Origin of the sequence: Streptomyces sp. NPDC059875 (assembly GCF_042731085.1) — a bacterium.
Taxonomy (GTDB): domain Bacteria; phylum Actinomycetota; class Actinomycetes; order Streptomycetales; family Streptomycetaceae; genus Streptomyces.
Map to the genome: position 1 here is coordinate 1 of NZ_JBHWJZ010000029.1, position 55,526 is coordinate 55,526.

53 protein-coding genes (1 of these 53 running past the window's edge) are annotated in these 55,526 nt (G+C 72.3%); 20 read left to right on the forward strand and 33 right to left on the reverse strand.

Annotated elements, in window-relative coordinates; all coding sequences use genetic code 11:
- Positions 1-43 precede the first annotated feature (43 nt).
- Positions 44-2,251 (reverse strand): MMPL family transporter, encoded by a 2,208-nt coding sequence (locus ACFV9D_RS29385; RefSeq protein ID WP_385152677.1) that lies wholly within the window; start codon positions 2,249-2,251, stop codon positions 44-46.
- Between the two features lie 109 nt (positions 2,252-2,360).
- Complete coding sequence (locus ACFV9D_RS29390) at positions 2,361-2,909, reverse strand: FHA domain-containing protein (RefSeq protein WP_385152680.1); 549 nt, start codon at positions 2,907-2,909, stop codon at positions 2,361-2,363.
- Positions 2,910-3,072: 163 nt separating this feature from the next.
- On the opposite strand from ACFV9D_RS29390, the gene ACFV9D_RS29395 reads away from it, so the two are divergent.
- The 3 genes from ACFV9D_RS29395 (at position 3,073) to ACFV9D_RS29405 (ending at position 6,835) form a co-directional block, all read left to right on the forward strand.
- Complete coding sequence (locus ACFV9D_RS29395) at positions 3,073-4,062, forward strand: GNAT family N-acetyltransferase (protein ID WP_385152683.1); 990 nt, start codon at positions 3,073-3,075, stop codon at positions 4,060-4,062.
- Between the two features lie 73 nt (positions 4,063-4,135).
- The gene (gene treZ / locus ACFV9D_RS29400; RefSeq protein ID WP_385152686.1) at positions 4,136-5,887 is read left to right on the forward strand and encodes a malto-oligosyltrehalose trehalohydrolase; all 1,752 of its coding nucleotides are present in this window, start codon (positions 4,136-4,138) and stop codon (positions 5,885-5,887) included.
- Between the two features lie 132 nt (positions 5,888-6,019).
- Positions 6,020-6,835, forward strand: a complete 816-nt coding sequence (locus tag ACFV9D_RS29405) for a hypothetical protein (RefSeq protein ID WP_385152689.1) — start codon at positions 6,020-6,022, stop codon at positions 6,833-6,835.
- A 9-nt stretch (positions 6,836-6,844) separates the two neighbouring features.
- Here the strand turns inward: ACFV9D_RS29405 and ACFV9D_RS29410 are convergent, their stop codons facing one another.
- From ACFV9D_RS29410 to ACFV9D_RS29420, 3 genes are all read right to left on the reverse strand, one after another.
- Entirely contained in the window at positions 6,845-7,975 is a 1,131-nt protein-coding gene (locus ACFV9D_RS29410; protein WP_385152692.1) for an aminopeptidase P family protein, read from the reverse strand.
- Positions 7,976-8,046: 71 nt separating this feature from the next.
- Positions 8,047-9,012 (reverse strand): hypothetical protein, encoded by a 966-nt coding sequence (locus tag ACFV9D_RS29415; protein WP_385152695.1) that lies wholly within the window; start codon positions 9,010-9,012, stop codon positions 8,047-8,049.
- A 51-nt stretch (positions 9,013-9,063) separates the two neighbouring features.
- A complete protein-coding gene (locus tag ACFV9D_RS29420; protein WP_385152698.1) occupies positions 9,064-9,936 on the reverse strand; it encodes a LysR family transcriptional regulator in 873 nt (290 codons plus the stop codon).
- Between the two features lie 192 nt (positions 9,937-10,128).
- On the opposite strand from ACFV9D_RS29420, the gene ACFV9D_RS29425 reads away from it, so the two are divergent.
- Complete coding sequence (locus tag ACFV9D_RS29425) at positions 10,129-10,839, forward strand: hypothetical protein (RefSeq protein ID WP_385152701.1); 711 nt, start codon at positions 10,129-10,131, stop codon at positions 10,837-10,839.
- Between the two features lie 49 nt (positions 10,840-10,888).
- Here the strand turns inward: ACFV9D_RS29425 and ACFV9D_RS29430 are convergent, their stop codons facing one another.
- The 4 genes from ACFV9D_RS29430 to ACFV9D_RS29445 form a co-directional block, all read right to left on the reverse strand.
- Positions 10,889-11,416 carry a DUF1062 domain-containing protein gene (locus tag ACFV9D_RS29430; RefSeq protein WP_385152703.1) on the reverse strand — a complete coding sequence of 176 codons (528 nt, stop codon included), beginning with the start codon at positions 11,414-11,416 and terminating at the stop codon, positions 10,889-10,891.
- Between the two features lie 227 nt (positions 11,417-11,643).
- Positions 11,644-12,186: a GNAT family N-acetyltransferase gene (locus ACFV9D_RS29435; RefSeq protein ID WP_385152706.1), complete on the reverse strand. Its 543-nt coding sequence runs from the start codon at positions 12,184-12,186 to the stop codon at positions 11,644-11,646.
- A 55-nt stretch (positions 12,187-12,241) separates the two neighbouring features.
- Positions 12,242-13,123, reverse strand: a complete 882-nt coding sequence (locus ACFV9D_RS29440; protein WP_385152708.1) for a poly-gamma-glutamate hydrolase family protein — start codon at positions 13,121-13,123, stop codon at positions 12,242-12,244.
- Between the two features lie 43 nt (positions 13,124-13,166).
- Positions 13,167-13,802, reverse strand: a complete 636-nt coding sequence (locus tag ACFV9D_RS29445; protein WP_385152711.1) for a nucleoside/nucleotide kinase family protein — start codon at positions 13,800-13,802, stop codon at positions 13,167-13,169.
- 47 nt (positions 13,803-13,849) lie between these two features.
- Between ACFV9D_RS29445 and ACFV9D_RS29450 the strand changes: the two genes are divergently transcribed.
- A complete protein-coding gene (locus ACFV9D_RS29450) occupies positions 13,850-14,248 on the forward strand; it encodes a VOC family protein (RefSeq protein ID WP_385152714.1) in 399 nt (132 codons plus the stop codon).
- A gap of 44 nt (positions 14,249-14,292) precedes the next feature.
- Here the strand turns inward: ACFV9D_RS29450 and ACFV9D_RS29455 are convergent, their stop codons facing one another.
- Both ACFV9D_RS29455 and ACFV9D_RS29460 read right to left on the reverse strand, forming a co-directional pair.
- Positions 14,293-14,520, reverse strand: coding sequence for a hypothetical protein (locus tag ACFV9D_RS29455; RefSeq protein ID WP_385152717.1), 228 nt, complete (start codon positions 14,518-14,520; stop codon positions 14,293-14,295).
- An 82-nt stretch (positions 14,521-14,602) separates the two neighbouring features.
- Positions 14,603-15,040, reverse strand: a complete 438-nt coding sequence (locus ACFV9D_RS29460) for an ATP-binding protein (RefSeq protein ID WP_385152720.1) — start codon at positions 15,038-15,040, stop codon at positions 14,603-14,605.
- A gap of 145 nt (positions 15,041-15,185) precedes the next feature.
- On the opposite strand from ACFV9D_RS29460, the gene ACFV9D_RS29465 reads away from it, so the two are divergent.
- Complete coding sequence (locus ACFV9D_RS29465) at positions 15,186-16,022, forward strand: Scr1 family TA system antitoxin-like transcriptional regulator (RefSeq protein ID WP_385152723.1); 837 nt, start codon at positions 15,186-15,188, stop codon at positions 16,020-16,022.
- On the forward strand, positions 16,019-16,264 hold the full coding sequence (locus ACFV9D_RS29470; RefSeq protein ID WP_385152726.1) for a DUF397 domain-containing protein: 246 nt from the start codon (positions 16,019-16,021) through the stop codon (positions 16,262-16,264). The genes ACFV9D_RS29465 and ACFV9D_RS29470 overlap by 4 nt, the downstream gene beginning before the upstream one ends.
- A gap of 37 nt (positions 16,265-16,301) precedes the next feature.
- Here the strand turns inward: ACFV9D_RS29470 and ACFV9D_RS29475 are convergent, their stop codons facing one another.
- From ACFV9D_RS29475 to ACFV9D_RS29505, 7 genes are all read right to left on the reverse strand, one after another.
- On the reverse strand, positions 16,302-16,538 hold the full coding sequence (locus ACFV9D_RS29475) for a calcium-binding protein (protein ID WP_385152728.1): 237 nt from the start codon (positions 16,536-16,538) through the stop codon (positions 16,302-16,304).
- Positions 16,535-16,972 carry a hypothetical protein gene (locus ACFV9D_RS29480; RefSeq protein WP_385152731.1) on the reverse strand — a complete coding sequence of 146 codons (438 nt, stop codon included), beginning with the start codon at positions 16,970-16,972 and terminating at the stop codon, positions 16,535-16,537. The genes ACFV9D_RS29475 and ACFV9D_RS29480 overlap by 4 nt, the downstream gene beginning before the upstream one ends.
- A gap of 313 nt (positions 16,973-17,285) precedes the next feature.
- Positions 17,286-17,882, reverse strand: coding sequence for an ATP/GTP-binding protein (locus ACFV9D_RS29485; RefSeq protein WP_385152734.1), 597 nt, complete (start codon positions 17,880-17,882; stop codon positions 17,286-17,288).
- The gene (locus ACFV9D_RS29490) at positions 17,869-18,243 is read right to left on the reverse strand and encodes a DUF742 domain-containing protein (protein WP_385152737.1); all 375 of its coding nucleotides are present in this window, start codon (positions 18,241-18,243) and stop codon (positions 17,869-17,871) included. Before ACFV9D_RS29490 ends, ACFV9D_RS29485 begins: the two co-directional genes overlap by 14 nt.
- Positions 18,243-18,647, reverse strand: a complete 405-nt coding sequence (locus tag ACFV9D_RS29495) for a roadblock/LC7 domain-containing protein (RefSeq protein ID WP_315893111.1) — start codon at positions 18,645-18,647, stop codon at positions 18,243-18,245. The genes ACFV9D_RS29490 and ACFV9D_RS29495 overlap by 1 nt, the downstream gene beginning before the upstream one ends.
- Positions 18,644-20,938: a nitrate- and nitrite sensing domain-containing protein gene (locus ACFV9D_RS29500; RefSeq protein ID WP_385152740.1), complete on the reverse strand. Its 2,295-nt coding sequence runs from the start codon at positions 20,936-20,938 to the stop codon at positions 18,644-18,646. The genes ACFV9D_RS29495 and ACFV9D_RS29500 overlap by 4 nt, the downstream gene beginning before the upstream one ends.
- Before the next feature lie 394 nt (positions 20,939-21,332).
- Positions 21,333-22,751, reverse strand: a complete 1,419-nt coding sequence (locus ACFV9D_RS29505) for a TerD family protein (protein ID WP_385152743.1) — start codon at positions 22,749-22,751, stop codon at positions 21,333-21,335.
- A 115-nt stretch (positions 22,752-22,866) separates the two neighbouring features.
- Between ACFV9D_RS29505 and ACFV9D_RS29510 the strand changes: the two genes are divergently transcribed.
- The gene (locus tag ACFV9D_RS29510; RefSeq protein ID WP_385152746.1) at positions 22,867-24,120 is read left to right on the forward strand and encodes a benzoate/H(+) symporter BenE family transporter; all 1,254 of its coding nucleotides are present in this window, start codon (positions 22,867-22,869) and stop codon (positions 24,118-24,120) included.
- Positions 24,121-24,181: 61 nt separating this feature from the next.
- On the opposite strand, the gene ACFV9D_RS29515 is transcribed toward ACFV9D_RS29510, so the two are convergent.
- The 6 genes from ACFV9D_RS29515 to ACFV9D_RS29540 form a co-directional block, all read right to left on the reverse strand.
- On the reverse strand, positions 24,182-27,763 hold the full coding sequence (locus ACFV9D_RS29515) for an NACHT domain-containing protein (protein WP_385152749.1): 3,582 nt from the start codon (positions 27,761-27,763) through the stop codon (positions 24,182-24,184).
- 11 nt (positions 27,764-27,774) lie between these two features.
- Positions 27,775-28,131, reverse strand: coding sequence for a hypothetical protein (locus ACFV9D_RS29520; RefSeq protein ID WP_385152752.1), 357 nt, complete (start codon positions 28,129-28,131; stop codon positions 27,775-27,777).
- A 114-nt stretch (positions 28,132-28,245) separates the two neighbouring features.
- Positions 28,246-28,653, reverse strand: coding sequence for a peptide-methionine (R)-S-oxide reductase MsrB (gene msrB / locus ACFV9D_RS29525; protein WP_385152755.1), 408 nt, complete (start codon positions 28,651-28,653; stop codon positions 28,246-28,248).
- A 13-nt stretch (positions 28,654-28,666) separates the two neighbouring features.
- Positions 28,667-30,058: a UDP-N-acetylmuramate--L-alanine ligase gene (murC, locus tag ACFV9D_RS29530; RefSeq protein ID WP_385152758.1), complete on the reverse strand. Its 1,392-nt coding sequence runs from the start codon at positions 30,056-30,058 to the stop codon at positions 28,667-28,669.
- A gap of 185 nt (positions 30,059-30,243) precedes the next feature.
- Positions 30,244-30,714: an indole-3-glycerol phosphate synthase gene (locus ACFV9D_RS29535; protein WP_385152761.1), complete on the reverse strand. Its 471-nt coding sequence runs from the start codon at positions 30,712-30,714 to the stop codon at positions 30,244-30,246.
- A 106-nt stretch (positions 30,715-30,820) separates the two neighbouring features.
- Positions 30,821-31,612 (reverse strand): pyrimidine reductase family protein, encoded by a 792-nt coding sequence (locus tag ACFV9D_RS29540; protein WP_385152764.1) that lies wholly within the window; start codon positions 31,610-31,612, stop codon positions 30,821-30,823.
- A gap of 36 nt (positions 31,613-31,648) precedes the next feature.
- Between ACFV9D_RS29540 and zapE the strand changes: the two genes are divergently transcribed.
- From zapE to ACFV9D_RS29565, 5 genes are all read left to right on the forward strand, one after another.
- Complete coding sequence (gene zapE, locus ACFV9D_RS29545; protein ID WP_385152767.1) at positions 31,649-32,752, forward strand: cell division protein ZapE; 1,104 nt, start codon at positions 31,649-31,651, stop codon at positions 32,750-32,752.
- 34 nt (positions 32,753-32,786) lie between these two features.
- The gene (locus ACFV9D_RS29550) at positions 32,787-33,212 is read left to right on the forward strand and encodes an OsmC family protein (protein ID WP_385152770.1); all 426 of its coding nucleotides are present in this window, start codon (positions 32,787-32,789) and stop codon (positions 33,210-33,212) included.
- Between the two features lie 126 nt (positions 33,213-33,338).
- Positions 33,339-34,697, forward strand: a complete 1,359-nt coding sequence (locus ACFV9D_RS29555; RefSeq protein WP_385152773.1) for an alkaline phosphatase PhoX — start codon at positions 33,339-33,341, stop codon at positions 34,695-34,697.
- A gap of 113 nt (positions 34,698-34,810) precedes the next feature.
- Complete coding sequence (locus ACFV9D_RS29560; protein ID WP_385152776.1) at positions 34,811-35,776, forward strand: PPK2 family polyphosphate kinase; 966 nt, start codon at positions 34,811-34,813, stop codon at positions 35,774-35,776.
- A gap of 17 nt (positions 35,777-35,793) precedes the next feature.
- Positions 35,794-36,699, forward strand: a complete 906-nt coding sequence (locus tag ACFV9D_RS29565; RefSeq protein ID WP_385152779.1) for a polysaccharide deacetylase family protein — start codon at positions 35,794-35,796, stop codon at positions 36,697-36,699.
- Between the two features lie 86 nt (positions 36,700-36,785).
- Here ACFV9D_RS29565 and ACFV9D_RS29570 read toward each other — a convergent pair whose 3' ends face one another.
- Positions 36,786-39,182: an LAETG motif-containing sortase-dependent surface protein gene (locus tag ACFV9D_RS29570; protein WP_385152781.1), complete on the reverse strand. Its 2,397-nt coding sequence runs from the start codon at positions 39,180-39,182 to the stop codon at positions 36,786-36,788.
- A gap of 202 nt (positions 39,183-39,384) precedes the next feature.
- On the opposite strand from ACFV9D_RS29570, the gene ACFV9D_RS29575 reads away from it, so the two are divergent.
- Positions 39,385-40,008, forward strand: a complete 624-nt coding sequence (locus ACFV9D_RS29575; RefSeq protein ID WP_385152784.1) for a hypothetical protein — start codon at positions 39,385-39,387, stop codon at positions 40,006-40,008.
- A 33-nt stretch (positions 40,009-40,041) separates the two neighbouring features.
- Here ACFV9D_RS29575 and ACFV9D_RS29580 read toward each other — a convergent pair whose 3' ends face one another.
- Genes ACFV9D_RS29580 through ACFV9D_RS29595 form a run of 4 tightly spaced genes read right to left on the reverse strand, consistent with a single transcriptional unit; the run spans position 40,042 to position 42,500 of the window.
- Entirely contained in the window at positions 40,042-40,227 is a 186-nt protein-coding gene (locus ACFV9D_RS29580) for a hypothetical protein (RefSeq protein ID WP_385152787.1), read from the reverse strand.
- A gap of 14 nt (positions 40,228-40,241) precedes the next feature.
- Positions 40,242-40,892 carry an ABC transporter gene (locus ACFV9D_RS29585; RefSeq protein ID WP_385152789.1) on the reverse strand — a complete coding sequence of 217 codons (651 nt, stop codon included), beginning with the start codon at positions 40,890-40,892 and terminating at the stop codon, positions 40,242-40,244.
- Positions 40,889-41,818, reverse strand: a complete 930-nt coding sequence (locus ACFV9D_RS29590; RefSeq protein WP_385152792.1) for an ATP-binding cassette domain-containing protein — start codon at positions 41,816-41,818, stop codon at positions 40,889-40,891. The genes ACFV9D_RS29585 and ACFV9D_RS29590 overlap by 4 nt, the downstream gene beginning before the upstream one ends.
- A 7-nt stretch (positions 41,819-41,825) precedes the next feature.
- Positions 41,826-42,500 carry an AIM24 family protein gene (locus ACFV9D_RS29595; protein ID WP_385152794.1) on the reverse strand — a complete coding sequence of 225 codons (675 nt, stop codon included), beginning with the start codon at positions 42,498-42,500 and terminating at the stop codon, positions 41,826-41,828.
- Between the two features lie 71 nt (positions 42,501-42,571).
- Between ACFV9D_RS29595 and ACFV9D_RS29600 the strand changes: the two genes are divergently transcribed.
- The 4 genes from ACFV9D_RS29600 to ACFV9D_RS29615 all read left to right on the forward strand — a co-directional run bounded on the left by ACFV9D_RS29600 (position 42,572) and on the right by ACFV9D_RS29615 (position 46,768).
- A complete protein-coding gene (locus ACFV9D_RS29600; RefSeq protein WP_385152797.1) occupies positions 42,572-43,273 on the forward strand; it encodes a peptidyl-tRNA hydrolase in 702 nt (233 codons plus the stop codon).
- 111 nt (positions 43,274-43,384) lie between these two features.
- Positions 43,385-44,140, forward strand: a complete 756-nt coding sequence (locus ACFV9D_RS29605) for a DUF4142 domain-containing protein (RefSeq protein ID WP_385152800.1) — start codon at positions 43,385-43,387, stop codon at positions 44,138-44,140.
- 110 nt (positions 44,141-44,250) lie between these two features.
- A complete protein-coding gene (locus tag ACFV9D_RS29610; protein WP_385152803.1) occupies positions 44,251-45,705 on the forward strand; it encodes a DUF692 family multinuclear iron-containing protein in 1,455 nt (484 codons plus the stop codon).
- A 7-nt stretch (positions 45,706-45,712) separates the two neighbouring features.
- The gene (locus ACFV9D_RS29615; protein ID WP_385152806.1) at positions 45,713-46,768 is read left to right on the forward strand and encodes a TIGR04222 domain-containing membrane protein; all 1,056 of its coding nucleotides are present in this window, start codon (positions 45,713-45,715) and stop codon (positions 46,766-46,768) included.
- A 116-nt stretch (positions 46,769-46,884) separates the two neighbouring features.
- Here ACFV9D_RS29615 and ACFV9D_RS29620 read toward each other — a convergent pair whose 3' ends face one another.
- Both ACFV9D_RS29620 and ACFV9D_RS29625 read right to left on the reverse strand, forming a co-directional pair.
- Positions 46,885-48,126, reverse strand: coding sequence for a glycosyltransferase (locus ACFV9D_RS29620; protein ID WP_385152809.1), 1,242 nt, complete (start codon positions 48,124-48,126; stop codon positions 46,885-46,887).
- Positions 48,127-48,192: 66 nt separating this feature from the next.
- Positions 48,193-49,194: a GNAT family N-acetyltransferase gene (locus ACFV9D_RS29625; protein WP_385152811.1), complete on the reverse strand. Its 1,002-nt coding sequence runs from the start codon at positions 49,192-49,194 to the stop codon at positions 48,193-48,195.
- 126 nt (positions 49,195-49,320) lie between these two features.
- Here ACFV9D_RS29625 and ACFV9D_RS29630 point away from each other — a divergent pair, with 126 nt between their 5' ends.
- Positions 49,321-52,008, forward strand: coding sequence for an AAA family ATPase (locus ACFV9D_RS29630; RefSeq protein ID WP_385152814.1), 2,688 nt, complete (start codon positions 49,321-49,323; stop codon positions 52,006-52,008).
- Positions 52,009-52,213: 205 nt separating this feature from the next.
- Here the strand turns inward: ACFV9D_RS29630 and hemQ are convergent, their stop codons facing one another.
- Positions 52,214-52,927, reverse strand: a complete 714-nt coding sequence (hemQ, locus tag ACFV9D_RS29635; protein WP_383173382.1) for a hydrogen peroxide-dependent heme synthase — start codon at positions 52,925-52,927, stop codon at positions 52,214-52,216.
- Between the two features lie 17 nt (positions 52,928-52,944).
- On the reverse strand, positions 52,945-54,498 hold the full coding sequence (gene hemG, locus ACFV9D_RS29640; protein WP_385152817.1) for a protoporphyrinogen oxidase: 1,554 nt from the start codon (positions 54,496-54,498) through the stop codon (positions 52,945-52,947).
- 127 nt (positions 54,499-54,625) lie between these two features.
- Between hemG and ACFV9D_RS29645 the strand changes: the two genes are divergently transcribed.
- Positions 54,626-55,526 carry the 5' portion of a DUF4349 domain-containing protein gene (locus tag ACFV9D_RS29645; protein WP_385152820.1) on the forward strand. The gene runs 80 nt beyond the window's last position, so 901 of the gene's 981 nt are visible here — the first part of the coding sequence; it begins with the start codon at positions 54,626-54,628; the stop codon falls past the right edge of the window.

The window sequence follows — 55,526 nt, forward strand, 5'->3', positions numbered from 1 at the left end:
GCGCCGTCCCGCCCGCCTTCTCCGTCGACGCCGCGAAGAAGGCTCAGAGCCGGGCCTTCGACTGGGCGACCGCGCCGGCCCGCGACGTCGGTGCCGGCACCGGCTCCGGTGTCTCGGACGGGCGGCGCGGCCACCAGGCGCGCTCACCCAGGAGCGCCATCGCCGACGGGAGAATCACCGCGCGCAGCACGATCGCGTCGAAGAGGACGGCGACGGTCAGGCCGACCGCGATCTGCTTCATCTCGATGCGGTCGATGAACAGGAAGCTCACGAAGACCGACACCATGATCACCGCGGCGCTCGTGACCACACTCGCCGAGCCCGCGATCCCGTCCACGACCGCCTGCCGCGTCGGCACCCCGCGCCCCACGGCCTCCCGGATCCGGCTGACCACGAAGATCTGGTAGTCCGTGGAGAGCCCCACCAGGATCGCGAACACCATCAGCGGCGTACGGGAGCCGACGAAGCCCAGCGACTCGAAGCCGAGCAGCCCCTCAGCCCAGGTCCCCTGGAAGACCAGCGTGAGCACGCCCCAGGCCACCAGGACCGACGCCAGGTTGAGCAGCGTGCCGAGCGCCGCCATCACGACCGAGCGGAACGCCGCGTACATGATCGCCAGTGTGGCGAGGGCGACGAAGGCGACGACCCATGGCAGCTGCTGCTCCTGGTGCGCCGCGTAGTCGGCGCCGGCCGCGATCTCGCCGGAGACGGCCCACTGCAGCCCGGGTACTCCCTCGACCGCCGCGGGCAGCAGCTGTCCGCGCACCTTCTCCAGGGAGCGGCTCGCCTCGGGCGAGTTCGCGGCGTACGGGACCGGCAGGGCCAGCAGCGCGGTGCGCCCGTCCTCGGCCGTGCGCACCGCCGGCGCCCGATCCTGGGCGAAGAGCGCGTCACCCCGCGTCGCCTCGGCCAGCCTCTTCAGCGGCGCGGCCGGGTCCTCGCCCCGTACGAGGACGAGATGCGCGGGGCCCTCGGAGGGGAAGGCCGCCACGAGCCGGTCGTACGCGGCGACGGCAGGGATGCTGTCCGGGAAGGTCTCCTTGCCCTCGGTGCCGAGCTTCATGCCGAGCGCGGGCGCGGCGAGCGCGACGGTGGCGACGAGACCGGCGATCAGGGCCACCAGCGGACGGCGCACGACGGGCCGCAACAGCCTGGCCCAGATGCGTCCTTCGCCGCCCGCGCGGCGCCTGCGGCCGAGCCGACCGCCGTCCATCCGGTGGCCCAGCTTGGCCAGCAGGGCGGGCAGCACGGTCAGCGAGCCGCCGACCGCCACCAGCGTCACGAGGATCGCCCCGGTGGCGATCGAGGAGAAGATCACGTCCCCGACGAGGTACAGACCCGCGACGGAGAGGGCGACGGCGAGACCGGAGTCGACGACGGCGCGGCCCGAGGTCGCGGCGGCCAGTTCGACGGCGCGGGCGTGGGAGATCGTGCCGCCTGCGCGCTCGCGCTCCTCCCGGGCCCGCTTGAGGTAGAAGAGCGAGTAGTCGACGCCGACGGCCATGCCCATCATGAAGATGACGCTGAGCGCCGCGCCGCCCGCGTCCGGGAAGACCCAGGAGGCGAGCCCGTACAGGCCGACCGAGCCGGCGAAGGCGAAGACGGCGAGCAGGACGGGGATGCCGGCGGCGAGGACCGCGCCGAAGACCACGAAGAGGATCAGGAAGGTGACCGGGAGACTGATCATCTCGGTCCGCTGGAGGTCCTGGCCCTGCTTGTCGTTGACGGCGACGGAGATCGAGGCGCTGCCCGTCTGCTCGATCCGCAGGCCCGGGTGGGCCTCCTGGACGGCCGCGGTCTGCGCGAGGAGCGTGTCGACGTCCTTCTTCGCGGTCTCCCGGTCCCCGCGCAGGGTCACCGCGATCCGCAGGGCGTCGCCGTGACGGGCGGCGACCGGCTCGCCGACCGACTCGACGGCGGGCAGGCCGTCCATCCGCCGACGGATCTCGCCCGCGGCGGCCGCCGGTTCCTCACCGGCCGACCTGTTCCCGCGCTCGATCAGCACCTGCTCGACGGGCGGCGGCGTCAGCCCGCTGCCGGAGGCCATGGCCTCGGCGCGCCCGGCCTCACCGATCCAGAAGTCCGCGAACGACCCCTTGTTCGTGCCCGCAGCGGCCCCCGCGCCGATGCACAGGGCGAGGAGGAGCACCCAGCCGGCGATGGCCTTCCACGGGTGCGTGGCACACCACTGCGCGGTGCGGACCGTGACCGGAACTCTTCTGCCCTGACGCTGCTGACCTGTTGTTCTCATGACGGTCAGCCTCCCGTCGGAGGCGGTACGCGGTCACTGGTGGACTCCTGTGTCCCGGTGGGGGGTTACCCCCACCCCTAGGGGTAAATCCCCTACCCCGCCCGGCCGTTCAACGGACCGAGAGCCGGAACGACATCTGGCCGAAGGCGACCATGTCGCCCGCCCGCACGGCCACCGCGCCCGTGACGCGGCGTCCGTTGACGCTCGTGCCGTTCGTCGACCCGAGGTCGCGCAGCACCCACATGCCGCCCTGGAGGGAGAGTTCGGCGTGCAGCCGGGAGACCGTCTCGTGGCTCAGCCGCAGTCCGTTCCCCGGGTCGCGGCCGATCCGCAGCGGATGCGGCCCCGGTTCGGGCAGCAGCAGCTTCGGAAGTCGCTCCGCCTGCCAGGCGCGGCCGAGCTTGGCCGTGAACGCGGACATCTTCTCGACCGCGCCCACCACGCGCCGCGTCCAGCCGGACTCGGTCTGCAGATCGGCGGTGAGGAGGGCCAGTTCGTCGGGGCGCTGGGCGACGAGGGCCCGCTCCATGCGGTAGAGGAAGGTGTCGTGCGAGAGCCTGCCCTGCGCGGCACCCTCACGGAGCAGCACCAGCGCACGGTCCCGCTCGGCGTCGGAGAGCCGAGGGGAGTGCGTGGGGATCTCGAAAGGCGTCGTCACACCGTGATTGTCGGGCCGAGGGGCCCGAAGTGTCCAGAACGGCGCCCGCCGGCCGGCGGGCGAGGCCCGGCTCCCGAGCGACGACCGACGCCGGAAAAGGCCTGGACCTCGCCACCAAGATCGCTGATACGGTCTGCGCACTCGACTCCCTGGGGGATATGACGTGACCGCGTCTTCGAACAGCACGACCGACGGCCTGATACTGCGCCCGCTCTCCGGACCGGACGAGCTGGACCTGTTCTGCCGTCTCAGCTACGTCCTCGACCACGAACTCGAGGACGACCTCGCCACCGGCCGCCGCGTGCCCGCGTGGATGTGGGTCGCCCTGCGCGGCGACCGCGTACTGGCCAGGCTCTCCTGGTGGACGAAGAAGGAGGGCGGCGAGCCGCTCTTCCTCGACTTCTTCGACCTCGACCCCGAGCTGCCCGAGCAGGAGCGCGCCGAGATCGGCCTGCGGCTCCTGGAGACGGCGACCGCCGCGGTCGTACCGGCGGGCACGGCCCGCCCCGAGTTCAACCGGTTCATGCCGCCGGACTGGCGCGAGGTGCCGGAGACCCGCGCCCGGCTGGAGACGCTCTTCGGCGTCCTGGAGGCCTCCGGGGCCCGCCCGCTGGTCGAGCGGCTGCGCCTGGAGTGGCTCCCCGGCACTCCCCTGCCGGAGCCGAAGGGCCGGCTGGAGTTCCGCCCGGTGCGCGACCGCGAGGACCTGGTCGCCCTGATGACCCCGGTCATGGAGGGCACGCTCGACGCGCACGGGCAGGCCGACCTCGCGTCCGGTCTCTCGCCCCGCGAGGCGGCGGAGCAGCACTACGACGAGGAGTTCGCGCACTACACCTCGCCCCAGGAGTGGTGGCAGGTCGCGCAGCTGCCGGAGAGCGGCGAGCCGGTGGGCTTCGTCGTGCCCGCCCGGAACAACTACAACCACACGATCGCCTATATCGGTGTGCTCCCCACACACCGCGGCAAGGGCTACATCGACGACATCCTCGCCGAGGGCACCCGCATCCTGGCCGGTCAGGACGTGCCGCGCATCCGTGCGGCGACCGATCTGGGCAACGTCCCGATGGCGAAGTCCTTCGCCCGCGCGGGCTATGTGAACTTCGAGCGGTCGATCGACTTCGTGTGGGACACGCCGGGCGCGGCCCAGTCCTGACTGCCAGGATGGACGCCGTAGTCGCTGTCGCTGTTGCCGTGGCGCGTGGACCATCGACGAGGGGATTCGGCCGGTGCTGTTCGAGGTGTGGGCCCCGCAGGCCCGTGACCGGGTGACGCTGGAGCTCAACGGCACCGGACATCCGCTGGAGCGGGACGCCGAGCGGGCCGGCTGGTGGAGCGGCGTCGTGGCGGCCGAGGACGGCGACCGGTACGGCTTCTCCCTGGACGGCGGGCCGCTGCTGCCCGACCCCCGGTCCCGCCGCCAGCCGGACGGACCGGACGGGCTCAGCGCGGTCGTCGACCACTCCCGGTACGTCTGGTTCAACGAGGCGCCGCGGCTGCGGCTGCGCGCCGCGGTCCTGTACGAGCTGCACGTCGGTACCTTCACACCGGACGGGACCCTGGACGCGGCGGCCGAGCGGCTCGGGGAGCTGGCCGGGCTCGGCATCACCCATGTGGAGCTGATGCCGCTGTGTCCTTTCCCCGGGACGCGCGGCTGGGGGTACGACGGCGTGGCGCCGTGGGCGGTCCACGAGCCGTACGGCGGGCCGACCGCGCTCAAGCGGTTCGTCGACACGGCTCACGGGCTCGGGATGGGTGTGGTCCTGGACGTGGTCCACAACCATCTCGGCCCGTCCGGGAACCATCTGCCCTCCTTCGGCCCGTACTTCACCGACACGCACCACACACCGTGGGGCGCGGCGGTGAACCTGGACGCGCCGGGCTCGGACGAGGTCCGCGCGTATCTGCGGGACAGCGCGCTCGCCTGGCTCCAGGACTACCGGATCGACGGGCTCCGCCTGGACGCCGTGCACGCCCTGGTGGACGACCGGGCACTGACGTTCCTGGAGGAGCTGACCGAGGCGGTGGACGAGCTGGCGCGGGAGCAGGGCCGCCAGCACTTCCTGATCGCCGAGTCGGACCTCGCCGATCCGCGCACGACGACCCCGCGCGTCTCGGGCGGCCTGGGCGTCCACGCCCAGTGGAACGACGACTTCCACCACGCCCTGCACACGACCCTCACCGGCGAGTCCCAGGGCTACTACGCCGACTTCGCGCGCGCCCCGCTGGCCGCGCTCGCCAAGACGCTGACCCACGTCTTCTTCCACGACGGCACGTACTCGAGTTTCCGGGGCCGCCACCACGGGCGTCCGGTGGACCGGGTCCGTACGCCCGCGCACCGCTTCCTGGGGTACGCCCAGACGCACGATCAGATCGGCAACCGGGCGCTGGGCGACCGGCTCTCCGCGGCCCTCTCCCCCGGCCTGCTCGCCTGCGCGGCGACGCTCGTCCTCACCGGGCCCTCGGTGCCGATGCTCTTCATGGGCGAGGAGTGGGGGGCGACGACGCCCTGGCAGTACTTCACCGACCACACGGACCCGGAGCTGGCGGAGGCGGTACGGCGGGGCAGGCGACGGGAGTTCGCGGCGCACGGCTGGGCGGAGGAGGACATCCCCGATCCGCAGGACCCCGCGACCCGGGACCGCTCCGTCCTGGACCGTGCTGAGCGTGAACGGGCCCCGCACAATCGGCTTCTCGCCTGGCACCGCGAGCTGATCGCCCTGCGCCGCACCCTGCCGGACCTCACCGACCCGGACCTGGCGGCGGTCCGCGTCGCCTTCGACGAGGACGCCCGCTGGCTGGCGTTCCGTCGCGGGGTGCTGCGGGTCGCGGTCAACCTGGGCAAGGAACCGGTGGAGATCCCTCTCGGCACCAACGGCCGCGACCGGGTCCTCGCCTCCTGGGAGCCGGTCGAGGCCCCGGGCGCGGACGGCCTGCTGCGGCTGCCGGCGGAGTGCGCGGTCGTCCTGACGGACGGGTGACCCGGGCGGGGCGGAGCCCTGGGCCGATTGGATCATGGACCGGCCTGTCTGCGGCGCGCGGTACCCGTCCCGTGGTGGGCTGTGGCCGGTGGGGGGCGCCCGGTACGTCGACCTCCGCTCGGGGACTCGCACATGACCACGCTCGTCACCATCGCCGCGATGGCCGTCGCACTCGCCGTCGGCCTGATCGCCAATCGCGTACGCAGTCGCCGCACGGCGGACGAGGAGGAGGACGCCGAGGCGTCCGTCAGCGATCTCATCAGCCCGCTGGAGACCCTCGCCGTCCTGCTGGTCGCCTTCGTCATCGTCGTGGCGGCGGAGTCCTTCGGCGCGGCCGGGCAGGCCGTGGAGGCGGAGGCGCGCCGGGTCGACCAGCTCTACGAGGTGGCCGACTACGCGCCGGAGCCGCAGCGGCAGCGACTCCAGGCCGCCGCGGTCTGCTACGCGCGCGCCATCGAGACCGACGAGTGGCCCTCGATGGCGAACGGCGGCGGTGAGGCCTCGCCCCGCGCGTCCGTGTGGTCCACCGAGTTCCGCAGGTCCTTCAAGGATCTCGCCCACCGGGGCGATGCCACGTTCGACGTGCTGGTGGAGGCGGACGACGAACGCTCCCGGGCCCGGCACACCCGGCTCGGGGAGGCGACCCCCGCCATCCCCACGGTCGTCTACTGGTTCATGGTGGTCTCGCTCGCCGCCACGGTCGGCGCCTTCGCCTTCGGCCTGCCCCGCAGACGCGGCCCGGCACACCTTCTCCTGTTGTCCACGCTCGCGGTCCTGTTCACCGGCTCGCTGCTGCTGATCCAGGACATCGACCGGCCCTTCACGGGCCAGATCCGGATCTCGGGCGACGCGATGCGGGGGACGGCGCAGGACATCTCCGAGGACTTCGCCACGGACCATCCCACGGCCGTACTCCCGTGCGACCAGGGCGGTACGCGCACCGTCTGACCACTCCCCCTACTCCACGATCGCCAGCTCCCGCGGGGTGTTGTTGAAGCGGCGCCCGCCGCCGTCCTCCGTCGCCGTCACGATGTCCTCGATGCGGACGCCGAAGCGGCCCGGCAGATAGACGCCCGGCTCGATGGAGAAGCACATGCCGGGCACGATCGGCCGCTCCTCGCCCTCGATCATGTACGGGGGTTCGTGCGTCGTGACCCCGATGCCGTGACCGGTGCGGTGGATGAAGTACTCGCCGTAGCCGGCGTCCGTGATCACCTTGCGGGCGGCCCGGTCGACGTCCTGGCAGGCCGCGCCCGGCCGGACGGCCTCGAAGCCGGCCTGCTGGGCCTCGCGGACGAGGTCGTGGACGCGCTGCTCCTCGGCGGTCGGCTCGCCGACGTGGACGGTACGGGTGGTGTCGGAGCCGTATCCGTGCTTCAGGCCGCCGAAGTCGAGGACGACCATGTCCCCGCGCTCGATGGTCCGCTCCCCCGCCTCGTGGTGCGGGTTCGCGCCGTTGGGGCCGGAGCCGACGACGGTGAAGTCGACCTGGGAGTGGCCGAAGCGCATGAGCAGCGCGGCGAGGTCGGCCGCCACCTCGGTCTCCTTCCGGCCCGCGAAGCGGACCTTGAGGAGCTCGCCGTACGCCTGGTCGGCGGCGGCGCCCGCGGCCGCGATCCGCTCCAGTTCGTGCGCGTCCTTGACGGCCCGCAGCATCGGCAGCGCCTCGGTCAGCGACACGTACGAGGTGGAGGGGAGCTCCTTCTGCAGCCCGAGCAGATGCATCGCCCAGGCGTTGTCGCTGACGCCGAATCGTCCGGCGACATCGAGGAGGGGCGCGGTGACGGCGTACGGGTCCTTGCCGTCGGTCCAGTCCCGCAGGCTGAGCGCGGCGGCGCCCGGGGCCTTCTCGGCGTCCGGGGCCTCGAGCGTCGGTACGACGAGGACCGGCTCCTGACCGGCGGCGATGACGAGCACGGTGAGCCGCTCGGTGATCGCGGTGGGCTGGTAGCCGGTCAGATAGACCAGGTCCGGGCCGGGGGCGACGAGGACGCCGGCGAGTCCGGCGTCGGCCGCCGACTCGGCGGCGCGGGCCATCCGGGCCCGGTAGTCGTCGGCGGTGAAGGGGGCGGGTGCGCTGCTGGACATGGGTCTCCTCCTCGACGTACAGCATCCTGCCCGGCACTCCGACCGGACGCGACCGCTCGGTGCCGGAGCGGTCAGTGCCGGTCCGGGCCGGGCCCCTGGGCGATGAGGCGTTCGAGCAGCTCGTGGAAGTCCTCGCCGACGACGATCCGCAGGTCTCCGCCGTCCGCGTCCCGGTCGCTGAGCTGGGTGAGCGTGCCGCCGCGCCACCAGAAGACGTACGGGCTGATGGCGCCGGGCGTGTCCTCGTAGCCGGAGGCGGCGAACGAGGCCATCGCGCCGAGCGCGGGGACGATCGTGGTGTCGCGGATCGGGTGGAAGGCGAGCTGGTGGCGGAACGGCATCGCCACCAGCGCTCCGTGCTCGCCGAGCGGTTGGCCGGTGACGCGCCGTACGACCGTGTCCAGGTCGAGGACGCGGCTCGCGGTGTAGAACGAGTCGCCGAGGATCACCTCGAAGCACATGCCGTCGGCGTCCCGTACCGTCTCGTGGCCCTCGACGGGCAGGCCGCGGAGATTGGCGAGCGCCCGGTCGCGCAGCTGCTCGGGGTCGCCGAGCGGTTCGAGCGCCTCGTCGGTGAGCATCATGACGCTCTCCGGCAGGTCGAGGGCGAGGATCTCGTACAGCCCGGGAGCGACGTTCCTGGCGTAACCGAAGGTCGCCGGATCGATGCCGTCGCCGCTGACCACCCTGGGGTAGAGCTGGGCGCGGATCTGTTCGGGCGGGAGGGTGTCGAGCGCGGAGGGTGCGTCCATGGTGCGCAGGACGAGGGCGACGTGGCGGCGGATGAGCGCGGGCCAGGCGCGCGGTCCTCGGCGGTCGTTGTGGCAGACGGCGGCGAGGTTGCCGAGACCGAACCTGCGGCCGTCGGCGTCGCTCACCAGGTCGGCGTAGACGGTGACTTCGAGGCCGAGTTCGGCGAAGGCCTCGCGGACCCGGCTGCGGAAGAGGGCGGCCTCGCGCTCGGAGAAGTACGAGAACTCGGGGTCCCTGGGCGCGTCTTCACCGTCACGCCTGGGTCCTCGCCGGAACAACCCCACGTCCGCCCGCCTTCCGTCGCCTGGCCCCCAGCCTAGGGCCTGTCGTGCGGCTCAGGCGATCAGTCGTCGAGCCAACTCGGCGGCCGGACCGTCGGGTTCGGTCCCGGCGTGGAGGAGTTCGGTGCGGTGGACGAGACGGGGCGCGCTCAGGGGTACGGCGACGGCGCCCGCGATCGCGGCGGCGAAGGAGAGCGGCAGCAGGGTCAGACCGTGGCCGGCGGCGGCGAGGGCGCCGAGGGTGCGGGTGTCGGTGCCTTCGTAGCGCAAGGCGGTACGGAAACCGTGGCCGGCGGGACCGCCGTGCGCGGTCCGGAGCCGGTCGAGCGGGAACCCGGCGTCGGGCGCGTCGAGCCAGCGCGCGTCGACGAGGTCCGCGAGGCGCAGTCCCGGGCGGCCGGCGAGCGGATGGCCGGCGGGCAGGACCACGGCGAGCGGCTCTTCGGCGACGCGTACGGCGGTGAGCGGAGCGACGTCGGGGAGCCGCAACGGGTCGCTGGGCGCGGCGAGTCCGTCGACCAGACCGAGATCCGCCTCCCCGGTCGCGACGGCGGCCGGCACCTCGTCGCGGGGCATCGCGCGCAGGGTCACGCCGACGGCGGGCAGGGCGGCGAGGGTTCGGGGATGCAGGGCGAGCGGGGCGGCGGCGAGGGTCAGCGTCTCGCGGGGCGCGGCGGCGAACCGGGCGAGCTCGGCGCGGGCGGCGTCGAGGCGGAGGAGGAGGGATCCGGCGTGCTCGAGGAGGCGTTCGCCGGCGGCGGTGGGGACGACGGGGCGGCGGCCGAGGAGCGGCAGGCCGAGGTCGTTCTCGAGGGCGGCGATGTGCTGGGAGACGGCGGACTGGGTGTAGCCGAGCTCGCGGGCGGCCTCGGAGAAGGAGGCGAGCCGGGCGACGGCGGCGAAGGTGCGGAGGTGGTGCGGGTCCATGGGGTTCTGAGGATAGGTGGGCGCCGGGGAGTCGGATTGCGGTGGCGAGGCTACGTGGCCCTCGACCCGCCTCGGGATCCGCCCCGCCACCCTCGCCCCGTCATCAGCCTTCGCCCGTCATAAGCGTTCGCGATCGGGAGTGCAGGAATCATCGTTGGACGTGAACCCACCGCTCCGACCAGCATGGTCGGCATGACGAACACATCCCGTATCGCCCTGGTCGGCGACCGTTCCCCGCACGTGACCTCCCATGTCCGCATCCCCGCCCTGCTCGACGCGCTGGCCGAGCGCGACGGCCTCGTCCTCGACGCGTACTGGATCCCGACCGGCGACGCGGAGGCGCCCGGGGCGGTGAAGGGCTTCGACGCGGTGTGGGTGCTGCCGGGGAGTCCGTACGAGAGCGAGGCGGGCGCGCTGGCGGCGATCCGCACGGCCCGCGAGGACGGCATCCCGTTCCTCGGCACCTGCGGCGGCTTCCAGCACGCGCTGCTCGAGTTCGCCCGAGACGTCTGCGGTCTGAGCGGCGCCGCGCACGCCGAGAACGACCCGGCGGCGACCGGCGACGACCTGCTGATCGCACCCCTCGCCTGCTCGCTGGTGGGCCACGAGGGGGCGGTGCGGGTGACGCCGGGCTCGCTCGCGGAGTCGGTGCTCGGGGCCGAGCGGACGACTGAGCGGTACCACTGCAACTACGGCCCGGACAGCCGCCATCTGGACACCCTGCGGGCCCACGGCCTGCGCTTCACGGGCGAGGACGAGGACGGCCAGGTACGGATCGCGGAGCTGCCCGGGCACCCGTTCTTCCTGGCGACGCTCTTCCAGCCGGAGTTGGCGGGTGACGGCTCCCGCCCGCACCCGATCATCCGGGCGCTGGCGCGGGCGGCGGTGGAGAGGGTGCGCTAGGGCCTGTCCTGCGGATCTCGCCGGACAGGCCCCTGGTCCCGAGGAGGCCCTAGCGCTTGAGCATGAAGGTGAAGTCGCCGGAGAGCTTGCCGCTCAGCCGGACCGCCGAGACGAGCTTCCCCTCCGTGATCAGTCTCTCGACCTCGGCCCGCGAAAGACCGCACCCTTCAGCGATCAGTCGCACCGGCCGGACGGGGATCCGCGCCGCGAAACGGACCGAGACCTCGAGTACCTCGCGGTCCAGGTGATCCGATCCGCCGGCGTCGAGGCGCCAGGCGTCGTCCCAGTCGAGGGCGATGCGATTACGGCGCCGCACGACCGGGTCCTGGAGCAACTCGGCTGCCAGACCCGGGTCGTTGGCATGCATCCGGTCCAGCAGCTCAGGTCGTACGGAGCGCACGTTCATCCGCTCCAGGACCGTGAGCTTCGCCGTGTCCCCGCAAGCGGTACAGAGGACGAGGAGCCAGGCGTCGAGGAGCTTGTGGTTGGCGTTGACGCGAAATTTGCCGTTCGCCCGGAAGCGCTCGGACGCGCACGTGTGGCAACGGCGGAGAACGGTCGGCAGGCAGGTGGGCATGACCACCCAGTTTTCGAGCACAGAAGTACACCGGTTTCAGTGAGAAATCCGCAGCAAAAAGGGGCGCGGCGCATGAGCGCGACGCGCGACGATTCAGCGCTTGGGAGGTCTCACAGGGTGTACAACGGCACGTCCTTGCCTGGGCGACTCGGTTCGGCAGCACGGTAACGGCGCACGGCGGCGCCGCTCCACTGGTTTTCGAGCGCCGCCCCGCCGGCCGGAAGGTCCTAGATCTTCGGGTCCGGCTTCCAGTCCTGGACGAGGAGCCCGAGCAGCACCTCGTCCAGGAACTCGCCCAACACCCAGGCCGAGGAGCGCAGCACGCCCTCGCGGACGAAGCCGTTGCGCTCGGCGGAGCGCAGCATCGCCGCGTTGTCCGACAGCGTCTCGATCTGCAGCCGCTGCAGGCCGCGCACGACGAACCCGTAGTGGCACAACGCCGCGACCACGTCGGTGCCGTAGCCCTTGCCGCGGGCAGACGGCAGCAGTCCGAGGCCGATGTGGGCGGACCGGTTGTGGGTGTCGATGCCCCACAGCGTCGCGGCGCCGACCAGCGTGCCGCCCTCGAGCTCCACCACGGAGAACGGGACGTGCCCCTGTTCCTTGTCGTCCACCACGAGCCGCGGGTCCTTCGAGCCGGGCGTGATCGGCCGCCACGGCCCGCTTTCGGCCCGCGAGGCGTTGACGACGTCGTCGTAGAGCTCGGCCCGCAGGATCGGGATGTCTTCCTCGTGCCGGGCCCTGAGCCCGACCTTGCTGCCCCTAAGCATGCAAGCTTCCTATCCGACCGGGCTCGCCGACGGCAAACGAATAAGGCAACTGCCTTTAGGAGGCGCGGCCGCTCTCGTGCAGGTCGAGGGCTTCGCGTACGGCGGCGACGAAGCCGTTCCAGTACGGGGCCGCAGCTCCGGCGCCGGCGGTCGCCCTGCGTGCGGCACCGCCGCTGAAGTCTCCGAACATCGCCCGGCGCAGTTCGGTGGAGATCTCCAGCTGGGCGCCGGCTCCGGTGCGGGTGCGGTTGACGATGTTCGCCGGATCGTCGCCGTTCAGCTCGGCGTTGGCGCCCGCGACGACCACGGTGACACCCAGCGTGGAATTGAGCCCGTGCTTGTTGAAGGCCCACGCCAGGTTGCCGATCAGCCGCTGGTCGCGGCCGCCGATGAGGATCCGCTTGGCCAGCGCGTTGTCGTCCGGGGAGTAGCCGTGCAGGGAGACGGCGTACAGATTGTTTCCGCACACCGCGAGGGCGGCCGGGTCGTCACAGTTGGTCGAGGTGACGTGGAGGGGCTGCCCGGGGGAGGTCAGCGTCTCGAACATCCAGTAGTCGCGCTGCGGTACGCCCGGCACCGCCTGCGGCTCGACTCCGGGGTCGACGAGCGTGTAACCGGCCAGGGTGAGACACAGTTCGCTGGTGCCCGCCTCGAGGCCGCCGCCGTGCGGGGCGATGATCGCCGTGCTGCGGACGGGAGCGGACGGGCCGTCCTTCGCGTAGTCGTTGAAGGCGGTGGGGGCGCCGCAGCGGTAGCGCCGCATCCAGTCGACACCTTCCTTGCGGGCGGGGTCGCCGTACATCACCGTGTTGGAGGAGAACTCCGTGGTGGCGGCCGCGGCGGTGCTGCCGTTCCCGGCGAGGTCGTTGATCAGGGGAAGGCTGGCGGCCGCGGCGGCCACGGAGGTCAGGAGGGTGCGTCTGCTGGTGAAATTCATGCGGAGATCATCTCCGACGACCCGGCCGAGTCTTCACGAGGGTTCAGCTCATCCGTACGACGAGGTGGGCGCGGTGGCGGCCGAGGGTGACGAGCCGGGCGTTGGACTCGTCGGAGTCCTGGACCCAGCGCTCGGCGTGGGCCCGGTCCTTGCCGAAGCGGACATGGCGCTCGACGAGCCGGGGCACGCGGCGGCGGTCGTCCAGCTCCAGGTACCACGCCTCGTCGAGGAGCGGCAGGACGGTGGCCCAGGGGCCTTCGTCGTGGAGCAGGTAGTTGCCCTCGGTGACCACGAGCGGTACGTCGGCGGCCACGGGTATCGCGCCGGCGACGGGCTCCTCCAGGGCGCGGTCGAAGGCGGGGGCGTAGATGGTGGTGCCGGGCTCGGGGGCGCGCAGGCGGGCGAGGAGCGCGGTGTACCCGGCGGCGTCGAAGGTGTCGGGCGCCCCCTTGCGCTGCGCGCGCCCGAGCCGTTCCAGCTCCCGCTGGGCGAGGTGGAAGCCGTCCATCGGCACGAGGGCGGCGAGCCCGTCGAGCCGGGCGACGAGCCGGGCCGCGAGCGTGGACTTCCCGGCCCCGGGCGCCCCGGCGAGCCCCAGGATCCGCCGCCGGCCGGGCACGGCGAGGAGCCGGGCGCGGTCGGTGAGCTCGGCGAGCGACTGGGCGTCCATGCGGTGCATTGTCGCACCGTGTGGCGACGCCGTGGTCATACGTATAACCTCACCGTATGTCCTTCATCGCTCTCGTCACCCTCGTCGTCCGTGACTACGACGAGGCCATCGCCTTCTACACCGACGCCCTCGGCTTCGACCTCGCCGAGGACACCGACCGGGGCGACGGCACCCGCTGGGTCGTCGTCCGCCCACCGGGCGGCCCGGCCGGTACGGGCCTCCTCCTCGCCCGCGCGAAGGACGCGGCGCAGGAGACCGCCGTCGGCGCCCAGACAGGAGGCCGCGTCGGATTCTTCCTGCACACCGACGACTTCGCCCGCGACCACGCCCGGATGACCGCGGCCGGCGTCCGCTTCCTGGAGGAGCCCCGCCACGAGCCGTACGGCTCGGTCGCGGTCTTCGAGGACCTGTACGGCAACCGCTGGGACCTGCTGGAACCGGCGCCGGACGCCTGAGACTCGGCCGGGGCCGGCTCCTGAGCGGGGCGGGCGCCCGAGGGTCACAGACCGGGCCGGCCGTACGGGCGGTCCGTCACCCGGTCGTGGATGCCGCGCAGCCGCGCGAGCGTGCGGAGGAACACCCACGGGTCGGGCCAGAAGCGGCCTGCCGGACGCAGCGGCAGCGGATCGTCCCGGAGGACACCTTCCGGCAGTCCGCCCGTGGCCGGCGCGCGGAACCGTTCGTCGCGGAAGCCCAGGCCCGGTCCGACCAGGGCCGCCCGCTTCACTGGCCCCTCGGGCGGGAGCAGGGGGCCGAGGACGCGTCCGAACGTGACCGTGAGGAGGCCGTCGGGAACGGTGACAACGGATTCAGCCTCCCGAGAGGTCGAGCTCGGCACGGACCGTCTTGCCGATCGGAAGACGCTCCCGGACCTCCCAGCGCGACGCCAGGGCCTCGACGATGAGCAGGCCACGGCCGGCGTCGGCGAGCGGCCGGGGGCAGGCGAGTGCCCCGGGGCTTGGGGGGCGGCGCTCCCCGCGGGTGTCGGAGACGTCGATACGGAGCAGGCGGCCGGGGGTGTACGCGAGCGTCAGCTCGAAGTCACGACCGGGGACCCGGCCATGGGTGACGGCGTTGGCGGCGAGCTCGGCGACGAGCAGGGCGGCGGTGTCCTGCGGGACGTCCCAGTGCCGGAACTGGTGGACGGCGAGGAGGCGGGCGAGGCGGGCGCCGCGTGGGGTGGAGCTGAAGCGCTGGGTGAACACACGTACGGTGACGGGTTCTTGGTGGGTCAGGGGGGAGGTCATGTGATCAATGTGGCGAGGTCAGGGGCGGGTTGCCAGGTCAGCCACTCGTACGCTGAGTGAGCGTACGGGTCCGGAGGGTGGACAGTACCGGTAACGGCCCGTGACCATGGCTCCGTTGGGGAGTGGGGCACGGGAGGTGTACGGGATGACGGACGGGTACGCGACGGGTGGCGGCGAGCCCGAGGCGTCGGACAGCTTGAAGTCCTTCGGGGAGGTGGTCAAGACCTTCCGGAAGCGGGCGGGGCTGACGCAGGAGGAGTTCGCGCCGATGGTGCGGTACTCGGTTCCGACGGTGGCCTCGATCGAGCAGGGGAGACGGTTCCCGCCGGCGGACTTCGTGGACCGGGCGGAGGAGGTGCTGGACGCGTTCGGGGTGATCAGGGCGGCGGCGAAGCATCTGTCGCGGCAACCGGGGTTGGCGAGTTGGTTCCGGCAGTGGGCGAAGCTGGAGGCGGAGGCGCTGACGCTCTACACGTACGAGAACCGGCTGGTGCCGGGCCTCCTCCAGACCGAGGCGTACGCGCGGGAACTGTTCGCCGAACAGCGTCCACCGCTCGGGGACGACCAGATCGAGGCGCAACTCGTTGCCCGGCTCGAACGGAAGCGGTTACTGACGGAACGTCCGAACACGGCGTACAGCTTCATCGTGGAACAGCACGTCCTCGAACGGCCGACGGGCGGCGCGGAGGCCATGCGGGAGCAGATCAGCCACATCCACGAACTCGCCGAGCGCCGCAACGTCGAGGTCCAGGTCATGCCGAAGACACACGGTCATCACGCGGGACTCGACGGCCCCATGCAACTCCTGGAGACCCCTGACAACAAGGTATTCGCCTACTGCGAGGGGCAGGAGAGCGGCCAGTTCATCCCCGACCCCAAAGTGGTCAGCATCCTCCAGATGCGGTATGCCAGGATGCGCTCACAGGCTCTTACCCTGGAAGACTCCCGGAGCCTGTTGCGGCAGATGCGAGGAGCTACATGAGCACCACAGAACTGGCCTGGTTCAAGAGCAGTTACAGCAGCGGCGGTAGCGGCGACTGCGTCGAAGTCGCGCTCTCCTGGCACAAGTCGAGCTACAGCAGTGGCGGCGACGGCGACTGCGTCGAGGTCGCCACCTGCCCCACCACCGTCCACGTACGCGACTCCAAGAACCCCCAGGGCCCCCAGCTCGCCCTCTCCCCCGCCGCCTGGCTCGGCTTCCTCGACGTTGCCACGGAGGCCTGAGGTCCCACGCAGGGACCTCAGGCCTGGCGCGCTGTGGTCAGGGAGAGTTGGTGTCCCCGTCGGCGGGTGTGAAGTCGGTGTTGGTGTCGCGGCCGGGCCCGCCGATGAAGCTGTCGGCGCCCGGGCCTCCGGTGAGCCGGTCGTTGCCGGGGCCGCCCTCGAGGGTGTCGTCGCCGGCACCGCCGTTGAGGGTGTCGAGGCCACCTCCGTCACACAGGACGTCATGGCCGTCGGCGCCGGTCAGGGTGTCGCCGGCGTCGCCGCCGACCTTCACGACGGCCGTGGTGGTCCCGTGGCCTCGCCGTCGCTGACGGTGATGGTCAGGACCGCGGTGCCGGTGACGTCCGGGAGGACGGTGGCGGTGACGGTGACGGTGACGGTGACGGTGCGGTTCTCTCCGGCCCCCGCGAAGGTCACGTTCCCGGCGGGCAGGAGGGCGGGATTGGACGACGAGGCGCTGAGGGTCAGGCCGGTCGCGTCGTTGTCCGGGTCGGCCACCAGGAGGTTGAGTGTCCCGGACCTGTTGTTGCCGCAGCCGCCACCGGGCGTCACGGTCACCGTCGGCGGCTCGTTACGGGGCGGCGGATTCCCCAGGTCGTCGAAGGTGTTGACGGGGAAGCCGTCCCATTCGTCCGCCGGGACGAACGCGTCCGCCGTATTGATGTCGCCGTCCGTGATCTCGGGTTTGCCCCGCAGGGTGTTGTCCATGGTGCTCTCCTGCTCGGTTCCCCACTCCGCCCCCCGGGTCGAAGCCGACCTGCCCGATGGAGTCGACGATGGTGGTGCCGTTGCGGAGCACGACGGCGTCGTCGCCGTTGAACGCGACGCTGTTGCTGGTCTCGTCGGCAACGGCGGTGATCGCCAGGACGAAGACGTCGCCTTGGGCGACCGGTGGGTCGGGCCGACCCCCAACGGTCGGGCAGTCGCTCGCCGCGACCTTCGCCCGGCCGCGTCACGTGACCGTCGAGGGGCACGCGGTGGTCGGCCGATGCAGTGACGAACACAACCACAACGGCCGGGTTCAGACGGTCGCCGCGGTCCCGCCCGCCCTGGCGATCAGCATGTCGAGCAGCGAGAGCAGGGCGCCCCGGACGTCGTCACGGGAGCGGGCGTCGAGCATGAGGATGGGGGTGCTCGGGTCGCCCAGGTGCAGTGCCGCCCTGATCTCCTCGGCGGTGTAGTGCTGTTCGCCGTGGAAGCAGTTCGCGGCGACCACGAACGGCAGCCCGCGGCTCTCGAAGAAGTCGACGGCCGGGAAGCTGCGGTCCAGGCGGCGCGTGTCGACCAGCACGATCGCCCCGAGCGCCCCGTTCAGCAGGTCGTCCCACATGAACCAGAAGCGCTCCTGGCCCGGTGTTCCGAACAGGTACAGCACGACCCCGGCGTCCGTAAGGGTGATTCGACCGAAGTCCATCGCCACCGTGGTGACCGTCTTGGCCTCGATGCCATCGAGGTCGTCGACGCCGACACCCGCGGCAGTCAGCCGTTCCTCCGTACGCAGCGGCTCGATCTCCGAGACCGTCTCGACCAGGGTCGTCTTGCCGACGCCGAACCCTCCGGCGATCAGGATCTTGACGGGGGCCGTGACGCCGTCGGCAGAGGTGTCATATCCGGGCAAGGTTGTCCCTGATTCTCATGAGCAGGTGGACATTGGTGGTCGCGGCCGCCTCCAGAGGCGGACGGTGGTGGATCAGCCCACGGTCCGCGAGTTCGCCGAGCAGAAGCGTCATCGGGGTGAGGCGGATCCGCATCCGTGCGGCGATCTCGGCGACCGCCCTCCCGTTCGGCGGCGCACACAGGGCGAGGACGGCCTGCCACTCGGTGGGCAGACCGCCACGGGCCTCCTCGGGCGTCGCCGCCGTGATGGTGGTGTCCATGGTGAGGACGGTGTGGGCTGCGGCGGTACGTCCGTCGGTCAGGGCGTACAGCCGCGTACGGCGCCGGCTTCCGCGCTGCGGCTCGCGCGGCTCATCCGGCATCAGGAGCTCGGTGTCTCGGCGCGCTCGGGGGTGCCCAGCCACTCGCCGAGGGCCTGCGCGGTCCGTACCGCCTCGCCGCCCAGCTCGCCGAGGCGCGCCTTGCGGGAGGTCACCACGATGAGCGTGCTGCCCTCGCCGCAGCCGACGATGCAGAGGTAGCTCTCGTCCATCTCGACCAGTTGGCGGATGACCCGGCCACCACCGACCTCCCGGGAGATCGCCTTCATGGTGGCCGCGACTCCCGAGGAGGCGGCGGCGACGCGCTCGGCGCGGTCCCGTTCGAGCAGGTAGGCGCTGAGCATGATGCCGTCGTTGGACAGGAGAACGGCGCCCTGGACGCCGGCGATCCTGCTCAGGTTGTTGTCCAGGACGCTGTAGATCATGTCGTTGGGTGTCGTCGTCATGGCTGATCCCGTCGGAGCTCTTCTTCGACTGTCTGGATTCCGTGCTGGAAGTCCGCCCAGGCGTCGGCGACCTCTTCGGGGGTCGCCTTGTCCTGTACGACGGTCTCTTCGGGTGCGCGGGGGGCGCGGAGTTGCTCGGCGATGTGGGTCTGCGGGACGCGCTCGGGGAGGGCCGGGCGCGAGGTGCCGTCCGGGGTGCCGTCCGGGGTGGCCACGTCGGCGGGCCGCTCGGGTGCCCGGTCCGCCACCCGGCGGGTCGGCAAACCGGAACCCACGTGCAGGACCGGCTCCGGCTTGCGCTCCTCCGGCGGACGCGGCGCGGGAACGGCTGGTGGTGTGGGGATGGAGGGTGGTGCGGGGGCGGAGGGTTGTACGGGTTCACCTGACGGCTCTCGCACGGGCTCCGTTCGTACCAGCAAGTCCTTCGGCAGGATCACCACCGCCGACGTACCTCCGAAGACCGAGCGGCGCAGCGTGACCGTGGCCCCCAGCTGGTCGGCGAGGTGGCCGACCACGAAAAGTCCGAGCCGATGGGCGTTCTCCGCCAGGACCGAGTACGGCGGGGCCGAGTGCAGGCGGGCGTTCATCTCCTCGTAGCGCTCGGGGGAGACGCGCGGCCCGCGGTCCTCGATCTCGACGGACAGCCCGTCCGCCACGGCTTCGGCGCGGATGACGACCTTCGACCTCGGCGGGGAGAAGCGGGTGGCGTTGTCGAGCAGTTCGGCCAGGAGGTGGCTGACCTGGCTGACCACGCGCGGCTCCACGCTGATCTCGTCCAGGGCCTGGCGCTCGATCCGCCGGAACTCCTCGACCTCGGCCGCCGCCTCGCGCAGCAGGTCGGCGACGCGCATGGGCTCGGTGTGCGGGTCGGGGATCTCGCCGTCCGCGAGGATGAGCAGGTTCTCGATCTGTCGCCGCATGCCCACCGTCAACTGGTCGGATTTCATCAGCTGGGCGAGGAGCGCTTCGTTGTGGCCGAAGGCGTCCTGGAGGTCTTCGGTGAGGCTCAGCTGGCGGCTGACGAGGTTTCCGGTGCGCGAGGCGATGCCTGCGGCGAACATCCCGAAGCCCTGACGCTCGGCGGCGAGCTGCCGGTGTCCGTCGACGGATACCGCGACGACACGGGCGAACGCGTCGCTGATTCGACCCACTTCGTCCTTGTCTCCGCCGACCGTCGGCAGCGCGTCGGCTGCCACGCTCTGCCCGCTTTGCAGCCGGTCGACGACATCCGGCAGCGTCTTGTCGGCGACGGTCACCGTGCGTTCGTGCAGGCCGCGCAGGCGGCGCAGCACCGAGCGGGTGGTGAAGACGACGACGAGTACGACGAGGAGGAGCGCACCGCCGCTTCCCGCGATCAGCCAGGTGACCTCGGCTTCGAGCTCGGCGGCCTCGGCGTCGGCGCGGGCGGCCACGGCCCGCGACCGCTCGGCGTTGAGCGCGGCGAGGCCGGCGGCGAACTCCTGGTGCGCGGCCCGCCAGTCGGCGACCTCGCGGGGCAGTCGCACACCCCCGGAGTCGAGGTCCTTGTGCTCGGAGACGACGGCGTTCTCGATCGCGGTTTTGGTACGCCAGGCCTCCGAGCCCGTCAACTGCGCGTAGGACGCTTGCTCCTCGGCCGGCAGATACGGCACGACCCACGTTTCGTACAGGTACCGGTGGGCTCCGACGGCCTTGGCGAAATCGGCGAACGCGGTGGGGCTGAGCTCCCTGGAGGGCTCGACGAGGGCGAGGATCGTGTCCTCGCGGGCCACCATCTCGGAGGCGGCGAGCATGGCGACCATCGGCCGGCTCTCCTGGGCCAGCTCACCGTCCGCGCCGTGGCTGAAAGCGTCCTGGTAGACGCCGACGATCTGGTCGATCACGCGGTTGTAATAGGCGATGGCGCCGTGGGCGCTGCTGCTGCGGGCGTCAGCGCGCTCGCGGTACGCGGCCAGGTCGTCGAGGCCGCTCGTCACCTCCTGGAGGTGACTCTCCGCACGCTCGGCCCCCTCGGGACCGGCGGGCACGAGCGAGCGGAACTGGGCTGCGGCCCGGTCCGTGGCCGCGCGCGTGTCCCGTAGGTCGTTCTCGGACACGGACGCGCCGGCCCACCGGGCGGCGGCCATCCTCCGCTCGGCCTGCATCTCGGTCATGAGCGTGAACAGGGGTGCGCCGTACCGCTCACCGGCCGCCACATCGGCGCGCAGGTGCTGCGACCGCTCCAGGAGCTGACCGACGATCACGACGACTTGGGTGCCCATGGCCAGGGTGGGGACGACCGCCAGCCAAATGAGCAGCGTACGCAGGCGCACGGTACGTCGTCGACGGGCCGTCGACCGCGCGGGTGCGTCATGAGGTTCTATGGGAGACATCAGCCCTCGGGAGCGGGGAGGCATGGGGACGGGCCGCCGGCCGGACAGGCGCGCGATCCTGGGGTGTGGACGGCGGGGGATACGCCCGATCCGGCTTCGGCGGGATGTATGGAGGGATCATAACCAGCCACGCCGAGCGATCGGAGGGATTGATTCCGCCTTTGCCGCGTGGTAAGGCGACCGCGCGCGTTGCGCACCGGAGGCCGTATCTCAACCCAACCGGTATCTCTTCCCGTACGGGTGTCGGCTCGTCAGTTCTCGGCTCGCCCATGCCTGCCCTGCCCCGCCGCCGCCGCGACGAACAGCGGGGGGGCGGGGACGGGGGGCCTGATGCTCAGCGCCTACCCCGCCGCAGCCAGCCCTGGGCCTTGCCTATGTCGGTCACCTGCGCCATGCCGCCGCCGTTCGACGGTCGGCTGCGCGGTTCCAGGTGCTTCAGTCGCGCCCGCCACGGGCCGTCCGCCATCTCCATCTGCACGATGAGCGGGCCCTCGGGCAGCGGAACCTTCTCCCGCCGCTTGCCGATCTCGTTGACCACGTTCTCGTACGTGGGCAGGGTCGTGGGGTCGTCGTGCCCCTCGAGTTCGTAGAGGTGGACGATGAGGTTGTCGTCGCCCCGGTAGTGGAGGGCGAGATCGGCCGTACCGCCCGTGTGCAGCAGAACGTCGGGGCCGCGGCTCTCCACTTCCTGCTCCGTCAGGTGCGTCGCGGCGGCCAGCGGCAGCACCTGGAACTGCCAGGGACCCTCCGCCCGCAGTTTCAGGCGCAGACGGCCGTTTCCGGGGACCTGGACGAGCATGCGACCCCGGAAGTTCTCCTCGGTGCTGTTGACGAGGTTCTCCCCCTCCTTGTTCAGCCGCGTGAGGGTCCAGAGGCCGGTGTACCCGTCTCCCCGTATCTCGAGTTCGACCACGACCGGCCCCGGCGGGAGCCCGTCCACGGTGATCACGTCGTTGTCCCGGCCGGTCTGCGTGTACGGCTCGAAGACGGCGCCGTACGTCCAGGCCGGCCCGCTCGGCTGCGCCGGGGCCGGCGGCTGAACCGGGGCGGGGGCCGGGACAACCGGAGGCTGAGCCTGCGCCGGGGGCGGGGTCGGGGCAGGCACCTGGAACGGCACCTGGCCTGGTGCGGGGGCTTGGAACGGGACCGGACCCGGTGCCGCAAGCGGCGCTTGGAACGGCACCGAGCCCGCAGCCGGGGCCGGCGGCTGGAAGGGAACCGGCACCGAGCCCACAGCCGGGGCCTGGGCCTGAACCGGGGCGGGCGGGGCGTCCGCCACATTCACGCCGTGGTCCGTCGCCAGGCCTGCGAGGCCGTTCACATAACCCTGGCCCACCGCGCGGAATTTCCAGCCCCCCGCCCGCCGGTACAGCTCCGCGAGCACCATCGCCGTCTCGCCACCCGCGTCGGTGACGTCGTACCGCGCGACCGACGTGCCGTCCGGCGCGAACGCCTCCACGGACAGCCCGTTCACGTCCCGCATCGCACCGGTCTCCGTCGACCCGACGACCAGGACACGGAGGATGTCCCCCTCAACGGCGGTGAGGCCGGCCTCCAGCCACACCGCGCCGTTCTCCTCCCCCAACAGCCGCACGGCGCCCGAGGGATGGACCGGAGCGCCGTGGAACACGATGTCCCCGTCCCCCCGGACCCGACCCGTCTCCGTCAGCAGCAGTACCGCGACATCGACTCCGTTCCGCACCGCGATCCGTAGCGGCACCGTCGGAACGAAGGCATTGCCCCCCTTGATCATTTCCCCTCCCCAAAATGGATCACTGCTGGATCTTGCGCCCATCCGGCCCCTCCCGACAAGGCCTGTGGAAAACGGGTCGGGTCCCGCGCACGCGGTGTGCCAGGATGCCCTGGCCATGGCATTCATACGACACATCCAGTCCGCCGCGCCCGCCACCGCCGTCTCGGCCGGGTTCCTCGCCATGCTCATCGGCGTCACCAGCTCGGTGGCCGTCGTGTTCACGGCCGCCAAGGCGGCCGGGGCCACCTCCGCGCAGCTCACCTCGTGGGTCTTCGCCCTGGGCATAGGCATGGGCATCACCTGCATAGCCCTCTCGCTGCGCTACCGCGCCCCGATCGTCACGGCCTGGTCGACGCCGGGCGCCGCCCTGCTCGCCACCGGGCTGCAGGGGGTGACGATGGCGCAGGCCGTCGGGGCTTTCCTGCTGTCCGCCGTGCTCATCGTCATCAGCGGGGTCACCGGCTGGTTCGAGCGGATCATGAACCGGATTCCGGTCCCGCTCGCCTCCGCGCTGCTCGCCGGGGTGCTCCTCCAGTTCGGCACCGAGCTGTTCACGCAGATGGAGAGGGACGGCCTGATCGCCGTTCCCATGTTCCTGGCCTATCTCGCGGGCCGACGCTGGTTCCCCCGGTACGCGGTCGTCGGCGCGCTCGTCGCCGGGATCGCGGCGACCGCGTGGCAGGGCTCCTGGAAGCTGGACGGCTTCGCGCTCACGCTCGCCGAACCGTCCTTCGTACGACCCGAGTTCAGCTGGCAGGTCCTCGTCGGGGTCGGGCTGCCGCTCTTCGCGGTGACGATGGCCTCGCAGAACCTGCCCGGCGTGGCCGTCCTGCGCAACGCCGGTTACTCGACGCCGATCTCGCCGCTGCTCACCTGGACGGGCACGGTCAACACCGTCCTCGCGCCGTTCGGCTGCTTCGGCCTGAACCTGGCCGCGATCACCGCGGCGATCTGCAGCGGCGAGGCCGCCCACCCCGACCCGCGCAAGCGGTATGTCGCGGGCGTCTGGGCCGGCATCTTCTATCTCCTGGTCGGGCTCTTCGGCGGTACGGTCGGCTGGCTGCTCACCGCGATGCCGCCGGCCCTGGTCCTGGGCATCGCGGGCATCGGCCTCCTCGGCACCATCGGCTCCTCGCTCACCTCGGCGCTCCTGGACGAACGGCTCCGCGAGCCGGCCGTGGTGACTCTGCTCGCCACCGCGTCCGGGTTCACGCTCTTCGGGATCGGCTCGACCTTCTGGGGCCTGCTGGCGGGCGTCCTGACGCTCGCGGTGGGCGACCTCGGCCGCCGCCGCGCGTCCCGGAAGAGGTCCGGCACGGAGCCGCACGCCACCGCCGAGGAAGCTGCCGAGGAGGCGAAGAGCCGCTGAGCCTCAGAGCGAGCTGCCAGCGCGCCGGCGCTGCGCCCGGACTCGCGCTCACAGGATCCTCTCAGTCGAACTCCATGACGTCGTCGGCGCCGGTCTGGCTGAACATGTCGTTCACGATCTTCTGAGCCAGCGCCCTGTGTTCGGACGGCACCTCGACCCGCACCCACAGCAGATACGCGTGCTGGGACCTCTCGATCTTGTCCCGCCATGCCCACAGCCGTTTCATCGCCATGCGATAGCGCTTGGGGTCCCGGAACTCCGTCGCGTAGTACGCCCGGTCGTCGTGCTTCGTCCATGAGGTGGTGCCGTGGTCCGGGACGGCGCGGAGGAAGTCGTTCGTCCGTGCGTCGGGGCAGCTGGAGCCGCAGTACAGGGAGCGGATCTCCAGGCTCATACGAGGCAGGAAGCCGGCCTCGACGAACTCGGGTACCGCGGTGCACGTGAACGTGACGGGGGTGTCGACGTCCTTGCCCTGGCAGTCGAGGTGTTTGGGGGCGCGGAAGACGAAGTGGGCGCCGGCCAGTTGCCAGAGGTACGAGGGTTCCTCGCCCTGCCAGCTCGCCCCGTACAACGACCGCGCCGGGCGCTTGGGATAGAACGAGAACCGGTGTCCGTCGGCGGGCGGGGCCGTACGGGGCGGCGCGTCGGCGAGCGGCCGGTCGCTGACCGGCGTGGTCCGGGCCTTGGTGAAGGTCCCGGGATCCCCGTCGCGCCCCGCGGCACCCTCGAGTCCGGCCCGGCGGACCGCCTCCCTGGCCAGGGCCTGGGCGATCGCGGGCGCCCGGTCGAGGGACGCGAACTCCTCGGTGTACTCGACGTACAGCAGGGCGTTGCCGACCCGCACGCCGACCTGCGTGTACGTCCTCGGTGCCTGCACTCGGCCCGATTCGTCGTACGGATCGGACCGCACCGCCAGGTACGCCTCGTCGCCCAGACCGCTCAGGTCGCGGTGGAAGCCCCCGGACAACGCCGCCGCTTCCGCCCCGCTCGTCGCCCTCCCCCGCGCCTGGACGAAGAGCCTCTGGGCCTTGGTCGGTCCGCTCTGCCACCGGCCCTCGCCGGTCACCAGCCCGCTCTGGACGGTGACGTTGACGTTGCGGCTGAAGGGCGCCTGTTCGCCCACGCGGCACCGGCGGCCGTCGGCGTCCGCGAGCTGGGCGGGGTCCGTCATGAGCCGGTCCATGTCCCGCGGGGCAAGGAGAGCGCAGGCGTCGGGCAAGGAGCGGATCGGACCGGGCAGCGAGTAGGCGAACAACGCGCCGGAGCCGACGGTGAAGAGCCCGGCGATCGATGCCAGAACGAGCAGACCGGCCAGTGCGGCGCGCACCGGGCCGCGTCGGGCCCGCGGCGCGAGCAGCGCCTCGGGAGGCGCGCTCTGCGCCAGGCGGTTCCGCAGCTCGATGTGGCGGAAGCGGTAGACGCCGCCGGACTGGCGCAGCACCCCGCGGGCGTGCGCGTCCTCCAGGAACGGAAGGAGCCGGCGGGGCAGGCGGCCGGCCGACCAGAAGTACAGGCGGGCGACGGTGAATCCGCCCCACGCGGAGGCGCCGAAGCAGTAGAGCACCCAGGAGACCGGCAGCCCCACGGCGAGCACCATCCAGTCACGGACCGAGACGACGTCCGCCCCTCCGAACGACTGCCAGCCGAGCAGCATCGGGACGGGCAGCAGCAGGACGACCATCGGGGTGTCCTCGGCCCCCCGGCGGAGCGGGGCCGACCAGCCGAGGGCCAGGACGGCGCGCCGGTCGGCCCGCAGCAGCGCGCCCGGGGTGTCGGCGAGCGCCGGATCGGAGGCGCGCCACAGGGAGCCGAAGGCTCTCGTCCCGTACGACCAGAGCGCCGCGGCCGTGGGGAAGAGCATCGCCATGGCGTAGCCTCCGCCGCCGAGGGCGAGGGCCGCCGTCCATCCCGCGGTCAGTCCGAGGACGGCGAGCGCCGCCCGCACCCGCTCCGGCCACCTGGCGAACGTCTCGCGGAGCTCGGATCGGCCCGGCCGGGTGAGGCGGCGTGGGGGTGCCTGCCAGGAAACCGGTTTCGCGGCCGCCGCGGCCCCGAGCATCAGGCCGCACAACAGGGCGAACGCGACCGACTGCGGCAGCCACCCGCCCCACCAGGCCGCCCCGAAGGTGAGCTGGGCGACCGTCGCCGTTCCCAGGGCGAAGGCGGGCAGCAGCGCGAGCACGCGGGCGGCCCGGGGCACCGTCTCGTCCAGCTGCCACCAGGCGAGGTCCTGTTCGTTCGCCGCCTTCATCCGGGCGGCGAGGAATCCGGCCCAGGCACGCGCCTGCCGCGGCGCCCAGCCGCCGTGAGCGGCCCGCACGTCGTGCGAGGAGCTGTAGACGACGTCCAGGAACGCGTCGTACAGATGGCGTTCGATGTCCTCCCGGTCCGCGAAGCCGTCCGGTTCCAGCAGCTCCGCAGGGTCCGCGGCACCGTCGGCGTACGCGACGCGGGCGAGTTCCACCATGAGCGGGACGCTCAACGCCTCGCGCAGCCGGCGCACCTCGGGCGGCGCGTCGGCCGAGCGGTCGGCGAGCGCTTCGAGCACGGGGGTCCAGCGGGTGCGGGCGCGGCCGGGGCTGAGGTAGGCCTGGACGGCCTCGTCACCCAGCGGGCTCAGCCGGATCTCCGTGTGCTCGAACACCGCGTCGTCCGGGGCGTGTTCGCGGTACTCCGGCTCGCGGCTGGTGAGCACGAAGGGGCGGCGGCCCTTCATGGTGTGGGTGATCTGGTGGAGCGCCGCGGCGCGGCGGTGCTCGGGCAGCTCGTCGAAGCCGTCGAGGACGGGCAGGACCCGGCGGGTGAGGAGGAGGTGGAAGGCGACATCGGCAGGGGGCGCGCCGGGCACGGGTGTGCATGCCTCGGGGTACGCGTCGGCCAGCCGTTCGGCCAGCCAGCGCAGCAGTCCGTGGTCGGGGTCCCAGGAGGCGAGGGACACGACGGCCGGTACGGGGTCCTGGGATTCCTTGGTCCGCCGCCGCAGCAGCGTGTGGGCGAGGCGCAGGACGAGGACGGACTTGCCGGCGCCGGCTCCGCCGAGGACGACCAGGCGGCGGGAAGTCGTGGCGTCGAAGACGTCGGCGATGGAATCCGCGCCGGGGGCCTCACCCTCGCCCTCACCCTCGCCCTCGCCCTCGCCGTCCGCCTCGTCCGGCTCCTCCGCGCCCGGGAACGTCCAGGTCACCTCCATCGGGTGCGGATCGTGGATCCTGGTCAGGCGCTCGTCCTGGTCGTAGCGGAGGGCGAGGCCCTCGGCCAGGGCCTCGGCGGCGCGCGCGAGGTTCCTCTCGGTGCGCCAGGCGGCCCGACGGCGCCGAGCGCGCTCCTCTCGTACCCGCGACAGGACCGCGGACACGGCAGCCCCGACGAGAAGGGCCGAGCCGGCGATCACGGGACCCGGGTCGATCCGCGCCGCGAGCGGCAGTTCGGGGCGCGCGAACAGCAGCACCGTCCCGAGCAGGGCCACGGCGAGGTGGGCGAGCGGCCCGAAGCGGCGGTACCAGGGAACGCCGGAACCGGCGCCCGAGTGGATCTCGTAGGCCCCGTGGATCTCCACGGTCCCGATCTCGTGCGCGAAGACGACGTTCTTCTGTGTGCCGCCCGATATCTCCTGGTGAGAACCGCCGGCGCCCCCGTGCTTCACCGCCGCGCCCCTCAGCTCAGGTTGATCGAACCGTGCACGTCCCGGGCGATGACGACGTTCTTCTGAGTGCCGCCCGATATCTCCTGGTGCGTGTCACCGCCGCCCCCGGCGCTGTGGAGGCGCTCCGCCTCCTCCCGCCACAGCGTGAGCGCCTGCGCGAAGGCGGGGTCCTGGGCCGCCCGCAGCGCGAGGGCATCGGCCAGTTCGCGGGCGCGCCGGTCGTCCCCGGCGTCCTCGTCGAGCGCGGCCAACTCCCCTTCGCTCGCCGGGGCTTCTCTCCGTACCAGCGCGCGGAGCCGCTCCCACAGGCTCTGCCCCGCGGCTCCCGCGGTCCCGCTCGCCAGAGCCATGAGAAGTTCTGCTGCCACCGGTTCCACGAGTACTCCCCCTTCGCCACATGCGCCCGACGCGTAAGCCGGTCCCACACGAACGTGCCCCCGGTCGACCGAAGTCAACCAGGGGCACGCGGACGCGGTCCGGGCTCAGCTCTCGTCGGCGGTGAGGCGGAGCGAGATCGAGTTGATGCAGTAGCGCTGGTCCGTCGGGGTGGGGTAGCCCTCACCCTCGAAGACATGACCCAGGTGCGAGCCGCAGCGTGCGCAGCGCACCTCGGTGCGGACCATTCCGTGCGAGCGGTCGTCAATCAGCTCGACGGCGTCGCTGTCCTTCGGGTCGTAGAAGGACGGCCAGCCGCAGTGCGACTCGAACTTCTCGGTCGAGGTGAAGAGCTCGGCGCCGCACGCCCGACAGGAGTAGACGCCCTTGGTCGTGGTGTCGGTGTACTCGCCGCGGAACGCGGGCTCGGTGCCCGCCTGGCGCAGTACCTGGTACTCCGCCGGGGTCAGCTCCGCACGCCACTGCTCGTCCGGCTTCTCGACGTCGTACGACATGAGTCCACTCCCTCTACTTCGACAGATGGGCGAGGATCCGAGGTCCGACGTCCGTGACATCGCCCGCGCCCATCGTCAGAACGAGATCACCGGGCTTGGCCATTCCCGCGACGACGTCCGGGACGTCTTCCTTGTCGTGCACCGCCGTCACGTCGGCGCCGGCCGCGCGGGCCGCCGTGATGATCAGCTCGCTGGTGATGCCGGGGATCGGGTCCTCGCGGGCCGGGTAGATGTCGAGGACGACCGAGGCGTCGGCGAGGGCCAGGGCGTCGCCCATCTCCGTGCCCAGTTCCTGGGTGCGGGAGAAGAGGTGGGGCTGGAAGACGACCAGGAGGCGGGCGGCCCCCGCGGCGCCGCGCATGGCCTCCAGGTCGGCGGTCATCTCGGTGGGGTGGTGCGCGTACGAGTCGATGACCTGGACGCCCGCCGCCTCGCCCTTGAGCTGGAGGCGCCGGCCGACGCCGGTGTACGCGGTGAGGGCCTGGGCCAGCTCCGCCGGGTCGATGCCGACGCGGGAGCCGGCGGCGAGGGCGGCCGCCGCGTTGTGGGCGTAGTGCCGGCCGGGGACCGAGACGGTGAAGGTGTGCTCGACGCCGTCGAGGACGACCACGACCTCGCTGGTCATGCCGTTCGGGGTGATGGAGAGGATGCGGGCGTCGGAGTCCTCGGACTCGCCGACGGTGACCACGCTCAGGCCCTCGCGGTCGGCGACCCTGGCGGCCAGCTCGCGCGCGCCCCCGTGCTCGCCGACGACCAGGGTGCCGCCGGGGCGGATCTTGGCGACGAACGCCTCGAAGGACTCGTAGATCTCGTCCATCGACGCGTAGTTCGCGTGGTGGTCCAGCTCGACGTTGAGGACGATCGCGACCTCGGGGTCGTACTTCTGGAAGCTGCGGTCGCTCTCGTCCGCCTCGGCGACGAAGACGGCCCCGTCGCCGTGCCGGGCGTTGGTGCCGGGGCCGGCGAGGTCGCCGCCGATGGCGTACGAGGGGTCCAGGCCGAGCTCGGTGAGCGCGACGGCCAGCATGGAGGTGGTCGTGGTCTTGCCGTGCGTACCGGCGACGGCGATCGCGCGCAGGCCGTCCATCAGGGACGCGAGCGCGTCGGAGCGGTGCACGACCGGAATGCCGAGCTCGGCGGCGCGGGCCAGCTCGGGGTTGTCGGCGCGGATGGCGCTGGAGACGACGACGGCCGTGGCGTCGTCGGCGAGGTGGGCGGCGGCGTGACCGATGTGCACGGTGACGCCGAGGGCGCGCAGCGCCTCGGCGGTCGCGGACTCCTTCGCGTCGCTGCCGGCCACCTTCGCCCCGCGCTGGGCGAGGATCTTGGCGATGCCCGACATTCCGGCACCGCCGATGCCGATGAAGTGCGGCCGTTCCATGGCGGCAGGGATGGCGGGTGCCATGCGGATCTCTCCCCGGGGTGCGACGTACAGGAGGCCCCCAGCCTAGTGGCTCGCCCGGACGGCCCCGGGCACCGCGCCCGGGGCCGTCCGAGGGGGCCGCCCGAGGGGCCGTCCGGCCCCGCATCACTCGCCGTCCGGCCCCGCATCACTCGCCGCGCGGCCCCGTCACTTGCCGCGCGTGATCGTCACTCGCTGTGTGCGAACAGCTTCAGGACCGGTACGCCGACCTTGTGGCGCGCCCGCGAGGCCCAGTCCCGGTGGAAGAACTCCTCCACGTAGTGCGGGGCCGTCAGGACGATCACCTCGTCGGCGTCCGACTCGTCGACGACGGCCTTCATCTTGTTGAGGGGGTGGTCCTCGACCACCTGTCCGACCGCTTCGCAGCCGGCGCCCCGCAGGGCCTGGAGGGAGTGCTCCAGGGCCGCCTCCGCGGGGACGCGGGCCGCCTTGCCTTCCGGCTCCTCACCCTCACGGGTCGCTTCCTTCAGCTCGCCCAGGGCGACGTCGTCGATGGCGCGCAACAGGACATCGGCCTGGTCACCGCGCGGCTGCATCAGCACGATGAAGGACACGACCTCGTCGCCGTGCAGGGTGGTGACGAATTCCACGTCGACCGACGTGAGGGGCTTCTCGATCATCAGAACGCTTGTGAACACCTCAGGAGCCCTTCTGCGGAAACCATCCTTCCCCGTGCCCGCACGGGGTCTACGGGGGTAAGTGTGCCCAGCGGAAGCTAACCGGAACGACAAATTCCGCCGATTGTCAGATCCGACGGTAGCGGGTGAAAAGGAACCCGGCCTCCTCCAGCACCGACGCCACGGCGAACCGTTTCGGGACGGCCACCGACGGGCCTCCCGCGATCCGCTGCGCGGTGCCCGCCGTCATCGTCGGCGAGACCGTCAGACACAGCTCGTCGAGCACACCCGCCGCCACGAACTGGCCGAGCAGCCGGGGCCCGCCCTCCGTCAGCTGGCGCCGCAGCCCGCGCTCGGCGAGGGCCGCCACCACACGGGCCGGCTCCACCCCGGGACCGTCGCCCGCGATCACCACCTCCGCCCCCGCCTTCGCGGCCGCGTCCACCCGCTCGGCGGGCGCCCCGGCACCGGTCAGGAGCAGCGTCGGCACCAGCGGCTCGGTGAAGAGCGGAGCCGAGAAGTCCAGGTCCAGGGAGGCGCTGACCACCGCGATCACCGGCGCCGGCCCCTGCCCGGCGGCCGCCCGGCGGGCCGCGAAGGCGTCCCGCGCACGGGCCGGCCGGTACCCCTCCTGGCGTACGGTCTGCGCCCCCACCACGATCACGTCGGCGAGGCCCCGCAGGGTGCCGAAGATCCGCATGTCGGAGTCGGAGGAGAGGGGCTGGGAGCGGCCGTCGTGCTGACCGGCCCCGTCGAGCGAGGAGACCATGTTGGCGCGCAGCCAGCTCTCGCCGGGGGCGAGGGCGGGGTACGCGTAGGCGTCGGCGAGCTCGTCGAGGGACCACTCCCTGTCCCCGGAGGCGTCGTGGCCGGCGTCGTCGATTGCTGTCATGTCCGTCACAGGGAACAGGCGTCGCATCCTCGCAGTCTGACACGGCGCTTACAGTGGGGAACTGTGTCGACCCGTGCCTCCCATGCCTCCCGTGCCATAACCGAAACGGCTTCCACCGAAGCCGCTCCGGTCTCCCTCTGCGCCCGGGAGCCCCATGTCCCCGCCGACCGTCTCGTCGCCGAGATGGTCCCCCCGCCGCGGTTCGACTCGGTGCGCTTCGACACGTACATCCCGGACCCGAACCAGCCCAGCCAGATCGACGCGGTCAAGGTGCTCAGCTCCTTCGCGGAGGGGCTCGGCGGCGCCCACGCCACCGGCGCGGGCAGGCGCAGGTGGTTCGCGAAGAAGCCCGCCGCCCCCACCGGCCCGCGCGGCGTCTACCTCGACGGCGGCTACGGCGTCGGCAAGACCCACCTGCTCGCCTCCCTCTGGCACGCCACGCCCGCCGAGCCGGGGCTGAAGGCGTTCGGGACGTTCGTGGAGCTGACGAACCTGGTCGGTGCGCTGGGCTTCCAGCAGACCGTGCAGACGCTCAGCGGACACCGGCTGCTCTGCATCGACGAATTCGAGCTGGACGACCCGGGCGACACCGTCCTCGTCTCCTCCCTGCTCAGCCGGCTCGTCGAGGCGGGCGTGGCGCTCGCCGCCACCTCCAACACGCTGCCGGGCAAGCTGGGCGAGGGCCGGTTCGCCGCCGCGGACTTCCTGCGCGAGATCCAGGGCCTCTCCGCCCACTTCCGTCCGCTGCGGATCGACGGCGAGGACTACCGCCACCGCGGGCTGCCCGAGGCGCCCGCCCCGTACTCCGACGAACAGGTGACGAAGGCGGCGTACGCGACCCCGGGCTCCTCGCTCGACGACTTCCCGCACCTGCTCGACCACCTGGCCAAGGTCCACCCCAGCCGCTACGGCGCGCTCACCGACGGGCTGAGCGCGGTCTGCCTCACGGAGGTCCAGCCGGTCCCGGACCAGTCGACGGCGCTGCGACTCGTCGTCCTCGCCGACCGGCTGTACGACCGCGAGGTCCCGGTGCTCGCCTCCGGCCTCCCCTTCGACCGACTGTTCAGTGAAGAGATGCTGAAGGGCGGGTACCGGAAGAAGTACTTCCGGGCGATCTCCCGGCTCACTGCGCTGGCGCGCGACGCAAAGGGTCTGGTGGAGCAGTAGGTTGGGGGCCATACCCGATCGAAAGGGATTCATCATGGCCGCAACCCGTTCCGCCCACGCCGTCTGGGAGGGCGACCTCCTCAAGGGCTCGGGCGTCGTCACCCTCGACTCCTCCGGCATCGGTTCGTACCCCGTGTCCTGGCCGGCCCGCACCGAGGAGCCGAACGGCAAGACCAGCCCCGAGGAGCTGATCGCCGCCGCGCACTCCTCCTGCTACTCGATGGCGTTCTCCAACATCCTGGCCAAGAACGGCACCCCGCCGACCCGCCTGGAGACGAAGGCCGACGTCACCTTCGTGCCGGGCACGGGTATCACGGGCAGCCACATCACCGTGCGCGGCGAGGTACCCGACCTGGACAAGGACAAGTTCCTCGAGCTGGCCGAGGACGCCAAGAAGAACTGCCCGGTGAGCCAGGCGCTCACCGGCACGACGATCACGCTCACCGCTGAACTCGTCTGACCCTCGCGCCACATGAGGCCGTGTCGGCCCGCATGGTTCACGTGTCACCACAGCGCGTGATACACACATGCGGGTCACACGTCACAGCACACACCCTGTCCGCCAACAGGAAAAGTGGGTTGCCTCATGTCCGCAACACGACGTCAGATCCTGTCCCGCACCGGCGCGTCCGTCGCCGGAATCGCCTTCGCGGGCGCCTTCTCCGAACTCTTCGCCGGTACGGCGGCCGCTCGCGGTCACGCAGGCTACGGCCCGCTGGTCCCCGACGCGGCCGGGCTCCTCGACCTCCCGAGGGGCTTCCGCTACCAGGTCCTCTCCCGCCAGGGCGACCCCCTCCGCTCCGGCGAGGGTCTCGTCCCGAGCAACTTCGACGGCATGGCCGCCTTCGCCGGCCGCCGGGGCCGCGTCCATCTGGTCCGCAACCACGAGAACCGGGTCACCGGCAAGATCGGCGTCCCGACCGTGCAGGGCCTGACCTACGACCCCGCCGCCAAGGGCGGCTGCACGGCGATCGAGCTGGACGGCCGCGGCAGCGTCCTCGGCGAACGCGTCGCCATCGCCGGCACCGCCGTCAACTGCGCGGGCGGGCCCACCCCTTGGGGCACCTGGCTGACCTGCGAGGAGACCGAGGACAAGGCCGGGACCAACGGCTACACCAAGGACCACGGCTTCATCTTCGAGGTCGACGGCGCCGACCCGCACCGCACCGGCGCCGTACCGCTCACCGCCATGGGCCGCTTCCAGCACGAGGCGATCGCCGTCGATCCGCACAGCGGCATCGTGTACGAGACGGAGGACGCGTTCGACCGGCCGTTCGGGCTCTTCTACCGCTTCCTGCCGGAGAAGCCGCTGGGCGGCCACGGCTCCCTGCGCGCGGGCGGAGCCCTGGAGGCGATGCGGGTGCCGGGCGTGCCCGACCTGTCCGTGATCCAGGAGACCGGCGCGAGCTTCGGAGGCGTCGAGTGGGTTCCCGTACCGGACCCACAGGCGGCCGAAACCCCCATCAGGCTCCAGGACTTCGGACCGAAGGGCATCACGCACGCGCAGAAGCTGGAGGGCTGCTACTGGGGCGGGCGGTCCGTCTACTTCGTCTCGTCCTTCGCCCGCGCCGCCGACGGCTCGGGCGCGACCCACTTCGGCCAGGTGTGGAAGTACGAGCCGCACCGGCGCCGTCTCACGCTCGTCGTCGTCTTCGGCCCGAGCACCGACATCCAGCTGCCCGGCGAGTCGCCGGACAACATCTGTCTCGCCCCGAGCGGCGGTCTGATGGTCAGCGAGGACGGCGAGGGCGGCCAGCACGTGTACGGGGTGAGCCGGAAGGGCGAGGTGTACGCGGTGGCCCGGGGGGCTCAGAACATCGGGACCCCGGACGCCCCGGAGTGGGGCGAGTTCGCGGGCGTCACGTTCTCGCCGGACGGGCGGACGATGTACGTCAACTGCTACACCCCGGGCACGACGTTCGCGGTGACGGGCCCGTGGTGCTGACCTAGGGGCGCGCCGCACGCCACGGTCACCACGCCCCGTCGCCCCGTTCGCGGGTCCGTCGATTCCGTCGCAGGATCGGGAGAAGGCGAGCGACGGACCCGAAGGGGCGAAGGATGGCGAAGAAGGACGGGAAGCAGAACGGGAAGAAGGACGCGCGGAGGGAGGGGAAGGGGGACGGGAAGAAGGCCAAGGCGTCCGGGACGAAGCGGCCGCAGGTCCCACCCGGTCCGCCGGGTCCGCCCCCGGTCCTGCGCGACCTGCTGCGGCTCCCCGTCGGCAAGCCCGTCGACCTCTCCTCGTACTCCGCCTCGGAGATCCCGGCCGGCCCGCCCGACAAGACGGCGGGGACCACGGCCACGGCGCTCCTCGCCCCGCGCCTCGCCGACCTCCAGGAGCGCCTGTACGCGGCGAGCACGGCCGGCGACCGGCGCCGGCTGCTGCTCGTGCTGCAGGGCATGGACACCAGCGGCAAGGGCGGCACGGTCAAGCACGTGATCGGCTACTTCAACCCCTCCGGCTGCCGGATCCGCGCCTTCAAGGCGCCCACGACGGAGGAGCGGGGCCACCCCTTCCTCTGGCGGATCACACGGGCGCTGCCGGTGCCGGGCGAGATCGGCATCTTCGACCGCTCGCACTACGAGGACGTGCTCATCACCCGCGTCCGCGACCTGGTCCCCCGCCGCGACCTCGGTCGCCGCTACGGCCAGATCAACCGCTGGGAGGAGTCCCTCGCGGACGACGGTGTCACGATCGTCAAGGTCTTCCTGCACCTCTCGTACGAGGAGCAGCGCGCCCGGCTCCTGGAGCGGCTCGACGATCCGGACAAGCACTGGAAGTTCAACGCGGGCGACATCGAGGAGCGGGCGCTGTGGCCCGCGTACCAGCAGGCGTACGAGCTCGCGCTGGAGCGTTGTTCGACGCCGGAGGCGCCCTGGTACGTGGTCCCGGCCGACCGCAAGTGGTACCGCAACTGGGCCATCAGCACGCTGCTCCTGGAGCACCTGGAGGCGCTGGATCCGCAGTATCCGGCGGGCGACTTCGACGTGGCCGAGTGCCGGAAGCGCTTGCTCGCTTCCTGATCGGTTAGTTTCCGTGCGTGACCATTTCTGTACGAAGATTGTCGGCGCTCGCTCTGCTGGGCGCCGTTCTCGTCGGCTGCGGCGGAGGCACGGCCGGCACCGCGCCGGCCCCTGACAGCCCGTCCGCCGCGCCGAGCACGCAGGCGGGCGAGGCGCCGGGCGCGAGCGCGAGCGCCGCGCCCGGGCCGGCGAACGTGCGCAAGGCGCCGCCCACCATGGCGCCCGGCCCCGGTGGTCTCACGCCGGTGTTCGAGCGGGCGCGCAAGGGCGGCGACAAGGTCGTCGCGCTCACCTTCGACGCCGACATGACCGCCGACCAGGGGTCACGGGCCGCGGGTGGCGAGCGCTTCGACAACCCGCGGCTGATCGAGACCCTGCGGCGGCTCAAGGTCGACTCGACGGTCTTCATGACCGGCCGCTGGGCCGAGGAGTACCCGGACCAGGCCCGCTCCATCGGCACGGACCCCCGCTTCGAGATCGCCAACCACTCCTACAGCCACTTCGCCTTCGCCTCCCCCTGCTACGGCCTGCCGACGGTGGCGAAGCAGGACATGGCCGCCGACGTGACGCGGGCGTTCGAGGCCTTCCGCAAGGCCGGGGCGCGCAACGTCGTGCCGTACTTCCGCTTCCCCGGCGGCTGCTACGACGACGAGGCGCTGCGTGCGCTCGCCCCCGCGAAGGTCACGGCGGTGCAGTGGGACGTGGTGAGCGGCGACGCCTTCGCCAAGGACGGCGACGCGGTCGCCCGGCAGGTCCTCGACGGGGTGAAGCCCGGCTCGCTCGTGGTCATGCACTGCACCCGCAGCGCCGCGCCCGTCACGGAGCAGGCGATCCGCCGGATCGTCCCCGAACTGCGCGCCCGCGGCTACCGCTTCGTGAAGGTCTCCGAGCTGATGGCGGAGCGCCGCGCGGACAGGTCCTAGGACAGGCCCGAGGCCCTTCGTGGGGTGCGCGAGAGGGGGCCTCCCGAACGGGAGACCCCCTGCGCGTTCTGCTGGTGTTCCTCCGGTCAGCCTGTGGCGTTCCGGCGTCGCTTCCACCAGACGATGCCCGCACCGGCGGCCACCGCGGCGGCGGCGATGCCGGCGATCAGGCCGACGGGCGTGTCACTTCCGGTGTCGGCGAGGTCGCCGTCCGGGTCGGGAGCGTTGCCGCCGGGGTCGGTCGGACCGGGCGTGCCGGTCGGGGTCGGGTCGGGCGTGCCCGGGCCGGTCGGCGTCGGGGTGGGCTTGCCCGGGTCGGTCGGCGTGGGGGTGGGGGTGGGGGTGGGGCTGGGGCCTCCGCCACCGTTGTCGATCTGCCCTGCGCCGTTGCCGCCCAGGTAGGACGTGTCGGAGTCGCGGGCGGAGGTCTCCGCGCGGACGGACGTCCTGGTGGTGGCGGGCAGGCGCGGGTGTTCGAGCTGGAAGCGGGCCTGGGTGATGTTCCGCTTGGGGGACTTGGAGAAGTCGACGCCGCCGACGCCCTGGTTGTAGACCTTGCCGCCGTAGCGGAGCTCGAACCACTCGACGCCTTCGCGGTACGACTTCATGTACCGCTGCCAGGTCTCGGTCTTGGACCACTTCTCGTTCTGGGCGCGCAGCGTCCACCGGTCGATGTCGTTGCTGTTGATGATCTTGCGGAAGTCGGTCGGGGTCTTGGCGTCCTGCTGGCGGATCCACTCCGCGGCGACCCGGGAGGCGTAGACGCGGCGCAGGTCGGCGTAGGTGGCGGTGGTGTTGACGCGCTTGGAGACCTCGGGCATGACGTTGGCGCGCAGCAGGGCCTCGCTGGCGCGCTTCTCCGGGTCGGTGAGCTTGCAGATGCGGGCGCCCGGGTTCTCGTACTTCACGTCCATCCACTCGGTGGACACCTTCAGCGGTGCGTCGAGGATGTAGATGCCGCCGTCCTGCTCGCGGACCTTCGCGGTCTCCGGTTCGATCCAGAGCCGGACCATCGGGAAGCAGGGCATCCCGTCACGGCGCGGGGCCGTGTCCCAGAACCTGCGCGCACCGGCGTGCTTGTCCGGGTTGATGGCGTTGGCGAAGTCGTGCTTCATCGCCAGGTCGGCTTCGAGGAGGACCCGGCCGGCGTCGGTCTTCCCGAACGCCGAGTCCATGACCTTGTCGGGCTGGTCCGGGTTGAGGTTGACCCAGAACTTGTCCGGCGTCAGCGCGAGCCACGTGAACATGGCGTCGGAGGCGAGCTGGAGCTTCTCCTCGCCGCCGTATCCGGGGTTCTCGTCCTCGTCGGGCATGTAGTCGGCCTTGACGGAGTAGTCCAGGCCCTTGCCCTTGACGGGGTTTCCGACGTACTGGAGCTGGAGCGTGGAGAAGTCGATGCCGCCGGGCCCGCGTCCGAGGCCGCTGCGGGTGTTGACCTCCTGGTACTGGCGCTGGAGGGCCTTGGCCTCCTTGGGGGTCTTGCCCGATTCGAACGCGACGTCGTTGAGGGGACCACGGGAGCCCTTCGCCGGGTCGGGGTTCATGACCGCGTAGGACTTGGAGTACTTCGTGGTCGGGAACACGCCCTTGCCGGTCGCGCGCCGCTCGTAGATGCGGATCGGGTTGCCGGTGGTGTTCCGCTCCCCCTGGAGGGCCCTGTTGAGGTTGCCGTACTGGTTCGTCGTCCCCCGGGTGGCCTTCTCCCCGGCGTACATGACCAGCTTGTTCTTCGTGAAGTCGAAGTTGGCGTCCTTGTGGCGCATGATGATCTTGTCGTTCTTGAGCTGGTCCGAGCGGTACTTGCCGTTGGACTTGAACTCGCCGAACTCGTTCAGCTTCTGGTTGTAGCTGTCGTACTTGCGCCGCGCCAGGAGCTTGCCGTCCTTGTCGCGGATCTCGATCGTGACTTCACACAGCCAGTCCGGGCCGATCATGTTGAAGTCGCGCACGGTCTTGCGCTCGAACTCGCCACCCTTGTGGTTGTTGATCTCGTTGTTGATCAGGTAGCGCTTCATCCACTTCCCGAACGGCAGGTTCGGGTTCTGCGCGGTGTCCTTGAACCGGTTGTAACGGGCGTAGATCCCGTTCCGCATGTCCTCCGGGTTCTGCGACGTCGCGTACTTCTTGTCCCAGGCGTCGATGGCGTCATCGGTACGGCCGACCTTCGCGAGCTCCTGCGGTGTCGGAGCGGGAAGGTTGTCGAACCCCTTGAAGAGGCTGTCGTAGAAGTACTGCTCGTCCAACCCGGGGTGGATGTCGTGGTGCCCGCTGCCCGGGGCGCCGGAGTTCGCGGGGGTGCGCGGGTACGTCTTCTTCAGGTGGAGCTGGTCGCACCGCTTGCCGGTGGTGATCTTCGCGGTGTCGCCGGGTGCGGCCTGCGCCGGTGCGGCCGGGAGACCGACCAGCATCATCCCGGCCGCGGCGGCGACCGCGAGGCACGAGGCCAGGCGCCGCTTCAGGCGGGTCATTGTCGGTGTGCTCACTGCGTGTCCCTGGTGGGGGGCTCAGGGGACAGGAAAAGGCGGGCGGGATGGGGCCCCCGTGACATGTCCCTGACCGCCAGGTGTCCACCCTAGGGCCTCATGGGCTTGCTGGTGCAACTGTTTGCTGACGTGGCATATGTCAACTCACCGATCAGCACAGGTCGTTGAAGACACGTCGGGCCGGTTCGCTACGGTGGCGGCCATGACCGACCACGCGGACCATGCCGACCACGCGGACCAAGCGGACCACACCGACGATGCTGCCGACGACGCCGTCGGGACCGATCCGGCCCGGCACCCGGAACTCCTGGCCTGGCTGACCGAACGACAGGCCGCCTTCCCCCGCTGGGCCGAGGACACCGGCGGCGCGGACCGGTTCGACTTCGGCCCCTCCTCCCTCGACGTCCTCGACGATCTGCTGCGGGAGACGTTCGACACCGACGCGGAGATCGCCGCGCAGCGGCGCGAACCGTTCGTCCAGGGCGCCGTCTGGTACCTCGGCGAAGTGATCTGCCGCGAGCGCGGGACGGTGTGGAAGTACGAGCCGGACACCACGGACGACCAGGGCACGGCCCCGCTGTTCGACCCCGCCGACCGGCCCGGCGTCCTCGACACCCCCTGCGTGAGCCTCCCCACGGACGGCCCCGAGCGCGGCCTGTACCCGCTGAACGTGCTGCGCCGCATGCTGATGGAGAAGGACGCGCTGGGCAACCCGATCGACGAGCGTCTGGTGGACGCGCTCGAAGACGACTACCTCGACGACGAGTTCGACGACGAAGACGAAGACGAAGACTTCGACGACGACGAGGAGGAGGGCCAGGGCTGATCAGCGCGCGGCAGGAGTACGGAAGGGGGACTGCTAGCCCGAGCAGGCGCTGCGCTGGGCCTCCTGCCATGCGCAGACCGGGCAGAGGGTGATCCCTTTGGTCGACTCGGGGTACTCGGTCGGCTTCCGGCACAGCACGCACTCGGCGTACGGCCCGTCGGCGGCCGGCGTCGCCGCCGTCGCCTCGGTGGGCTCGCAGTACGACGTGTCCTCGTCCATGCGGTCGAGCGTACTCACTCCCGCCGGGCCGTGGCCTTGGTGCTCACGGCCACCGCGGCGGCGACGAGCACCAGCGCGCCCGCGAGGGCGAGCCAGGGCGTCGCGACGGTCGAGGTGCGGGAGCCGGTGACCAGGCCCGTGACCGCGTACTGCGCGGGTGAGCCGGTCGTCACCAGCGCGAGGAGCGAGCCGAGGACGAGAGCGGCGAGCGACCAGCCACGGGACCGGACGAGCGGCCGGGTGGTGAGGGCGCCCACGGCGGCGCCCGTCAGGACACAGACCGCGGCGGCGAGGAGCCCCGCCGTCCCGGCCTCGACCGGGTCGACCCGGCGGAGGTCGCTCACCGCCGTCACCCCGAGGACGGCGACGACGCCGAGGAGCGCCGCGCAGCCGATGGCGGCCAGGACGGCCGCCACATGTGCCCGTTCCCGTCCGGCCGCTGCGGCCACCACGCTGCGCGCGGCGGGCGGTTCCTGGCCGAGACAGATCCGTACGACCCACGCGGTGACGGGGAGCAGCGCGGCGGCCGTGAACCCGAGGGCACCGAGCACGGGCTCCCCGGCGCGCACGCCGACGCCGACGAACACCGCGTACAGCAGCAGCGGTGCGAGCCAGCGCTGGGAGCGCAGGAGCAGGTCGGTCTGGTAGCGCAGGAGTGCGGTCATACCCGGACGCTTTCGGTACTCAGCTCGTGGATGTGCCAGGAGGCGTCGAGCAGGGCGCGGAGCAGTCCGTCGGAGTGCGCCGCGTCGACGGTGACGGTCGTGGTGCCGTCGGGTCCGGGCTCGCACGAGGACGATTCCGGCAGCTCGTCGGGGAGCACGGTCCCGCCGGAGACGACGATCCGCACGCGGGACCGTACGCTCTCGTCACGTCGCGGCTCCCCCGGCCGCACGCTCCCGTCGAGCCGGGGACTCCCGGACCGCATGCCCCCGTCGACTCCGGAACTCCCCGGCCGCACGCCCCCGTCGACTCGGGAAATCCCCGGCCGGACCCGCCCCGCCTCCACCGTGAACTCGGCGTCGGCCTCGCCCGCGAGTCGCCGTGGGTCGTGGTCGACGAAGACGACCGTCCCGCCCGACGCGACGCGCTCGCGGACGGCGCGGTCCAGTTCCTGTCGCGCGCCCGTGTCGAGGCCGGTCCACGCCTCGTCGAGGACCAGGAGGTCCGGGCGTGCGAGCAGGGCCTGGGCGACGGCGACCTTCTGGCTGCTGCCCTTGGAGAGTTCGGCGAGCGGCGTGCCGGCGAAGTCGCCCGCGCCGAACCGCTCCAGCCACTCCCCCGCCCTCGCCTCCGCCTCCTCCCGGCCGAGCCCCTGGACGCGGCCGAGATGAACCAGATAGCCGCTCGCGGTGAAGGGCAGGGCGGCCGGGAACCGCTCGGGGACGTACGCCGTGCGCCGCGGCCGGCCGGTGATCCGGCCCTGCGTCGGCGCGTCGATGCCCGCGAGGAGGCGGAGCAGGGTCGACTTGCCGGTTCCGTTGGTGCCGGTGATCCGGACGAGGGCGCCGGCGGGCAGGGCGAGGCCCACCTCGCGCAGCACCCACGGCCCGCGCAGCCCGTAACGGCGCCCCACCCGGTCGAGCTTCACGCCGGGCTCAGTTCGACGTCTTCTGCGGGGTGAGTTCGCTGGGCCGGATGATGACGAAGCCCTGGCCCTCCAGCTTCAGTTGGACCGCCTCGCCCGAGCCGCCGCGGATCATCGAGCCGACGGACTGCGAGCGGTGCAGCGAGGTGTGCAGCTGCTCGCTCCAGCCCACGACGGCGTCGGTGTCGACAAAGACCGGGGCCTGCGGGGAGACGGGAATGACGATCGGGTTGCCCTCGCAGATCAGGGCGATCTTGCCGTAGCCGGTGAAGACGCTGTTGAAGAGACCCCCGCCGGTCATGCCGGCGCCCTTCACCGTCTTGATCTCGTACGAGAGGGTCGGGTCGAAGCACAGGACGTTGCGCCCGTTCACGGTGAACGCGTCGTTCTGCTCGACCTCGACGATGAAACAGTTCTGCGCCTCGTGCGCGAACCAGGCCTCGCCCTGGCCGCGGACGGCCATGAGGGCCAGGCCCTCGCCGGTGACGGCGCGCTTGAGCATGCCGCCGATGCCCTGGCCCTTGCGCTCGAACTGGAGGTCGCCGCGGAAGGCGATCATCGAGCCCTGGCGGGCGTGCATCTCGCCGTTGACGGCGTACTTGACGCACTTGGCGTTCTGCAGGCTCATGCCCGGGAACGTCGCGGTCTCGGCAAGGTGTTCGCTGGCAAAAAGATCGCTCTTCATGAGGTGCATCCTGTCCCGGAACCGTTCATTCCCACAAGAAACGCCTGTGCGGGCAGTGGCAGACTTGCCGGGTGAGCAGCAACGAGACCGACATCCGTGACACCAAGCCCCAGTTCGTCCTGCCCCTCGTCGTACGGATCGAGCGGGCCGAGCCCCCGGCCCGTACCGACGCCCTCGAGACGGCCGCCAGGGCCGTCCTGGAGATCCTCGCCGACGAACGGGCGCACGGCGACGGGGAGTGGGCGCAGGCCATGACCGACTGGCAGGACGCCCGCATCCGCAAGGTCGTGCGCCGGGCGCGCGGCGCGGAGTGGCGGCGCGCGGAGTCGCTGCCGGGGATCACGGTGACGGGTGCGGCCGCGGAGGTACGCGTGTTCCCGCCGGTCCCGCTGGACGGTTGGCCCAAGGAGCTGGCCAAGCTCCAGGTGTCGGGCACCGACCTGGAGGACCCGGACCCGGCCGGCCCCGGCGCGCCGCGGCCCGGGGCGGCGCTGCTGTGGCTCAACCCCGACCTGGACATGTCCGCGGGCAAGGCGATGGCGCAGGCGGGGCACGGTGCGCAGCTGCTGTGGTGGGAGATGCCGGATGCGGACCGCAAGGCGTGGCGCGAGGCCGGCTTCCCGCTGTCCGTGCGGACGGCCGATCCGGCGCGCTGGGCGGAGCTGACCACGAGCGGGCTGCCGGTGGTGCGGGACGCCGGTTTCACGGAGATCGCGCCCGGTTCGTGCACGGTAGTGTCCGCATTCCCCTCGCTCGGTCCGCTCGGCGACTGAACACGCCCGTCCCGTAGTACGTATCTCCCGATACCGCCAAGTGGGTTGAACGGAAGCGTCGTTACCGGTTCAGTCTGCGGTGACCGAGATTTCGAACGTACGGGAGACATCTTGTCGCTACGCGTCAACGGGACGGCACTCATCATCGCGGCGCTCGTCGCCACGGTCGGCGCGCTCGCCTTCCCCGTCTGGTCCTACGCCGACCGTTCCGGGACCGGCCAGGCGAATCTGAACGCGTCGAGCGTGGCCACCCAGTGGGGGCCGCTGTCGGCCACGGACCGGGACTTCCTGGTCAAGGTGCGGCTGGCCGGTCTCTGGGAGCTGCCGGCCGGGCAGCAGGCCATCGAGCGCGCCCCGAGCCGGGCCATGGTGGAGTGCGGCGACCACCTCGTCGTCGGCCACACGGACCTGGACCGGCGGGCCCGGGACGTCGCGGCGAAGCTGGGCATCGAGCTGCCGAACCAGCCGACCGAGCAGCAGCAGGGGTGGCTGCGGGAGCTGACGGCGGCGCGCGGGGAGGAGTACGAGCGGAAGTTCGCGAACCTGCTGCGCAACGCGCACGGCAAGGTGTTCGCGCTGATCGCGGAGGTCCGGCACACCACGCGCAACACGTTGATACGGCAGCTGGCGAGCGACGCGAACCAGACCGTGCTCGACCACATCACCATGCTGGAGGCGACCGGGATGGTCGACCACGACGCGCTGGCGAACGAGGCGGCGGGCCGGAAGACGGCGCCGCCGACCGGGCCGCCGGTGGTGCCGTCGCCGGCGGTGCCCTCGCCGGTGCGGCCCTCGGGGACGGACCAGTCGTTCACGTCGCGGCCGGCGCCGGAGGCGGGGATCGTGACGCCGCACTCCGAGCCGTAGCGGAGGGCCGGCTTTCCCGCCGGAACCTCAAATCAACCTCTGAACGTCCCCTCGACTGGATTCGAACGCGTCCGGCCGGGCCATCAGCTTGGGGACTGAAGGAGGGGGACATGACGGAACTCGGGATCGGCATCGGCTGGCGGCCGGAGATCGCGGACGCGGTGGAGGCGCTGCCCGGCGTCGACTGGGTGGAGGTCGTCGCGGAGAACGTGTGCGCGGGCCACCTCCCCGACTCGCTGCGGCGCCTTCGGGCGCGCGGGGTCACGGTCGTCCCGCACGGGGTCTCGCTGGGGCTCGGCGGCGCGGACCGGCCGGACGCGGGGCGGCTGGCGGAGCTGGCGGCGAAGGCGGAGGCGCTGGGGGCGCCGCTGGTGACGGAGCACATCGCGTTCGTGCGGGCCGGGGGCCCGCTGACCGCGACGCCGGTCCTGGAGGCGGGGCACCTGCTGCCGGTGCCGCGGACGTGGGACGCGCTGGACGTGCTGTGCGAGAACGTCCGGATCGCGCAGGACGCGCTGCCGGTCCCGCTGGCGCTGGAGAACATCGCGGCGCTGATCTCCTGGCCGGGCGAGGAGCTGACGGAGGGCCAGTTCCTGTCGGAGCTGGTGGAACGCACGGGGGTACGGCTCCTGATCGACGTGGCGAACCTCCACACGAACCACGTCAACCGCGGCGAGTCCCCGTCGAAGGCCCTCGCGGAGCTCCCGGTCGAGGCGATCGCGTACGTCCACGTCGCGGGCGGTCTCGAACGCGACGGCGTCTGGCACGACACCCACGCCCACCCGGTCCCCGAGCCGGTCCTCGACATCCTCACGGACCTGGCGTCCCGCATCTCCCCACCGGGCGTCCTCCTGGAACGCGACGACCACTTCCCTCCGGCGGAGGAACTGTCGGCGGAACTGGCGACGATCCGTGAACGGCTGAGGGGGGCGGCGCGCGCCGGGGCGGTGGCCGCCGGGGGTGGGGTCGTCCCGGGTGGGGAGCTGGTGGGCTCGTCCGCCGGGCGGCCGCTGCTCATCGGCGCGGGGGCCCGGGTCTCCGGGGGGCCGATGCCGCAGACGGCGGGCGAGTTGCCCGCGCAGCCGCACGCTGCGGACGTGCCCGCCCGGCCTCCGCGCGAGCCGGTCCCGGCACAGCACCGCGCGGCGGGTGGTGAGCGCGCGCGGGAGCGGGTCGCCGTTGCGCAGGCCGCGTTGTTGTCCGCGCTCGTCGCGGGGACGCCCGCGCCCGAGGGGTTCGACACGCGACGGCTCGGTGTGCAGAGCCGCGCCCTTGTCGGGAAGCGTGCCGAGGTGATCGCCAAGATCGCCCCCGAGCTGCCCGAGATCCTCGGCGACGACTACCGCACCGCCTTCCGCGCGTACGCCAGGACCCGCCCCATGACCGGCGGCTACCGCCGCGACGCCCTCGACTTCGTCGAGCACCTGCTCGTCGCCGGCCGCCCCGCCGACCCCGCCGCCCGGCGCCGGCTCACCCGCTGGTGGCAGGACCGCACCGACACCCGCCTGCCCGGCCCGGCGACCCGCCTGATCCGCGCCGCCCGCGCCACGCTCGTACGAAAGTGAGGGCAGCATGAACCTTCTCGCCCTGATCATCTGGGCCGCCGTCCTCGCCGGCCTCGGCATGACGATCGCCCGCCTCCGCGCCGCCCGCGCCGACCGCGGCGGCTCCGTCCACGACCTCGCGGAGGCCGCCTTCCTCCTCGGCGGCCCGCCCCGCGTCGTGGACGCCGCGCTCGCCGCGCTGCAGGCCGACGGGCGGATCGGTGTCGGCGGCCCGGGCATCGTCGTCGCGCGTCCCGGCGCCACCCCCCGCGACCACGTCGAACGCGCCGTGCTCCAGGAGCTCACCGCCGCCCCCAACGGAGCCCTGCATCAGCTCCGGCTCGCGGTGATGCGCAGCCCTGCCGTGCAGGAGATCGGCGACGGTCTCGCGGCGCGCGGCCTGATGGTGGCCCCCGAGGACCGGCACGCCGGCAAGCGGTGGTGCCTCACCGTGGGCCTCGGCTCGCTCGTGCTGCTCGTCGTCTCGATCGCCCTGACCGTGGGCGTCGCACGCGATCCGTTCGAGGTGCCGTTCGTCTTCAAGGTGGTTCCCGTCCTCTTCGCGGGCGTCTTCGGCTCCCTCATCTGCGGCGCGTACAACGCCGGCCGCACCACCCGCGCGGGCCGTCGCGCCGCCGCCGCGTACCACCAGGCCCATGTCTACTACCCCGACGCCGGGCACCAGGTCGGGCTGCGCGGCCTGCGCGCCGTACCGGACCCGGAGCTGCGGACGCAGCTGATCGCGGCGGCCCGGATGCCGAGGCCCACGACCCACACCTCCACCGGCCCCGCCACGGACGCGGCCATGCTCGCGACCCTGCACTGGTGCGCGGGCACCCCGGGCAACGCGGGCCCGTGCGGCGGCGCTCCCGGAGGCGTCGGCGGCGGCACGGACAGCGGCTTCGGGGGCGGGGGCTGCTCGGCGAGCGCCTGCTCCGGCGGCGGAGGCGGTGGCGGAGGCGGCGGGTCCAGCTGCGCCGGCTCCAGCGGCGGCGGAAGCTCCTGCTCAAGTTCCAGCGGCGGAGGCAGCTCCTGCTCCAGCAGCAGCAGTTCCAGCTGCGGAAGCTCCAGTTCCAGCAGCTGACCGAGTCGCCGCCGGCGGCGCGGAGCAAGCGCGTCGGCCACCGCGTCGACGGAGCCGCCCCCACCGGCCGAGAGGCTCCGACCGGCCAGGGGGCGGACTCCACGATCCCGCGTGGTTCACGCCGACGCCGACGGCCCTTCCTGGCCAACGGATTCGAGCAGCAGCCGCGCGGCCACCATCGCCCCGTCGGCGCGGAACGCCTCCGCCACGGCCGTCGCCCGCGCCCCGGTCTCGGGGGTCAGGGCCGTCTTCAGCGCGGCCGACAGGGACTCGAACGTCGGAGTCGGACCGTCGTGTGCCGCGCCGATGCCCAGGTCGGACACCCGGCCGGCGAAGTACGGCTGGTCCCCGCCCTGGGGCACGATCACCTGAGGCGCCCCGGCCCACGTGGCCGTCGTCGTCGTGCCCGCACCGCCGTGGTGCACGACGGCGGCCGCCCGGCGGAACAGGGCCTGATGGTTGACCTCGCCGACGACGAAGCAGTCGTCCTGATCGTCGATCAGGGCCAGGTCGGCCCAGCCACGGGAGAGGACCGCGCGACGGCCCTGCGCCCGGATCGCCTCGATGGCCGCCCGGGCGACGTCCTGCGGATCGCGCATGGGAATGCTGCCGAAGCCCACGTACACGGGTGCCGTACCGGCGTCCAGGAACTCCACCAGCTCGGCCGGCAGCGGGCGTTCGTCCGGCAGGACCCACGCGCCGGTCTGCACCACCTCGAGCTCCGCCGGCTGCTCCCACGGCGCCAGGACCGGGTCCGCGGCCAGCCACGGCCGGTCGGTGAAGACGTGGTCGCGGACGTTGTCCAGCGCCGGCAGACCGATCGACGCCCGGTGGGTGTTGATCGCCTCGCCGAACACCTCCTGCGCGTCCCGGGCGTCCTGGTCCCACAGCGCGCGGTTGTCGGTCACGTCGGAGGCGAGCGGCCGGCCCGGGCGCGGGATCGGCGGGTGGTGCGGAGACGGCAGGCTCACCGGCTGGTAGCTCGCGTACACGTAACGGATGCCGAGCGTCTCGGCCGCCGACTTCACACCCGCCACGGCCGGCACGAGGCCGGTCGCCACGAGCACGTCGTACCCCTCGGCCCGCGCCGTGACGTTGTCGTGGAACGCGGCGACCAACTCGGCCGCGCGCCGGGGCACGCCGCCGGGCGACGGCGGCGTCTTCCCGGTCACCAGCGCGCGCACCGACGCACCGGTCGGCACCATCTCCACGCCGACCCCGGCCAGCCGCTTCGCGAACTCCTCGTCCGGTGGCGCGCAGACCAGCACCTCCGCGCCGAGCTCCCGCAACCGCACCGCGAGTCCCACCAGGGGTTCCACGCCCCCGCGCGAATCGTAGGCCGCCAGACACACCCTCATGTCGTCCTCCAGTTTCCGTGGTTCTTCTTCCCGCCTCGGTCGGCGGTTCACATCGGTTCGCCGCGGTCAGGTGGTGGGCAGGTCGAGCTGGAACTCGCGGGTGCGCCGGTAGGAGCGGAAGCCCAGGTCCCGGTTGACCTTCAGCATGTGGACGTTGTCCTCGGCGTTGTCGGTCTCGATCTCGGTGACACCGGGGTACTCGGCGCGCAGCCGGCGCACCATGGCGGCCTTGAGCCACAGCCCCAGACCGTGGCCGCGGTGCGCGGGCACGACCGCGGTGTCGTACTGCTGGACCCGCGACGGAACGCCCTGGGGCACCAGGATCTCGGTGTAGCCGGCCATGGTCCCGTCGTCGTGGACGGCGGCGATGGTCAGCAGGGTGTCCCCGCGATCGGCGACAACCCGGGCCATGGCCCGTACGCGCTCGGCGTCCCAGTCCACGCTGCCGTAGTCCAGGTCTCCGACGGGCATGTCGTTCATCGCGTTCTTGGCGGTGGCGAAGGCCTCGGCGAGGTCGTCGGGCACCGTGCCGTTCCAGGCGGTCAGTCGGTAGCCGGGGTGCTCGGCATCGGCGACGCGCAGGATCCCGGCCTCGTCCAGCTTGTCGAGGTGCAGGACCAGATGGTCCAGCGACAGGGCCCGGCGGAAGCCCCACCGCTCGCAGAAGGCCTCGCCCGGGCTGTCGGCCGCGGCCTCGACGATCAGGCTGCGCCGGTCCTCGGTACGGCAGGCCGCCACGACCGCGGACAGCAGGCGCGATCCGGTTCCGTTGCGCCGGTGGGCGGGGTCGACGTGGAGCTCGAGTTCGGCCAGGTGATCCCGTCCCGGGGAACCGAACAGCCGCAGGCCCGCGACGCCGACCGTGGCGCCGTCCGCCCCGGCGGCGAGCCAGGTCAGTCGGTGGCTGTCCAGGGTGGGCTTGGTGAGCTGGGCGTGGATCTGCCCGGGGCCGGGAGCCGGTACTCCGGGCAGGTCGTGGGCCATCGAAGCGGCGACGACCTGGTGCCAGGCGGCGGCGTCGGTGACCGAGATGCGGTGGAGCGGAGTGACGTGGACGTGCTCGGACAAGGGCGTGACTCCCGTGGTCGGTTGATCGAACGGGGACGACGCTATGGGGTCCGACGGCCCGGCACATCGGTCGAGGTGACGTAATCGGATGATCAACAACGCAGGATCGTTGGGTAGGTTTACTCCATGCTGTACGGGCGGGGGACCGAGCAGGACCACATACGCCAGTTGCTCAGCCGTGCCCGTGAGGGCACGAGCAGCACGCTGGTGTTCCATGGCGAGGCCGGAATCGGCAAGACGGCGCTGCTGGAGTACGCCACCGAGGTGGCGGGCCCCGGGCGTGTGCTGCGGACCGTGGGCATCGAGTCGGAGATGGAGCTGGCCTTCGGCGGCCTGCACCAGCTCCTACGGCCCGTCACCGATCGGCTGGACACGCTGCCCGGACCGCAGGCCGCCGCCTTGAAGGCGGCGTTCGGGCTGACCGGGGAGACGGTGGGCGACCGCTTCACCCTGGGAACCGCGGTCCTCACGATGCTGTCGGAGGCCGCCGGAGGCAGCCCGCTCCTGTGTCTCGTCGACGACGCGCAATGGCTGGACCGGGCCTCCCTGGACGCCTTGACGTTCGCCGCACGTCGACTCCACGCCGAGGGCGTGGTGATGCTGTTCGCCCTCCGCGACGGCGTTCCGGGCGGGCAGATCACCGGGCTGCCACGGCTGAGGCTGCACGGCATCGACCCCGCGGCCGTCGACGCCCTCCTCACCGAGCGCGTCGCCGACCTGGCGCCCTACGCGCGAGACCGGATCGTCGAGCAGGCCCAGGGCAACCCGCTGGCGCTGCTGGTACTGCCCGCGGCGCTCACCGCCGAACAGCGGGCCGGTCAGTTGAACCCCGTGACCCTTCCCGCCGCGCTGTCCTCGCCCTCCAGCCGCATCCAGGAGACCTTCCAGGAACAGGTCCATCGTCTGCCCGACGCCACCCGAGCGATGCTGCTGGTGGCCGCCGCCGACGACTCCGGCGACCTCGACCTGATCCTGCGGGCGTCGACCCGGTTAGGCGCCACTCTGGAGGACCTGGAGCCGGCCGAACGGGCCACGCTCGTCCTGCTGACCGAGAACACCCTGTCCTTCCGCCATCCGCTCATCAGGTCGGCCACCTACCAGGACGCCGCCCTGGCCCGGCGCCTCGCGGCCCACCGCGCGCTGGCCGAGGAGTTGGACGGCGCCCAGCACGCCGACCGCCGGGCCTGGCACCTGGCCGCCGCCACGACCGGAACCGATGAACGCGTCGCCGACGAGATGGTCGGTGCCGCGCAAAGGGCCGGAGGCCGACAGGGGACCGCCTCGGCCTCGGCCGCGTACGAACGCGCCGCGCAGCTCACCGCGGACCCGGCCAGACGCGCCCAGTTGCTGGCGGCCGCGGCCATCACCTCGGCCGAGGCCGGGCAGTTCCACCGCACGGCGGCCCTCACCGACCGGATCAACGCACTCGCCCTCGACCCGGCGATGCTCGCCGACTTCGCCCGGGTCCGCGCGATCGTCGAGCTGGACCGGGGGTCGCCGCGGCACGCGGGCCGCATCCTCGTCGAATGCGCCGACCGGATCGGCTCGTCCACCGATCTCGCCGCGGTGCTGGCCGAGGCCGTCCAGGCGGCCCAGTCCTCGGGCGACGGAGAGCTGCTGGCCGATGTCGCCGCCAGGATTCCCACCTCGCCGAAGTACGCGACGGCGAGAGCGATGGCCGGGCTCGTCGAGGGCAGGGAAACGAACCGGCGGTCCCCCGCCGAGGGCACCGGTTTCGCCGAGAGGATCCTCGAAGGGACGTTCCACCAGCTCGTCGCCGATCACGCCACCGCTCTCGACCACGCCGCCGCGTGCGTGGACGACTGCCGGGCGCAGGACGTGGTCGGCTGGCTCCCCACCTCGCTGCACCTGCTCGCCGAGACCCGGCTGTCCCTGGGGCGGTACGAAGAGGCCCGTACCGCCGCCGTGGAAGGGCTGGCCGTCGCCGAGCAGTTCGGTCGCAACCATCGGGCGACCTACCTGCGCGCGACCCTGGCGACCTTGGCCGCCGTCCAGGGGGAGGCGGAGCGGTGCGTCAGCCTGAGCGAGACGGTTCTCGAGTACGCCGACGCCCACGGCATCGGACTGGCCGCCGCCCAGGCCCACCGGGCCCTCGGCCTGCTCGACCTCGGCCTCGGCCACGCGGAGAGCGCGCTCGCCCATCTGGAGTCGGCGCGGGCCCGCGTGGGCCACCTGATCCTGTCGGCCTTTGTCCTGCCCGATCTCGTCGAGGCCGCGATACGCGCGGGGCGGCCGGATCGCGTGGCGGAGCCGGTGCAGTCACTGGCGGAATGGGCGGAGGCCGCACGTCACCCCGCGGCCCTCGCGCTCTCCCTGCGCTGCCAGGGGTTGACGGGTGCGGACGACGAGGCGGAGCAGCACTTCACCGCTGCCCTGCGCCTGCATGACGCGGGCTCGACCCAGCCGTTCGAAGGGGCCCGCACCCAGTTGCTGTACGGCGAGTGGCTGCGCCGCGAACGCCGCCGCGCCGACGCCCGCCGGAGCCTTCGCGCCGCGCTGGAGACGTTCGAGGATCTCGGCGCTCAGCCGTGGGTGTCGAGGGCCCGCACCGAACTACAGGCCACCGGTGAGACCGTCGACCAGGACGGCGAGCCGAACGTGCTGCTCGGTCGGCTCAGCCCGCAGGAACGGGAAGTCGTACGACTGGCCGCCACCGGGGCCACGAACCGCGAGATCGCCGCCCAACTCTTCCTGAGCCCGCGCACGGTCGGCCACCACCTCTACCGTGCCTTTCCCAAGCTGGGCATCACGTCCCGCACCGAGCTTCCCCCGCTTCTCGGCGAGGACCACTGACCGAAGGTGCCCGGGGACCGAAGGTGCCCGGAGACCGGACGTGCCCGGAAATGACGCCGGTGCGGCGCGCATCGTGCGCGCCGCACCAGGAGCCGGACCCGGTGTCGCTGGAGCGGCGTACGGAACTCCGTCCGCCGTCTGATCTTCCGGGTCAAGGGGTGACGGCCCGGCAGGCAGCCGGGCCGTCACCGAGTTCGCGGGGCCGTCAGGCCAGGCCCGCCACCAGGTCCGCCACGGAGCGGCGGCGGCCGGTGTAGAACGGGACCTCCTCGCGGACGTGCATCCGCGCCTCGGAGGCGCGCAGGTGGCGCATCAGGTCGACGATGCGGTGCAGCTCGTCGGCCTCGAAGGCGAGGATCCACTCGTAGTCGCCGAGCGAGAACGAGGCGACGGTGTTGGCGCGGACGTCGGGGAAGCCGCGGGCCATCTTGCCGTGGTCCGCGAGCATCCGGCGGCGGTCCTCGTCCGGCAGCAGGTACCAGTCGTAGGAGCGCACGAAGGGGTAGACGCTCACGTAGTCGCGGGGCGTCTCGTCGGCCAGGAAGGCCGGGATGTGCGACTTGTTGAACTCGGCGGGGCGGTGCAGCGCCATGTTCGACCAGACCGGCTCGAGGGCGCGGCCCAGCTTGGTGCGGCGGAAGAGGTTGTACGCGTCCTGGAGCTCGTCGCTCGTCTCGGCGTGCCACCAGATCATGACATCGGCGTCGGCGCGCAGACCGGAGAGGTCGTACGTGCCACGGACGGTGATGTCCTTGGCGGCGAGCTGGTCGAACAGCTCCTGGACCTCGTCGGCGTAGCCGGCGCGGTCCTCGGGCAGGTTGTCGCGCAGCTTGAACACAGACCACAGGGTGTAGCGGATGACCTCGTTGAGGTCCTTCGCCTTCTTACCGGCGTTCGGGATCTTTTCGGGCGCACTCATACGCCTATTCTCGCCCGTCACGGACAGTGCCCTGCACCAGGGTGGGTGGTTTCCGACGTGGCGATGATCTCGTCCGCGATCTCGTCGGCCGCGCGATGGCCCGAGGCGATGCAGGCGGGGATGCCGACGCCCTCGTACACGGCCCCGGCGAGGCGCAGTCCGGGGACCTCGGCGACGGCCGCGCGGATGCGGGCGACGCGGGCGAGATGGCCGACGGGGTACTGCGGGAGACCGCCGGTCCAGCGGGTGACGGTGGTGGCGACGGGCCGGGCGGTCAGCCCGGTGGCCGAGGCGAGGTCCTTGAGGGAGGCCTCGACGAGGTCGGCGTCGTCGCGGAGGACCTGCTCCTCCTCGCCGTAGCGGCCGACGGAGGTACGGAGGACGAAGAGGTCGGGGGCGGCGTCGGAGACCCACTGCCACTTCTGGCTGGAGAAAGTGGACGCCTTGATGGTGTGCCCGTCGACGGGCGGCACGAGGAATCCGGAACCGGGCAGCCCCTGGACGTCGGAGCGGCGGAAGGCGAAGGTGACGAGGGCCATGGAGGCGTACTCGACGGCCCCGAGCTCGGTGGAGGCGACGGGTGCCTCGCCGGCGAGGAGCTCGGCGGCGGACCAGGCGGGGGTGGCGAGGACGACCGCGTCGGCGAGGAACTCCCGGCCTCCGGCGACGACGCGCCACCGCGTGGCGGGGCCGCGGCCGGTGCGCCGGCCGCCGGTGCCGCCTGCCGAGGGCAAGGGCCGGGTGGCGGACGCCGCGTCGGCCGGTCGGTCCGCAGGCTCGGGGTCGCCCGCCGGGACCCGGCGCAGTTCCGTCACCGGGGCGTGCGTCAGGATCTCGCCGCCCGCCGCGCGGATCGCCGCGGCGACCGCGTCGGGCAGGGTGCCGATGCCGCCCTCGATGCCCATGAAGGCGGAGCCGCCGAGGCCGGTGGCCGCGCCCGCCGCGTCGGACGGGGTCGCGGCGCCCGCCCGCTGGACGGCGTGGACGGCCTCGGTGAGCGTGGCGTGGGTGCGGGCGGCGGCGAAGAGGGCGGGGACGGCGGCCCGCATCGAGATCCGGTAGGCGTCGCCCGCGTACACCCCGCCGAGCAGCGGCTCGACCAGCCGGTCGACGACCTCGTGGCCCATCCGGTCGGCGACGTACGCGCCGATGGCGATGTCCTCGCCGATCTCGGCCGGGGGCAGTTCGCGGTCCCGCTCGACCCGGCGCAGCCCCTCGTCCGAGAGGAGGTCCGAGAGCGCCGCGGCGTCGCCGGGGACGCCCATGACATGCCCCTTGGGCATCGGGCGCAGCGCCCCGCGGGTCCATACGGACGCGGTGGTCGTGGCGGGCGGCCGGAGCCGGTCGCCGAGCCCGACGGCGCGGGCGAGCGCGACCGCCTCGGGGCGGCGGGCGAGCAGCGACTCGGCCCCGAGGTCGACGGGAGCGCCGGCGATCTCCCCGGCGAGCAGCTTGCCGCCCACCCGGTCGCCGCCTTCGAGCAGCGTCACCCGGGCTCCGGAGGAGAGCAGCCGGTGGGCGGCGGCGAGGCCGGCGATGCCGCCTCCGACTACGACAACGTGCGCGTTCATGGCTCCACTCTCTCAAAGCCCGTTCCGAGGCCGGAACGTGACCACATCGCTACCGCCCGGCGGCAACCCGCACACCCACCCTGTACGTCGAACCGGCACCACTCACCACCATCCCAGGGGGGATCCCATGCGTGGAACGCGAGGAGCGGCCGTGGCGCTGCTGACGGTCTCGCTGGCGCTGACCGGCTGCGCCGGGGGCGCGTCCGACAGCGGCGCCGACAGCAAAGGGCTGAGCGCCGCCGAGCCCGCCGACGGCGGCAAGGCCGCCGAGGGCGCTGCCGACAGAGGCTTCGAGTCGGGGACGGGCCAGGGGGCGTCGGCCCCGAAGAAGCCCGCGGACGTGTCGCGGCAGCAGCACGTCATCCGTACCGCCGAGCTGACCGTGGAGGTCGAGGACGCGGCCAAGGCCCTGGCCACCGCCCGCCGGGTCACCGAGGGCGCGGGCGGGCAGGTCGCCAACGAGTCGACCGACCGGATCGACGACACGCACCTGACCTCGCGGATCGTGCTGCGCGTACCGCAGGAGAAGTACGCGTCGGTGCTCGAGGAGCTGGCGGGCACGGGCAGGCTGCTGTCCCGCAAGGCGGACGCCAAGGACGTCACCGAGCAGGTGGTGGACGTGGAGAGCCGGATCGCGACGCAGCGGGCGAGCGTCGCCCGGGTGCGGGCGCTGATGGACCGGGCGGAGAAGCTGAGCGACGTGGTCACCCTGGAGGGCGAGCTGAGTCGTCGTCAGGCGGACCTGGAGTCGCTGCTTGCCCAGCAGGCCTCGCTGAAGGACCGTACGACGCTGGCGACGATCACCCTCGAACTGACCGAGAAGGAGAGGGCGGGAGCCTCTGAGACCGAGGACCGACCGGGCTTCCTGGAGGCGCTCGCCGGGGGCTGGAACGCCCTGGTGACGGCGCTGGCCTGGATCGCGATCGTGCTGGCGGCGGTGGCGCCGTGGCTGGCGGTGGCGCTCGTCCTGTACGTGGTGTGGCGGGTGCTCGTACGGAGGGGGCTGCCGCGCCGTCCCTCGCGGGGAT

Coding starts and splice junctions, on each gene's coding strand:
- ACFV9D_RS29385 (WP_385152677.1), bottom strand. CDS start 2,251: ATGAGAACAACAGGTCAGCAGCGTCAGGGCAGAAGAGTTCCGGTCACG.
- ACFV9D_RS29405 (WP_385152689.1), top strand. CDS start 6,020: ATGACCACGCTCGTCACCATCGCCGCGATGGCCGTCGCACTCGCCGTC.
- ACFV9D_RS29410 (WP_385152692.1), bottom strand. CDS start 7,975: ATGTCCAGCAGCGCACCCGCCCCCTTCACCGCCGACGACTACCGGGCC.
- ACFV9D_RS29420 (WP_385152698.1), bottom strand. CDS start 9,936: ATGGACCCGCACCACCTCCGCACCTTCGCCGCCGTCGCCCGGCTCGCC.
- ACFV9D_RS29425 (WP_385152701.1), top strand. CDS start 10,129: ATGACGAACACATCCCGTATCGCCCTGGTCGGCGACCGTTCCCCGCAC.
- ACFV9D_RS29430 (WP_385152703.1), bottom strand. CDS start 11,416: ATGCCCACCTGCCTGCCGACCGTTCTCCGCCGTTGCCACACGTGCGCG.
- ACFV9D_RS29435 (WP_385152706.1), bottom strand. CDS start 12,186: ATGCTTAGGGGCAGCAAGGTCGGGCTCAGGGCCCGGCACGAGGAAGAC.
- ACFV9D_RS29440 (WP_385152708.1), bottom strand. CDS start 13,123: ATGAATTTCACCAGCAGACGCACCCTCCTGACCTCCGTGGCCGCCGCG.
- ACFV9D_RS29445 (WP_385152711.1), bottom strand. CDS start 13,802: ATGCACCGCATGGACGCCCAGTCGCTCGCCGAGCTCACCGACCGCGCC.
- ACFV9D_RS29450 (WP_385152714.1), top strand. CDS start 13,850: ATGTCCTTCATCGCTCTCGTCACCCTCGTCGTCCGTGACTACGACGAG.
- ACFV9D_RS29460 (WP_385152720.1), bottom strand. CDS start 15,040: ATGACCTCCCCCCTGACCCACCAAGAACCCGTCACCGTACGTGTGTTC.
- ACFV9D_RS29465 (WP_385152723.1), top strand. CDS start 15,186: ATGACGGACGGGTACGCGACGGGTGGCGGCGAGCCCGAGGCGTCGGAC.
- ACFV9D_RS29470 (WP_385152726.1), top strand. CDS start 16,019: ATGAGCACCACAGAACTGGCCTGGTTCAAGAGCAGTTACAGCAGCGGC.
- ACFV9D_RS29480 (WP_385152731.1), bottom strand. CDS start 16,972: ATGGACAACACCCTGCGGGGCAAACCCGAGATCACGGACGGCGACATC.
- ACFV9D_RS29490 (WP_385152737.1), bottom strand. CDS start 18,243: ATGCCGGATGAGCCGCGCGAGCCGCAGCGCGGAAGCCGGCGCCGTACG.
- ACFV9D_RS29495 (WP_315893111.1), bottom strand. CDS start 18,647: ATGACGACGACACCCAACGACATGATCTACAGCGTCCTGGACAACAAC.
- ACFV9D_RS29505 (WP_385152743.1), bottom strand. CDS start 22,751: ATGATCAAGGGGGGCAATGCCTTCGTTCCGACGGTGCCGCTACGGATC.
- ACFV9D_RS29510 (WP_385152746.1), top strand. CDS start 22,867: ATGGCATTCATACGACACATCCAGTCCGCCGCGCCCGCCACCGCCGTC.
- msrB (WP_385152755.1), bottom strand. CDS start 28,653: ATGTCGTACGACGTCGAGAAGCCGGACGAGCAGTGGCGTGCGGAGCTG.
- murC (WP_385152758.1), bottom strand. CDS start 30,058: ATGGCACCCGCCATCCCTGCCGCCATGGAACGGCCGCACTTCATCGGC.
- ACFV9D_RS29540 (WP_385152764.1), bottom strand. CDS start 31,612: ATGCGACGCCTGTTCCCTGTGACGGACATGACAGCAATCGACGACGCC.
- ACFV9D_RS29550 (WP_385152770.1), top strand. CDS start 32,787: ATGGCCGCAACCCGTTCCGCCCACGCCGTCTGGGAGGGCGACCTCCTC.
- ACFV9D_RS29555 (WP_385152773.1), top strand. CDS start 33,339: ATGTCCGCAACACGACGTCAGATCCTGTCCCGCACCGGCGCGTCCGTC.
- ACFV9D_RS29560 (WP_385152776.1), top strand. CDS start 34,811: ATGGCGAAGAAGGACGGGAAGCAGAACGGGAAGAAGGACGCGCGGAGG.
- ACFV9D_RS29575 (WP_385152784.1), top strand. CDS start 39,385: ATGACCGACCACGCGGACCATGCCGACCACGCGGACCAAGCGGACCAC.
- ACFV9D_RS29580 (WP_385152787.1), bottom strand. CDS start 40,227: ATGGACGAGGACACGTCGTACTGCGAGCCCACCGAGGCGACGGCGGCG.
- ACFV9D_RS29585 (WP_385152789.1), bottom strand. CDS start 40,892: ATGACCGCACTCCTGCGCTACCAGACCGACCTGCTCCTGCGCTCCCAG.
- ACFV9D_RS29595 (WP_385152794.1), bottom strand. CDS start 42,500: ATGAAGAGCGATCTTTTTGCCAGCGAACACCTTGCCGAGACCGCGACG.
- ACFV9D_RS29610 (WP_385152803.1), top strand. CDS start 44,251: ATGACGGAACTCGGGATCGGCATCGGCTGGCGGCCGGAGATCGCGGAC.
- ACFV9D_RS29615 (WP_385152806.1), top strand. CDS start 45,713: ATGAACCTTCTCGCCCTGATCATCTGGGCCGCCGTCCTCGCCGGCCTC.
- ACFV9D_RS29620 (WP_385152809.1), bottom strand. CDS start 48,126: ATGAGGGTGTGTCTGGCGGCCTACGATTCGCGCGGGGGCGTGGAACCC.
- ACFV9D_RS29630 (WP_385152814.1), top strand. CDS start 49,321: ATGCTGTACGGGCGGGGGACCGAGCAGGACCACATACGCCAGTTGCTC.
- hemQ (WP_383173382.1), bottom strand. CDS start 52,927: ATGAGTGCGCCCGAAAAGATCCCGAACGCCGGTAAGAAGGCGAAGGAC.
- hemG (WP_385152817.1), bottom strand. CDS start 54,498: ATGAACGCGCACGTTGTCGTAGTCGGAGGCGGCATCGCCGGCCTCGCC.